49 protein-coding genes (1 of these 49 running past the window's edge) are annotated in these 57,671 nt (G+C 66.1%); 24 read left to right on the forward strand and 25 right to left on the reverse strand.

Features of this window, described 5'->3' with window-relative positions; all coding sequences use genetic code 11:
• Nucleotides 1-131: 131 nt before the first annotated feature.
• The 5 genes from hutG to AC3WJE_RS05255 all read left to right on the forward strand — a co-directional run bounded on the left by hutG (nucleotide 132) and on the right by AC3WJE_RS05255 (nucleotide 4,767).
• The gene (gene hutG, locus AC3WJE_RS05235) at nucleotides 132-953 is read left to right on the forward strand and encodes an N-formylglutamate deformylase (protein ID WP_493729722.1); all 822 of its coding nucleotides are present in this window, start codon (nucleotides 132-134) and stop codon (nucleotides 951-953) included.
• Nucleotides 954-1,018: 65 nt separating this feature from the next.
• Nucleotides 1,019-2,686: a urocanate hydratase gene (gene hutU, locus AC3WJE_RS05240; RefSeq protein ID WP_493729723.1), complete on the forward strand. Its 1,668-nt coding sequence runs from the start codon at nucleotides 1,019-1,021 to the stop codon at nucleotides 2,684-2,686.
• Nucleotides 2,687-2,776: 90 nt separating this feature from the next.
• Nucleotides 2,777-3,535 carry a hypothetical protein gene (locus AC3WJE_RS05245; protein ID WP_493729724.1) on the forward strand — a complete coding sequence of 253 codons (759 nt, stop codon included), beginning with the start codon at nucleotides 2,777-2,779 and terminating at the stop codon, nucleotides 3,533-3,535.
• Nucleotides 3,536-3,620: 85 nt separating this feature from the next.
• Nucleotides 3,621-4,397, forward strand: a complete 777-nt coding sequence (locus tag AC3WJE_RS05250; RefSeq protein ID WP_493729725.1) for a HipA family kinase — start codon at nucleotides 3,621-3,623, stop codon at nucleotides 4,395-4,397.
• Complete coding sequence (locus AC3WJE_RS05255; RefSeq protein ID WP_493729726.1) at nucleotides 4,375-4,767, forward strand: DUF3037 domain-containing protein; 393 nt, start codon at nucleotides 4,375-4,377, stop codon at nucleotides 4,765-4,767. Before AC3WJE_RS05250 ends, AC3WJE_RS05255 begins: the two co-directional genes overlap by 23 nt.
• 66 nt (nucleotides 4,768-4,833) lie before the next feature.
• Here the strand turns inward: AC3WJE_RS05255 and AC3WJE_RS05260 are convergent, their stop codons facing one another.
• Both AC3WJE_RS05260 and AC3WJE_RS05265 read right to left on the reverse strand, forming a co-directional pair.
• On the reverse strand, nucleotides 4,834-7,056 hold the full coding sequence (locus AC3WJE_RS05260; protein ID WP_493729727.1) for a glycoside hydrolase family 2 protein: 2,223 nt from the start codon (nucleotides 7,054-7,056) through the stop codon (nucleotides 4,834-4,836).
• A gap of 122 nt (nucleotides 7,057-7,178) precedes the next feature.
• A complete protein-coding gene (locus AC3WJE_RS05265) occupies nucleotides 7,179-7,979 on the reverse strand; it encodes a hypothetical protein (protein WP_493729728.1) in 801 nt (266 codons plus the stop codon).
• A 173-nt stretch (nucleotides 7,980-8,152) separates the two neighbouring features.
• Between AC3WJE_RS05265 and AC3WJE_RS05270 the strand changes: the two genes are divergently transcribed.
• The gene (locus tag AC3WJE_RS05270) at nucleotides 8,153-8,710 is read left to right on the forward strand and encodes a GNAT family N-acetyltransferase (protein WP_493729729.1); all 558 of its coding nucleotides are present in this window, start codon (nucleotides 8,153-8,155) and stop codon (nucleotides 8,708-8,710) included.
• Nucleotides 8,711-8,834: 124 nt separating this feature from the next.
• Here AC3WJE_RS05270 and AC3WJE_RS05275 read toward each other — a convergent pair whose 3' ends face one another.
• The 10 genes from AC3WJE_RS05275 to ligA all read right to left on the reverse strand — a co-directional run bounded on the left by AC3WJE_RS05275 (nucleotide 8,835) and on the right by ligA (nucleotide 23,352).
• Entirely contained in the window at nucleotides 8,835-9,500 is a 666-nt protein-coding gene (locus tag AC3WJE_RS05275) for a DUF3313 domain-containing protein (protein WP_493729730.1), read from the reverse strand.
• Nucleotides 9,501-9,569: 69 nt separating this feature from the next.
• Nucleotides 9,570-9,779 (reverse strand): hypothetical protein, encoded by a 210-nt coding sequence (locus AC3WJE_RS05280; RefSeq protein WP_493729731.1) that lies wholly within the window; start codon nucleotides 9,777-9,779, stop codon nucleotides 9,570-9,572.
• 141 nt (nucleotides 9,780-9,920) lie between these two features.
• The gene (locus tag AC3WJE_RS05285; protein WP_493729732.1) at nucleotides 9,921-11,057 is read right to left on the reverse strand and encodes a sensor histidine kinase; all 1,137 of its coding nucleotides are present in this window, start codon (nucleotides 11,055-11,057) and stop codon (nucleotides 9,921-9,923) included.
• A complete protein-coding gene (locus AC3WJE_RS05290; protein ID WP_493729733.1) occupies nucleotides 11,054-11,719 on the reverse strand; it encodes a response regulator transcription factor in 666 nt (221 codons plus the stop codon). The genes AC3WJE_RS05285 and AC3WJE_RS05290 overlap by 4 nt, the downstream gene beginning before the upstream one ends.
• 121 nt (nucleotides 11,720-11,840) lie before the next feature.
• Complete coding sequence (locus AC3WJE_RS05295; protein WP_493729734.1) at nucleotides 11,841-14,321, reverse strand: membrane-bound PQQ-dependent dehydrogenase, glucose/quinate/shikimate family; 2,481 nt, start codon at nucleotides 14,319-14,321, stop codon at nucleotides 11,841-11,843.
• A gap of 307 nt (nucleotides 14,322-14,628) precedes the next feature.
• Nucleotides 14,629-17,319: a DNA gyrase subunit A gene (gyrA, locus tag AC3WJE_RS05300; RefSeq protein ID WP_493729735.1), complete on the reverse strand. Its 2,691-nt coding sequence runs from the start codon at nucleotides 17,317-17,319 to the stop codon at nucleotides 14,629-14,631.
• A gap of 502 nt (nucleotides 17,320-17,821) precedes the next feature.
• Nucleotides 17,822-18,883, reverse strand: coding sequence for an S-methyl-5-thioribose-1-phosphate isomerase (mtnA, locus tag AC3WJE_RS05305; RefSeq protein ID WP_493729736.1), 1,062 nt, complete (start codon nucleotides 18,881-18,883; stop codon nucleotides 17,822-17,824).
• Nucleotides 18,884-19,022: 139 nt separating this feature from the next.
• Nucleotides 19,023-19,712 carry a DUF3011 domain-containing protein gene (locus AC3WJE_RS05310; RefSeq protein WP_493729737.1) on the reverse strand — a complete coding sequence of 230 codons (690 nt, stop codon included), beginning with the start codon at nucleotides 19,710-19,712 and terminating at the stop codon, nucleotides 19,023-19,025.
• 110 nt (nucleotides 19,713-19,822) lie between these two features.
• Nucleotides 19,823-20,785, reverse strand: a complete 963-nt coding sequence (gene epmA / locus AC3WJE_RS05315) for an EF-P lysine aminoacylase EpmA (protein ID WP_493729738.1) — start codon at nucleotides 20,783-20,785, stop codon at nucleotides 19,823-19,825.
• Nucleotides 20,782-23,352 carry an NAD-dependent DNA ligase LigA gene (ligA, locus tag AC3WJE_RS05320; RefSeq protein WP_493729739.1) on the reverse strand — a complete coding sequence of 857 codons (2,571 nt, stop codon included), beginning with the start codon at nucleotides 23,350-23,352 and terminating at the stop codon, nucleotides 20,782-20,784. The genes epmA and ligA overlap by 4 nt, the downstream gene beginning before the upstream one ends.
• Nucleotides 23,353-23,544: 192 nt before the next feature.
• Between ligA and AC3WJE_RS05325 the strand changes: the two genes are divergently transcribed.
• Nucleotides 23,545-24,663, forward strand: a complete 1,119-nt coding sequence (locus AC3WJE_RS05325; protein ID WP_493729740.1) for a pyridoxal phosphate-dependent aminotransferase — start codon at nucleotides 23,545-23,547, stop codon at nucleotides 24,661-24,663.
• Between the two features lie 98 nt (nucleotides 24,664-24,761).
• Here AC3WJE_RS05325 and zipA read toward each other — a convergent pair whose 3' ends face one another.
• The 3 genes from zipA to AC3WJE_RS05340 all read right to left on the reverse strand — a co-directional run bounded on the left by zipA (nucleotide 24,762) and on the right by AC3WJE_RS05340 (nucleotide 30,143).
• On the reverse strand, nucleotides 24,762-25,496 hold the full coding sequence (gene zipA / locus AC3WJE_RS05330) for a cell division protein ZipA (RefSeq protein WP_493729741.1): 735 nt from the start codon (nucleotides 25,494-25,496) through the stop codon (nucleotides 24,762-24,764).
• Between the two features lie 46 nt (nucleotides 25,497-25,542).
• A complete protein-coding gene (gene smc, locus AC3WJE_RS05335) occupies nucleotides 25,543-29,046 on the reverse strand; it encodes a chromosome segregation protein SMC (protein ID WP_493729742.1) in 3,504 nt (1,167 codons plus the stop codon).
• Nucleotides 29,047-29,258: 212 nt separating this feature from the next.
• The gene (locus AC3WJE_RS05340) at nucleotides 29,259-30,143 is read right to left on the reverse strand and encodes a LysR substrate-binding domain-containing protein (RefSeq protein ID WP_493729743.1); all 885 of its coding nucleotides are present in this window, start codon (nucleotides 30,141-30,143) and stop codon (nucleotides 29,259-29,261) included.
• Between the two features lie 129 nt (nucleotides 30,144-30,272).
• On the opposite strand from AC3WJE_RS05340, the gene AC3WJE_RS05345 reads away from it, so the two are divergent.
• Entirely contained in the window at nucleotides 30,273-30,929 is a 657-nt protein-coding gene (locus tag AC3WJE_RS05345; protein ID WP_493729744.1) for a flavodoxin family protein, read from the forward strand.
• A gap of 209 nt (nucleotides 30,930-31,138) precedes the next feature.
• Here the strand turns inward: AC3WJE_RS05345 and rplI are convergent, their stop codons facing one another.
• The 4 genes from rplI to AC3WJE_RS05365 form a co-directional block, all read right to left on the reverse strand.
• Nucleotides 31,139-31,588, reverse strand: a complete 450-nt coding sequence (rplI, locus tag AC3WJE_RS05350; protein WP_493729745.1) for a 50S ribosomal protein L9 — start codon at nucleotides 31,586-31,588, stop codon at nucleotides 31,139-31,141.
• 136 nt (nucleotides 31,589-31,724) lie between these two features.
• Complete coding sequence (gene rpsR / locus AC3WJE_RS05355) at nucleotides 31,725-31,955, reverse strand: 30S ribosomal protein S18 (protein WP_002804494.1); 231 nt, start codon at nucleotides 31,953-31,955, stop codon at nucleotides 31,725-31,727.
• An 11-nt stretch (nucleotides 31,956-31,966) separates the two neighbouring features.
• Entirely contained in the window at nucleotides 31,967-32,398 is a 432-nt protein-coding gene (gene rpsF / locus AC3WJE_RS05360) for a 30S ribosomal protein S6 (RefSeq protein ID WP_493729746.1), read from the reverse strand.
• Nucleotides 32,399-32,591: 193 nt separating this feature from the next.
• Nucleotides 32,592-33,740, reverse strand: coding sequence for an ROK family transcriptional regulator (locus AC3WJE_RS05365; RefSeq protein WP_493729747.1), 1,149 nt, complete (start codon nucleotides 33,738-33,740; stop codon nucleotides 32,592-32,594).
• Nucleotides 33,741-33,853: 113 nt separating this feature from the next.
• Here AC3WJE_RS05365 and AC3WJE_RS05370 point away from each other — a divergent pair, with 113 nt between their 5' ends.
• Together AC3WJE_RS05370 and AC3WJE_RS05375 are read left to right on the forward strand one after the other, a co-directional pair.
• Nucleotides 33,854-36,508 (forward strand): TonB-dependent receptor, encoded by a 2,655-nt coding sequence (locus AC3WJE_RS05370; protein WP_493729748.1) that lies wholly within the window; start codon nucleotides 33,854-33,856, stop codon nucleotides 36,506-36,508.
• Complete coding sequence (locus AC3WJE_RS05375; RefSeq protein ID WP_493729749.1) at nucleotides 36,498-37,736, forward strand: phosphodiester glycosidase family protein; 1,239 nt, start codon at nucleotides 36,498-36,500, stop codon at nucleotides 37,734-37,736. The genes AC3WJE_RS05370 and AC3WJE_RS05375 overlap by 11 nt, the downstream gene beginning before the upstream one ends.
• 47 nt (nucleotides 37,737-37,783) lie before the next feature.
• Here AC3WJE_RS05375 and AC3WJE_RS05380 read toward each other — a convergent pair whose 3' ends face one another.
• Both AC3WJE_RS05380 and AC3WJE_RS05385 read right to left on the reverse strand, forming a co-directional pair.
• The gene (locus tag AC3WJE_RS05380) at nucleotides 37,784-39,040 is read right to left on the reverse strand and encodes an MFS transporter (RefSeq protein WP_493729750.1); all 1,257 of its coding nucleotides are present in this window, start codon (nucleotides 39,038-39,040) and stop codon (nucleotides 37,784-37,786) included.
• Nucleotides 39,041-39,131: 91 nt separating this feature from the next.
• Nucleotides 39,132-39,470 carry a HesB/IscA family protein gene (locus tag AC3WJE_RS05385; RefSeq protein ID WP_493729751.1) on the reverse strand — a complete coding sequence of 113 codons (339 nt, stop codon included), beginning with the start codon at nucleotides 39,468-39,470 and terminating at the stop codon, nucleotides 39,132-39,134.
• Nucleotides 39,471-39,714: 244 nt separating this feature from the next.
• Between AC3WJE_RS05385 and asnS the strand changes: the two genes are divergently transcribed.
• The 14 genes from asnS (at nucleotide 39,715) to AC3WJE_RS05455 (ending at nucleotide 53,062) form a co-directional block, all read left to right on the forward strand.
• Nucleotides 39,715-41,115 carry an asparagine--tRNA ligase gene (asnS, locus tag AC3WJE_RS05390; RefSeq protein ID WP_493729752.1) on the forward strand — a complete coding sequence of 467 codons (1,401 nt, stop codon included), beginning with the start codon at nucleotides 39,715-39,717 and terminating at the stop codon, nucleotides 41,113-41,115.
• A gap of 1 nt (nucleotide 41,116) precedes the next feature.
• On the forward strand, nucleotides 41,117-41,368 hold the full coding sequence (locus tag AC3WJE_RS05395) for a hypothetical protein (protein WP_493729753.1): 252 nt from the start codon (nucleotides 41,117-41,119) through the stop codon (nucleotides 41,366-41,368).
• Complete coding sequence (locus tag AC3WJE_RS05400; protein ID WP_493729754.1) at nucleotides 41,365-41,670, forward strand: hypothetical protein; 306 nt, start codon at nucleotides 41,365-41,367, stop codon at nucleotides 41,668-41,670. Before AC3WJE_RS05395 ends, AC3WJE_RS05400 begins: the two co-directional genes overlap by 4 nt.
• On the forward strand, nucleotides 41,667-41,981 hold the full coding sequence (locus AC3WJE_RS05405) for a hypothetical protein (protein WP_493729755.1): 315 nt from the start codon (nucleotides 41,667-41,669) through the stop codon (nucleotides 41,979-41,981). Before AC3WJE_RS05400 ends, AC3WJE_RS05405 begins: the two co-directional genes overlap by 4 nt.
• Entirely contained in the window at nucleotides 41,982-42,665 is a 684-nt protein-coding gene (locus AC3WJE_RS05410; RefSeq protein ID WP_493729756.1) for an FMN-binding negative transcriptional regulator, read from the forward strand.
• The gene (gene can, locus AC3WJE_RS05415) at nucleotides 42,662-43,324 is read left to right on the forward strand and encodes a carbonate dehydratase (protein WP_493729757.1); all 663 of its coding nucleotides are present in this window, start codon (nucleotides 42,662-42,664) and stop codon (nucleotides 43,322-43,324) included. Before AC3WJE_RS05410 ends, can begins: the two co-directional genes overlap by 4 nt.
• Nucleotides 43,325-43,341: 17 nt before the next feature.
• Nucleotides 43,342-43,863, forward strand: coding sequence for a 3-hydroxyanthranilate 3,4-dioxygenase (locus tag AC3WJE_RS05420; RefSeq protein WP_493729758.1), 522 nt, complete (start codon nucleotides 43,342-43,344; stop codon nucleotides 43,861-43,863).
• A 195-nt stretch (nucleotides 43,864-44,058) separates the two neighbouring features.
• Nucleotides 44,059-45,333 (forward strand): kynureninase, encoded by a 1,275-nt coding sequence (gene kynU / locus AC3WJE_RS05425; protein WP_493729759.1) that lies wholly within the window; start codon nucleotides 44,059-44,061, stop codon nucleotides 45,331-45,333.
• A 148-nt stretch (nucleotides 45,334-45,481) separates the two neighbouring features.
• The gene (locus AC3WJE_RS05430; protein ID WP_493729760.1) at nucleotides 45,482-46,849 is read left to right on the forward strand and encodes an FAD-dependent oxidoreductase; all 1,368 of its coding nucleotides are present in this window, start codon (nucleotides 45,482-45,484) and stop codon (nucleotides 46,847-46,849) included.
• 156 nt (nucleotides 46,850-47,005) lie between these two features.
• Nucleotides 47,006-48,445 (forward strand): exodeoxyribonuclease I, encoded by a 1,440-nt coding sequence (gene sbcB, locus AC3WJE_RS05435; protein WP_493729761.1) that lies wholly within the window; start codon nucleotides 47,006-47,008, stop codon nucleotides 48,443-48,445.
• Complete coding sequence (locus tag AC3WJE_RS05440) at nucleotides 48,442-49,128, forward strand: DUF2461 domain-containing protein (RefSeq protein ID WP_493729762.1); 687 nt, start codon at nucleotides 48,442-48,444, stop codon at nucleotides 49,126-49,128. The genes sbcB and AC3WJE_RS05440 overlap by 4 nt, the downstream gene beginning before the upstream one ends.
• Nucleotides 49,129-49,395: 267 nt before the next feature.
• Complete coding sequence (locus tag AC3WJE_RS05445) at nucleotides 49,396-51,393, forward strand: tannase/feruloyl esterase family alpha/beta hydrolase (RefSeq protein ID WP_493729763.1); 1,998 nt, start codon at nucleotides 49,396-49,398, stop codon at nucleotides 51,391-51,393.
• A 149-nt stretch (nucleotides 51,394-51,542) separates the two neighbouring features.
• Entirely contained in the window at nucleotides 51,543-52,088 is a 546-nt protein-coding gene (locus AC3WJE_RS05450; RefSeq protein WP_493729764.1) for a DUF2939 domain-containing protein, read from the forward strand.
• Nucleotides 52,085-53,062 carry an MBL fold metallo-hydrolase gene (locus AC3WJE_RS05455; protein WP_493729765.1) on the forward strand — a complete coding sequence of 326 codons (978 nt, stop codon included), beginning with the start codon at nucleotides 52,085-52,087 and terminating at the stop codon, nucleotides 53,060-53,062. The genes AC3WJE_RS05450 and AC3WJE_RS05455 overlap by 4 nt, the downstream gene beginning before the upstream one ends.
• Before the next feature lie 142 nt (nucleotides 53,063-53,204).
• On the opposite strand, the gene AC3WJE_RS05460 is transcribed toward AC3WJE_RS05455, so the two are convergent.
• The 4 genes from AC3WJE_RS05460 to AC3WJE_RS05475 all read right to left on the reverse strand — a co-directional run.
• Nucleotides 53,205-53,942: a spermine/spermidine synthase domain-containing protein gene (locus AC3WJE_RS05460; protein ID WP_493729766.1), complete on the reverse strand. Its 738-nt coding sequence runs from the start codon at nucleotides 53,940-53,942 to the stop codon at nucleotides 53,205-53,207.
• The gene (locus AC3WJE_RS05465) at nucleotides 53,926-54,888 is read right to left on the reverse strand and encodes a 5'-nucleotidase (RefSeq protein ID WP_493729767.1); all 963 of its coding nucleotides are present in this window, start codon (nucleotides 54,886-54,888) and stop codon (nucleotides 53,926-53,928) included. Before AC3WJE_RS05465 ends, AC3WJE_RS05460 begins: the two co-directional genes overlap by 17 nt.
• Before the next feature lie 291 nt (nucleotides 54,889-55,179).
• A complete protein-coding gene (locus AC3WJE_RS05470; protein WP_493729768.1) occupies nucleotides 55,180-55,965 on the reverse strand; it encodes an NAD kinase in 786 nt (261 codons plus the stop codon).
• A 241-nt stretch (nucleotides 55,966-56,206) separates the two neighbouring features.
• Nucleotides 56,207-57,671 carry the end of an NAD-glutamate dehydrogenase gene (locus AC3WJE_RS05475; RefSeq protein WP_493729769.1) on the reverse strand. Its footprint extends 3,533 nt past the window's final position, so the window shows 1,465 of its 4,998 coding nt (coding positions 3,534-4,998); its start codon lies off the right edge, out of view — the gene reads right to left on this strand; it ends in the stop codon at nucleotides 56,207-56,209.

A 57,671-nucleotide genomic window follows, 5' to 3' on the forward strand; every position in this document is an offset into this window, starting at 1 on the left:
CCCTCAAAAAAAAAAACCCCCCCCCCAGATGTACTAGGTGGTCTCGTGGGCTCGGAGATGGGGATAAGAGACAGGCTGATGGCCCTAGGCCCCCCAGAGCCGCTCCTGCGCCGACGATACAAGGGCTTTCGATGAACACGCTACCCAACTGGCTCGAACTCCACCGTGGCAACGCGCCACTGATCGTCAGCTTCCCGCACACCGGCACCGAACTGCCGGCCAGCGAGGCCGAAGGCTTCGCCTCACCCTGGCTGGCGCGACGCGATGCCGACTGGTGGGTGCATCACCTGTACGAATTCGCCCGCGACCTCGGCGCCACCACGATCCGTACCGCGATCTCGCGCTCGGTAATCGACGTCAACCGCGATCCCAGCGGCGTCTCGCTCTATCCGGGCCAGAACACCACCGGCCTGTGCCCGCTGGTCACCTTCGACGACCAGCCGCTGTACAAGCCCGACGCGGAACCGGACGCAGCGGCCATCGCGCATCGACGCGACACCTGGTTCACGCCTTACCACGACACCCTCGCCGCCGAGATCGCACGGCTGCGCGAGCGACACTCCAGCATCGTGGTCTACGACGCGCATTCGATCCGCTCGCACATCCCGCACCTGTTCGATGGTGAACTGCCGCAGTTCAACATCGGCAGCAATGCCGACACCAGCTGCGCCAACGCACTGACTGACGAGGTCGAACGCATCTGTCGCGCCAGCGGCCTGGCCACCGTGCGCAATGGTCGCTTCAAGGGTGGCTGGATCACTCGCCACCACGCCAACCCGACCCATGGCGTGCACTCGATCCAGATGGAACTGGCCTGCCGTGGCTACATCGACGAGCCGGCCATGCCCACGCCCGACAACTGGCCCACGCCGTGGAATCCGCAGCGCGCCGCGCCACTACGCGACGTGCTGCAGCAAGTACTCAGCGCCTGCCTCGCCTTTGCGAACCGCTGAACTCGTTCGAACCCTCGCAAAACCCGCGGCTGCCTGCGCGGACTTTTGAATCCAAGGACTTTCCCATGACCCGCCGCGACCCGTCCCGCATCATCCATGCCCCCACCGGCACCACGCTCAACGCCAAGAGCTGGCTGACTGAAGCGCCCCTGCGCATGCTCCAGAACAATCTCGATCCGGACGTCGCCGAGCGCCCGGAGGAACTGGTGGTCTATGGCGGTATCGGCCGTGCCGCGCGCGATTGGGAATCCTTCGACAAGATCATCGAAACGCTCAAGCGCCTGGACGACGACCAGACCCTGCTGGTGCAGTCGGGCAAGCCGGTCGGCGTGTTCCGCACCCATGCCGATGCGCCGCGCGTGCTGATCGCCAACTCCAACCTGGTGCCGCGCTGGGCCACCTGGGACCACTTCAACGAGCTGGATAAGAAGGGTCTGGCGATGTACGGTCAGATGACCGCCGGTAGTTGGATCTACATCGGCGCGCAAGGCATCGTGCAAGGCACCTACGAAACCTTCGTCGAAATGGGACGGCAGCACTATGGCGGCGATCTGTCCGGGCGCTGGCTGTTCACCGGCGGCCTCGGCGGCATGGGCGGCGCGCAGCCGCTGGCGGCAGTGATGGCCGGCGCCTCGTGCCTGGCGGTGGAATGCCGCAAGTCCAGCATCGACATGCGCCTGCGCACCGGCTATCTCGACACCTGGACCGACTCGCTGGACGAAGCACTGCGCCTGATCGACGAATCGTGCAAGGCCAGGAAGCCGCTGTCGGTCGGGCTGCTCGGCAACGTCGCCGACGTGCTCACCGAACTGCTCGCACGCGGAGTCAAGCCGGATCTGTTGACCGACCAGACTTCCGCCCATGACCCGGTCAACGGCTACCTGCCGCAGGGCTGGACCGTCGAACAATGGGACGAGAAGCGCGTCAGTGCGCCGAAGGACGTGGAGAAGGCCGCACGCGTGTCGATGGCCCACCATATCCGCGCCATGCTCGGCTTCCACGCCCTCGGTGTCCCGACCGTGGACTACGGCAACAACCTGCGCCAGATGGCGCTGGAAGAAGGCGTCGCCAACGCCTTCGACTTCCCCGGCTTCGTGCCTGCCTACATCCGCCCGCTGTTCTGCCGTGGTGTCGGCCCATTCCGTTGGGCTGCGCTTTCGGGCGACCCGGACGACATCGCCAAGACCGACGCCAAGGTCAAGGAGCTGATCCCGGACAACCCGCACCTGCATCGCTGGCTGGACATGGCTGCCGAGAAGATCAAGTTCCAGGGTCTGCCGGCGCGCATCTGCTGGGTCGGCCTGGGCGATCGCGACCGCCTCGGGCTGGCCTTCAACGAAATGGTGCGCACCGGTGAACTGAAGGCACCGGTGGTGATCGGCCGCGACCACCTCGACAGTGGCAGCGTTGCCTCGCCGAACCGCGAGACCGAAGCCATGCGCGACGGCTCCGACGCCGTTTCCGATTGGCCGCTGCTCAACGCCCTGCTCAATACCGCCAGCGGCGCGACCTGGGTCTCGCTGCACCACGGCGGCGGCGTCGGCATGGGCTTCTCGCAACACGCCGGCATGGTCATCGTCTGCGATGGCACCGAAGCCGCCGACAAGCGCATCGCCCGCGTGCTGTGGAACGACCCGGCCACCGGCGTGATGCGTCACGCCGATGCCGGTTACGAGATCGCGATCGACTGCGCGAAGGAAAAGGGATTGGATCTGCCGGGCATCCTTGCCTGACATCACCTCGACCGGCGTCACAGATCTGCCGCACCGGCCCCAAGGCCGGTGCGATGCCCGATACTGGGCGCGGGTTTCCGATACGACGCCATGAGCCTTCTCGTCTACATCATCGCTATCGCCGTCGCCGTGATCTGGGCGATCACCGCTACGCTCTTCGCCCTGTCCCGGAGCCGCCGGCTGCGCCAGGCCGACCTGGTGCAGATCGAGGCCCAGGCCACGATCGACCGCTATCGCGCGGCCCTGTCGCAACTGAACGCCAAGGCCAAGGCGACATCCGAAGAACTTGGGGCGCTGCAGCGCGTCCATCTCGAACTGCAGCGCGCCGTCGAAGCACGGGAGCAGGCCCAGGAACAGGCCGAAGAACAAGCTCGACGCGCCGAGCAGGATCGACCGTCCCCCGCGATCGCACTCGAACGCCTGGACCTGGCCGTGGAAATCGGCGTCCTGCTCGAACACGTAGCGCGCGTGGCCCGGGCGCTCCGCCCGTACAGCGCCCACAGCCGCGGCCATCTCGGCCCGGAACCGGCCAGGGCCCGCTACGACGTGCACTGGCTGTCCGATTGCCTGCATGGCTTCGACCAGCTCGGCCAGGCCCTCGAAAGAGGCAGCCTCGGCGCACTGAACACCGCCTGCGCCGACCTGCTGTCGATGTACGAGACCTACCTGAAGGACAGCTCCGGCTACAACAGCCGCGACACCTTCCAGCGACTGGCCAAACAAGTGCCGATGACCCAGGCGATCGATGCGATCCGCTCGATCGCCACGAAGGCGCGCCACGCGACCCTCCAGCGACACAGCGATGACACGCTGAGCGAAATCGAGCGCGAGCTGCAGGGCACGCGCTGATGCCGGCTGCGTCGCCATCTGCATGCTTCCAGCGCACAATGGAAACATCGCTGACTCGGTGATTGCCCCAGGACCAGAGGTCATCTTGCGCACTGTCCACGCCACCCGCTACGTCACGCCATTGCGCGAAGGCGGCTCGTTGCCGGCCATCGTCGAAGCCGACGATGACGGCCTCTATGTCATGAAATTTCGTGGCGCCGGCCAAGGCCCCAAAGCGCTGGTCGCCGAACTGATCTCCGGCGAACTGGCGCGCACGCTCGGCCTGCCGATGCCCGAGATCGTATTCGTCGAACTCGACGCCGAATTCGCGCGCACCGAGCCGGATCCGGAAATCCAGGATCTGATCCGCGCCAGCGAAGGCCTCAACCTCGCGCTCGACTATCTGCCGGGTGCCATCAACTACGACCCGGCGGCAATGCGCCCGGATGCCGCGCTTGCCTCACGCATCGTCTGGTTCGATGCGCTCGTCAGCAACGTCGATCGCACCACGCGCAATACCAATCTGATGGTCTGGCACAACCGCCTGCACCTGATCGATCACGGCGCGTCGCTGTATTTCCACCACGACTGGGCCAATGCCGCCCAAGCAGCCGCCAAGCCGTTCGCGCTGATCCGCGATCACGTGCTGCTGCCATTCGCCAACGACATCGCCGCGGCCGACGAGGAACTGGCCTCGAAGCTGGATGAGTCGGTAATCGAGCGCATCGTTGCGCAGGTCCCCGACAGCTGGTTGTTGCCCGATCCGGAATTTGCCGACGTCCAGGCCCAGCGTCGCGCCTATGCCGACCACCTCAAGCAGCGCCTGGCACAGCGCCAGGTCTTCGTCCAGGAGGCCATCCGTGCCCACGCCGCACACCTATGACTACGCGATCATCCGCGTGGTACCGCGGGTGGAACGCGAGGAGTTCATCAACGTCGGGGTGATCATTTCCTGCCCCAGCGCACGCAGTCTGGAAGCACGCATCGAGCTGGACGAAGCGCGCCTGCATGCGCTCGCACCGAGCCTGGACATCGATGCATTGCAGCCGTACCTGAAAGCCATCGAGGCCATCTGCCGCGGCGATGCCGATGCCGGCCCCATCGCCGCGCTGCCGCCGCGTTCGCGCTTCCACTGGTTGACCGCCAAGCGCAGCTCCATCGTGCAGATCTCACCGGCGCACGTCGGCCGCACCCTGCACCCGGAGCGGATCGTCGAGCATCTGATGGAACGGATGGTGCGCGTGCCGCGTTAGACGGTTCCAACCTGCCGCTTCTGCCGTCCTTCCCGCTTCCACGGGAAGGACGAGATACGCAACGTCCTACTGCCCTGGCGGCTTGCCCGTGGGCGCCACCGTTACGGGGGCACGGATCACCGGAATCGGAGAAATGCCTGCCGCCGGCGCAGGAACGCGCGTGAGCTGGATCTGATCGCGCACGACCGTGCCTTGCGGGGTCTCCGCAGTGATGCTGATGTCATTGACTCCGGGGACCAGAGGAACGCCGCTCCACTGCGCAACATGATCGATGACCGGCGCCTCCCCGAACACGCGTCCATTGAGGCTCAGCGCAATCTTCGCAAGATTGCTGACCGCGGAAATATCCACCTTGTCCTCGTAACGCACCGCCATGCGCCGATCCAGCAGGTGCAGCATCGGCTCGGCGCTCCAGTTGGCCTGGTACCAGAAATAGGCATCCTTGCGCACGCTGCGGTCGTAGCTGATCAAGCCCTTGTCGTTGATGCCGGGCCGATCGCCTTCATGACGACCGTCTGAGGCCACATCGAAGGCCACCCACACAAACGCACCGGCCAGATTGCGGTGATCGCGAATATCGCGCCAGTTCTGCATGTGGTAGCGGGTCTGTGCCTGCTCAGGATGCCAGGCACTCTGCGGAATGTTCCGCTCCGGCGGCGGGATCTGCTGGTGCAACGGGCTGCCGCCGGCGCCATATTCGCCCACCATGAAGGAGCGCTCGGGAAAGGCCGATCGATAACGCTCGATCCATGCGCCCATGGTGTCGGTCTGTTCCGGGTACCAGCCGAAGTAGCGATTGAATCCGATCACGTCGGTGATGTTCGCCTTCGCATCGTCATCGCCCTGGCAGCAGTGCGCATAGGCAGTCGGGCGAGACGGATCGAGCTGGTGGGCCAGATCGTTCATATGGCGGAGAAACACTGGCACATCCGGCGTTGTCGCGTACACCTCGTTGCCGATGCCCCAAAGCACCACTGAAGGATGATTGAAGTTCTGCCACACCAGCTCCCTGAGCTGATCGGATGCATTGGCCAGGAAGTGGCTGCCCCCCTGGATCACACCGTTGATCGGTATCTCGGTCCAGAGCGCAATGCCCTTCTGGTCCGCAAGGTCGTAGACCTTCTGCGGATGCTGGAAATGCACCAGGCGCAGCGCGGTGAGCCCCAACTCGCCGACCGTCCGCATGTCGGCTGCCACGTCGTCATCGGTCACGGCGGTACCGTGACCAGGACGCTGCGGATGGAAAAGATTCACACCATGCAGCGGATATGGCTGCTCGTTGAGCATGAATCCAAGCTTCGGATCAAAGCGGATCGTGCGCAGCCCCAGCGGCACGCTTACCGAATCGCCGGAACTGATAGCGGCAGTCACCTGATACAGGTAGGGATCCTGCTTGCCGCGCCACCGATGCGGCCGTGCCAGCGTCAGCGGCAGAGCGAAGCTGCCTGTGGCGTGAGCACCGACACTGACCGGCTGGGTGGCGTTGGCCACGACGACACCATCGGCATCCTTGATCATGACCTTCAAATTCACGCGCCGATTGGAATCGTCATCGTTACGCAACCCGACACGAACGGAAAGCGACGCCTCCGTATCGGAAAGCGAGCGCGTGGAGGCATACACACCCGGGCCGCCGTAGTCGCCCAGGTCGATATGCACCAGCGGAACTTCCACGATCGAGACAGGGCGATAAAGCCCGCCAAACACCGTGAAATCACCGTCCAACGGCGCGATCGGCAATGCCCCGCTGTTGTCGGTCCGAACCGCAATGACGTTCATCCCGGCTTTCAATCGGGAGGTGATGTCGAAGCGGAACCGGGCGAAGCCACCTTCATGTCGCCCAACGTGGCTTCCATTGACCCACACGTCCGCTGCCAGCGCCGCGCCATCGAACTCCAGCCACAACCGCCGGTCCTTGGGCAGTGAAGGCACCAGCAGATCGCGCCGATGCCACCCCGCTCCGCGGTAATAGCTGCCACCGTCTTCGCCGTCCGCACCGTTGTAGGTGTGCGGCAAGGTGACACCCGCCCAGCTCCCATCGTCGAAATCTTCCCGGGCCGCATCCGCCGGATCGCCCTGCATGAAGCGCCATCCGGAATTCATGGCGACTATCGATCGAGAGGAAGCGACATCGGCAGCTCTCGACGATGCGCTCTCGACACCAGCGCTGGCGAAGGGAGCCTGCATCACTCCGAACAAGAAAGCCACGATCAGCGCTGCCCCATGGAGGCTCGCAAAATCCCGCAACCTGCCCAGGCAACACCGACTTCTCACCGCTTTCGCCTGCATGACGCCTCTCTCCTGGTCACTTCAGCCATCGCCGAACCATGGAACACATGAAGGGCCCCGATGAAGGCCAGCATGGATGATCCTGCCATGTGCCAGCAAATACGAGACGCTTCGCCACTCCGTCAGCCAGGCGGTGGCGCGAACGTGTTTTCTTGAACAAGCAGCCATGACGGTCGAGCCGGAACTCTCGAGATGGACGCGACCTGCGCAGCATCTGGCCGATCCAGCCTGGACAATATCGATCGCCCACCTACATGCAGCACGTACTCGAAATTCTGCTGCATGTTGCCGTAGCTGCCCGTCTTCCTGGCGCCGTAGTTGGCTCCCACGGTAAGGGTATGGCGGCCTCTCGGCAGTGGCTTGAGCATGATCCAGTAGCCGTCGGCAGCGGCCAGCCTTGAACTGTCGTCGTCAGGATCCATGTGGAAGCAGTCCTCGGTAGCGACGCGATGCGCACGGATATCGCTCAGTGGCATGCCGTCGAGCAGCACCACAGCGCTGACCAGATTGTCGTTGTTGACCGCGACTTTCTTGCGCAGCTCCTTGCATGGCGCCTTTCGGCTACCCGCAGCAGAGAACATGTTGATGATGGGTACCAGTAGATACTTGCCCTCCGGTACCGTGCACTCGCGCTGGGGCCTGAAGCGCCCATTGGTGCCGGCCAGGAACCATACCGGACCATGCTGATCCACGTCGCAAACACGGCCGTCCGGATCCAGGTAAGGCGGAATAGGTTGAGACAACGCCCAACGCCACCAATCGGCCGTCCATTCGCCCATCGCGACGCCATTCACCGGATCGCTGGCGAGCAACGCCGCGGCGTCACTGGTTTGCGGCGGTACGTCCGCTGCCCGCCCGACGGGCAGCGCCAAGCACAGTGCCAGGCACAGACCGGTACCCCATGCTTTGATCGTGTTGCGCATCCGTTCTCCCCTGCATCGCTTCACCCGACCGGCTCACCTCGCGATGGGGCGAACGCACTCAGGTAGTCCCTAGGTCGCGGGACATTACCATGCCGGAAAACGAGGACAAGCCGATCCCTCGAATCGGCTCACAGATTGTCACCACACCTCCGGATGCCCACCGGAAAGCGCCCATGCTAGATTCGTTCCCCCCTCGCTCGCCCACGCCCGTGCACCAGATCGACTGCACCGAACAACGCCACGCCGATGCGATCCTGGCGATCTTCAACGACGCCATCGTCAATTCCACCGCGCTGTACGACTACGTGCCGCGACCGCGCAGCGCGATGACAGCGTGGTTCGCCGACAAGCAGGCCCATGGGCATCCGGTGATCGGACTGGAGGACGATGCCGGCGAGTTGCTCGGCTTCGCCAGCTACGGGCCGTTCCGCCCGCGTCCGGCCAACAAGTACACGATGGAGCACTCGGTCTACGTCGCCCCTGCGCATCGTGGCAAGGGTCTGGGCCGGACGCTGTTGGAGCTGATCGTCGCCGAGGCCGAACGCCGCGAGATCCACACGCTGATCGGTGGCATCGATCTCGGCAATGCCGCGAGCATCGCCTTGCACGAGTCGCTGGGCTTCGAGCGCGCCGGGGTGATCCGCCATGCCGGCTTCAAGTTCGGCCGCTGGCTGGACCTGGTGTTCTATCAGCGCCTGCTGAGTGGGCCGGCCCATCCGGTCGACGGTTGAGATTGCCGAGCCGCTTGCGGTAGCCCGGGAATGCCGAGCCAACCCGCTTGATCCTCACACTGTTACATCTCCGAAGAACGTCTCCCGCCTTCACGGCGGGATCCGCGCCCGGCTTCCCGCGGAATTACCAGAGCTTCTTCGTCAGCTCTTCCGCGCCCTTGCGGATGCCGGCCTTGGCCGCATCCAGCGAACCCAGGCTGGCCTTGAAGTTCATCGCATTGGGGTACTGCTTTTCCACGTACGCGGCGAGCAGTTCGTTGGTGTTCGTATCGAAGATCTCGACCGAGTAGCTGACCGAACCGATGAACGCGCCTTCACGACCACGTGCGGCCTGCACGGCGTTGTACGGGCCACCGGCCAGATCCACCTTCATCACCGTGCCGATCACCTTCTTGCTCGGCTTGGCGCCGGTCAAGGTCAGGCGCACCCGCAGCGTCTCCGGACCCGGGGCCGGCGAGAACCAGTAGCGGCGCGACAGCTCGCCACGGAACTGCTCGGACATGTAGTCGGCCAGCATCCGCTTGTCGTCGTCGGAAACCTTCTCGAACTGGCTGTCAGGGCCCCTGTAGATCCCCACCGGATCGAGCATGACCCGCGAATAGCGCTTCCAGTCGACGTTCGGCGCCTGGTACGCGTACGGCACGCGATCTCCGCGACTGTCGTCGTTGGGGCGCATGTAGCGCGAGGAATCGATACCGGAATAAGGCACCGGCCGGGTGCTGGCACAACCGCCGGCAAACAAGACCACACTTGCGACCATCAAGGTGGCCGCGCTTTTGCGCAGATACATGGGACTCTCCAAGGAAGGATTGATTCGAAAAAGAAAACGCAGACCACGCCCGCGCCGAAACGCGCGCGCCTAGGCCATGGCCCACAACACGAAAACGGGGGCAACGATCAACAGCAGCGTGCCGACTCCCAGCGCGATCACCACGCCGCTGGTGAGGCGTCTGAACGCGCTGCGCGCTCGCTGCCCGCTACGGATGTCCGGAAGCTCGGACCAGATATCCCGGTTGCTGACGACCGGCGGCCGCCAGGTCTGCTGGGGCCGTACTCGCTGATAATCCATGACAACCTCCTGCAGGGGACCGATTCCCGGGCGTTCCGGCGGCGTGTGATGCCACGGGAAACCCAAGCTATGCGGCGCATCCTAGGAGGCGGTTCTTAGCAATTGATTAGGGGCTCCTTCACCCAGCCCCGACCGCGCCGATCAATTGTCGATCAGTTCAGAATCGGCGGGAAACAGCACGCGCACGCGGAACCCCACGCCGCCCATGTCGGTACCGGTTTCGATCCTGGCGTCGTGAAGACGGGCAATACCCGCCACCAACGCAAGGCCGATACCGCTGCCGCGCGCTTCGCTGCCGGCCAGTCGATAAAAGCGCTTGAAGATCGCGTCACGCTCTTCGGGCGGCACGCCCGGGCCATCGTCACCCACCTCGATGAACGGATGGATGTCGCGACCACGGCAGTCGTAACCGCAGCGCACCTCGACCAGGCCGTTCTCGCGACCATGGCGGATCGCGTTATCGACCAGATTGCGGATCAAGGTACCGATGGCATCCAGATCGCACTCCACTCGACATGGCGCACCTCTCAAGCGCAGCTGCACGCCCTTGGCCTCCGCGACGACGCTGAACTCGCCGATCACGTGGCGCGCCAGTTCATTGATCTCCACCCGTCCGTAGCCTTCGGGATTCAGGCCCGCGTCCAGCCGCGCGTGATCCAGCAACTGCTCGGCCAAGCGGTTGCTGCGACGCGAGACTTCAAGCAATCGGGTCAGTGCCAGATCCTTCTCTTCCATCGTCTTCGCGCCGCGCGCGACTTCCGCGTAGGCATGCAACGCCGACAGCGGCGTGCGCAGTTCATGCGCCGCATCGGCGATGAACTGTCGTTCGCCCTGCACCGCTTTATCGACCCTGACCAACAACGCATTGAACGAGACGATCAACGGCCTCACCTCGTCGGGCACCCGTTCCACCGGGAGCGGCGTGGCGTCGAACGCCTTGCGCCTGGCGATGTCGGAAGACAGGCCACGCAACGATTGCAACGAAACCCGCACCGCGCCCCACATCAACATGCCGACCAGCAGCAGTTGCGCCGTGTTGAGTACCAGCGCGATCAAGCCACTCTGGAAACTGACCAGGCCGCGCTCGGATTCTGCGCCTGCGGATATCTTGGCCGGGAGCAGGCGCAGCAGCACATCGCTCACGCCCTGCATCTGCTGATCCAGGAAGTTCTCGTGGTTGTGGGTCAGGCTGCTCACGATCAGCCAGATGGTCACGGCCCAGACCACGACCAGGATCCCGCCAAACGGGATCATCATCCGCCACTGCAACGATTTCACGACGGCACGCCTCCAACCATGTAGCCATGCCCATGCACGGTGGTGATCACGCCCTCGCCCAGCTTGCGGCGCAACTGGTGCACGAACACGGCGATCGAATTGCTGCCCACGTCCGAGCGGCCGCCATAGAGAAGTTCCTCGAGGTAATCGCGCGTCACGATCCTCCCGCTTCGCTCCATCAGCGCCAGCAGCAGTCGATATTCGTGCGCACTCAGTGGCACCCATTCGCCATCGCGGGTCACTCTTCGGCTGGCTGGATCCAGCGCGACGTCGCCATGCTTGAGTACCGACACCACCCGGCCCTCGCTGCGTCGCGTCACCGCCCGTACCCGTGCCATCAGTTCGTCGAACTGGAACGGCTTGACCAGATAATCGTCGGCTCCGGCATCCAGCCCGCGAATGCGCTCGCTGAGCTGGCCACGCGCGGTCAGCACGATCACCGGGGTGACGTCGTAACGCTCGCGCATGAAGCGGATCACCGCCAGTCCCGACTCGCCCGGCAGGCCGATATCCAGCAACACGGCCGAATACGCATGATCGACCAGCGCGGCCTTGGCTGCCCCGGCACTGCCGACGTGGTCTATCTCCCAATCATGCTGCCGCATCCCATCGCAGATGGCCTGCGCGAGCATTGCGTCGTCTTCCACCAGAAGCAGGTGCACGTCTTCTCCAATCTCCAGGACCTGGGCCCGCGTGGCGCGGCTGCGCGAGCCTGAGGCCACGATATTAGGAACTGATGAGGCGGCGTGAAAATCACCCGCCCGCGGCTCCGATTACACCCGCTCAGCGTTCAGGCAATGCATAGGCGATGACATAGTCGCCCGGCCGGGTCTCCATGAAGTGGTGGCCTGCGGCGACGATCACCAGATACTCGCGACCGCCGATCTCATAGATCATCGGCGTGGCCTGCCCGCCCGCCGGCAACTCGTCGGTCCACACCACCTTGCCGGTCTTCAGGTCGATGGCATGGATCAGGTCATCGGTGGCCGCGGCAATGAACACAAGCCCGCTTGCGGTGATCACCGGGCCGCCATTGTTGGGCGTACCGATATCGATCGGCAGGCCCGAGCGGATCCCGAACGGACCGTTGTTGCGGGCCTGGCCGAACGGACGGTCCCACAGCGTCCTGCCGGTCTGCAGATCGATCGCGCGGATACCGCCATACGGCGGCTGCTTGCACAGCAGCTTGGTGAACGGCAATCGCCAGCCAGCGTTGACGTTGATCGCGTACGGCGTGCCCTCCTGCGGATCGCCCGCACCCTCGGGAGACCCCTTGTCATTACGCGTCTCATCACGCGGCAACCACCCCAGCCTGTCGGCCTTCGCACGTGGGACCAGGATGTTGTAGTTCGGCATGTCGTTGTAGTTGGCGACGATCACGCCCCGGGTCGGATCCACCGCGACACTGCCCCAATCCGAGCCGCCGTTGTAGCCGGGATACTGGATCGAATGGCGATCGACCTCGGGAGGCGTATAGAAGCCCTCGTAGCTCGCCTTGCGGAACTGGATCCGGCAGACCAGTTGGTCGATCGGGGTGATGCCCCACATGTCGCGCTCGCTCAGATCGGGCTTGCGCAGGGTGTGGTACAGCGAGAACCGCTGGGTGGGCGAGCGTCGATCCGGTTCCACCCCGCCACCCGGTACCTTGCGGTCTTCCGCCGCGGTCAGCAGCGCGCCGGTACGCCGGTCCAGGATATAGAGGTCGCCCTGCTTGCTCGGCAGCAGCACCGCCGGGACGATGCCACTGGCGGTCGGGTAATCGATCAGGCTCGCCTGCGAGCCCAGGTCGTAGTCCCACACATCGTTGCGCACCGTCTGGAAGTGCCAGGCCGGCTTGCCTGTACTCACATCCAGCGCCACCAGCGAGGTCGCGTAGCGGTCCTCGATCGGTGTGCGCAGTCCGCTCCAGTAGTCCGCCGTCGAGTTGCCCATCGGCAGGTACACCAGGCCCAGCGCGTTGTCGCCGGTCGGCGTGGTCCACATGTTCGGGGTGCCACGCGCATAGGTATCGCCCTCCGGTGGCAATCCGCTGCGATCGGGATTGAGCATGTCCCAGGCCCAGCGCAGCTTGCCGGTGATCACGTCGTAGCCCTGGATCACGCCGGATGGCTCATAACGACGCTGACCGTCCAGCACCTGATGCCCGGTGACGATCACGCCACGCACGATCGCCGGCGGCGAGGTGATCGATACATACCCCGGCGGGGTGTCGCCCATGCCGACGGTGATGTCGACCTGGCCGTTGTTGCCGAAATCCCGGCACGGTTTACCCGTCTGCGCATCGACCGCGATCAGGCGTCCGTCCAGGGTTCCCTCGATGATGCGTTCGTCGCAGGACGGGCCAGCGGGGCTATCGAGCGTCGCCGCGTCAGCAGCAGCGGCCGCCCCAGCGGCATCTATGATTTCAGGGCCGCGTGGCATTTCGTAGTACGCCACGCCACGGCAGGCGGCGGTGTATGGGATCGAGCTGTCCGCGACCTTCGGATCGAAGCGCCAGCGCAGTTCGCCGGTACGTGCGTCGAGCGCGATCAGCTGATTGCGCGCGGTGCACAGGTAGAGGCTGTCGCCAATCTTCAGCGGCGTGGTCTCGGCCCCCCAGCGCTTGTCCGGCAGATCGCCGGTGCGGAACTCCCACGCGCGTCGCAGCCGCGAAACGTTGTCCAGCGTGATCTCCGTCAACGGCGAGAAGCGCTGCGCCGCATTGCTGCGCCCATAGGCTGCCCAGTCACCGTTGGCCGGATTGTCCGATGGCTGCGCGAAGCCGGTGTCCGCAATCGAGGACTGCAGGCTTGTCCGTGGCGCCGGAAACTCGCCCGTCAGCGGCGTCACCCCATGCGGCACGAACGCCAACGCAAAGGCCACCACGAAGATCAGCGCCAGCACACCCGCGAACAGGCCCGAGACGCTACGCGATACCGGCCGCTCCAGCTTGGGCAACAGCAAGGCCAACAGCAGCGCCAGTACGGTGACCAGACCCAGGCGCGGCACCCAACGCCAGTAATTACCCCCCGACTCCCACCACGTCCATGCCAAGGTGCCGACGAACACCAGCGCGAACCACCAGGCGCCCGCATTGCGCCCCCGCGCCAGCTGCACGCCGGCCAGCAACATGCCGATCCCCGCCAACAGGTAGTACCAGGAGCCGTCCAGCGTGACCAGCCAGGCCCCTCCGAACAGCAGCACCAGCCCCAGCAGGCCGATCACCAGTCCCAGCAGAACCAGCGCCCAGTGCCCGGTACGACGGCGATGAAAACGAAGGGTCATCTCTCTCCTCCTGAAGGCAATGCACCGGAGAGCTGCCACCGGCACCGCGGCGGAGCGTCGCAGGCATGCCGTGAACGTTCTGCGTTCTTTGCCGACATCCCCTTGGCGCTGCGCCGTCGCGACCATGCCCATGGTAGGAGCGGCTTCAGCCGCGAGAGGCTTTCCCGCGAAGGCCCATCGCGGCTGAAGCCGCTCCTGCAAGGGCCATGCAGTCAACAGCGACCTGGATGCATTCGATGCATAACACACAAAGAAAAACGCCGGCTTGCGCCGGCGTCTTCCGTTCACTGCCTCAGGCACCCCACACTCACTCCTGCGAGGGTGCGGCTTCCTCGGCGATGACAGCGCCTTCCTCGACAACCTCATCGACTTCGCCCAGCGAGGCATCCAGGCGCTCCACTGCCTGCAGCTTCTCGCCCTTGCCGAGCCGGATCAGGGTGACGCCCTGGGTATTGCGGCCCACACGCGAGATTTCCGCGCCACGGGTCCGCACCAGGGTGCCGCCATCGGAGATCAGCAGCACTTCGTCGCTGGTCCCCAGCAGCACCGCGGCGACCAGCTTGCCGTTGCGCTCGGTGGTCTGGATGCCGATCACACCCTGGGTGCCACGCCCCTTGCGCGGGTAGTCGGCCAGCGCGGTGCGCTTGCCGTAGCCGTTCTCGGTGGCGGTCAGGATGTAGGCCACGTTGCCGTTCTCGCCTTCGGCCTCAACCACGACCTCGGCACTGCCCGTATCGACAGTGTCATCGACCTCGTCACCTTCGTCCTCGGCACCGCCGGCGGACTCGGCCACGATCAGGCTCACCACTTCCTCGCCCTTGGCCAGGCGAATACCGCGCACGCCGGTAGCGGTACGGCCCATCGAGCGCACCGTCTCCTCGCCGAAGCGCACGGTCTTGCCGTTGGAAGCGAACAGCAGCACGTCACGCCCGCCATCGGTCAGGCCTACGCCAACCAGCGCATCGCCGTCATCGAGGTTGATCGCGATCTTGCCGCGCGCCAGACGGAACGCGAACTCGCTGAGCGGGGTCTTCTTGACCGTGCCGTTGCGGGTGGCGAAGAACACGAACTGGCCTTCGGCGTACTCGCGTACCGGCAGCACCGCCTGCACCTTCTCGTTCGGCTCCAGCGGGATCCAGTTGATGATCGGACGGCCGCGCGCGTTCGATCCGGCCTCCGGCAACTGGTGCACCGGCAGCCAGAACACCTTGCCGCTGCTGGTGAAGGTCAGCAGCGTGTCGTGGGTGTTGACCAGCCACAGCTGCTCGATGAAATCCTCTTCCTTGGTCGCGGCCGCACTGCGGCCACGGCCGCCGCGCTTCTGCGCGCGGTACGCCGACACCGGCTGGCGCTTGGCGTAGCCGGCGTGCGAGAGCGTGACCACCACGTCTTCCGGCGCGATCAGGTCGAGGATGTCCAGATCCTCCTCGCTGTGGCGGATCTCGGTACGACGTGCATCGCCGTACTCCTCGCGCACGTTGATCAGCTCGTCGCGGATCACCTGCAGCAGCACATCCGGGTTTTCCAGGATGCGGATCAGCCCGGCGATCGCTTCCAGCAGTTGCTTGTATTCCTCGGTAAGCCTGTCCTGCTCCAGACCGGTCAGGCGGTGCAGGCGCATGTCCAGGATCTGCTGCGCCTGGACCTCGGTCAGCTGGTAGAAGCCGTTGAGCAGGCCCACACCCTTCGGCAGGTCTTCCGGCTTGGACGCCTCGGCGCCGGCGGCGCCGAGCAGCGCACCGACCAGACCCGGCTGCCAGGTCTTGGCCAGCATGCGTTCCTTGGCCTCCTGCGGGTTGGCCGAGGTCTTGATCAGCTCGATCATCTCGTCGATGTTGGCGAGCGCGACCGTCAGGCCTTCCAGCACGTGGGCGCGGGCACGCGCCTTGCGCAGCTCGAAGATGGTGCGACGGGTCACCACCTCGCGACGGTGGCGCACGAACGCCTCCAGCATCTGCTTCAGGTTCAGCAGCTGCGGACGGCCATCGACCAGCGCGACCATGTTGATGCCGAACACCGACTCCATCTGGGTCTGCTGGTACAGGTTGTTCAGCACGACCTCGGCCGATTCGCCGCGCTTGATCTCGATGTAGATGCGCATGCCGTCCTTGTCGGACTCATCGCGCAGCTCACTGATGCCCTCGATCTTCTTTTCCTTGACCAGCTCGGCGATCTTCTCGATCAGACGCGCCTTGTTGACCTGGTACGGAATCTCGCTGACCGCGATCGCCTCGCGGCCGTTGTCGGCCACCTCGATCTCGGCCTTGGCGCGGATGCGCACGCGACCACGGCCGGTGCGATAGCCGGCGACGATGCCGGCGGTGCCGTTGATGATGCCGGCGGTCGGGAAATCCGGGCCCGGGATGTATTCCATCAGCCCGTCGACATCCAGCTCCGGGTTGTCGATCAGCGCGATGCAGGCGTTGATCGACTCGGTCAGGTTGTGCGGCGGGATGTTGGTGGCCATGCCCACGGCAATACCGGCCGAACCGTTGACCAGCAGGCTCGGGAACCGGGTCGGCATGACCGTCGGTTCCAGCTCCTTTTCATCGTAATTAGGCTGGAAATCGACGGTTTCCTTGTCGATGTCGGCCATCATCTCGTGGGCCAGACGCGACATGCGCGACTCGGTGTAACGCATCGCCGCGGCGGAGTCGCCGTCGACCGAACCGAAGTTACCCTGGCCGTCGACCATCATGTAGCGCAGCGAGAACGGCTGCGCCATGCGCACCAGCGTGTCGTACACCGACTGGTCGCCGTGCGGGTGGTACTTACCGATGACGTCGCCGACGATACGCGCCGACTTGAAGTAGGCCTTGTTGCTGTGCGCGCCCAGCTCGTGCATCGCGAACAGCACGCGGCGATGCACCGGTTTGAGGCCATCGCGGGCATCAGGGAGTGCGCGTCCCACGATCACGCTCATCGCGTAATCGAGGTAGCTCTTGCGCATCTCGTCTTCCAGGTTGACCTGGATGATTTCCTTGGCGGTTTCTGCCATTCGGGTTCCGTAGTCTGGTTTTGCGGCGGCTCGGGAAAACCCTGCGCCACAAGGCGCCAAGGCGTTCTATCCGCCGGTCGATTCAAGCGGTCGATTCTACCATGACGCCCCCGTCGATGCGGGCTTTTGCCAGCCAGAAACAAGCACTTGCGGCGCTTTCACCCTCCCCCGCGGGGACAAGTGCCTGTCTCGCTCGGCATCCCTGCCCACGGCCGCGACACGGACGCTTCCCGGCATGCGTCCAGGTGGCGTACATGTCGTGCTTTGGAACCTCACGGGGAAAGCACTTCCAGGTTGCCGAAGCTCATTCAGCGATGCCTGTCGCGCTTGCCGGGAAGGCAGCCTATGCGCCGCCACTGATACCAGCAAAAGCGCCCTCATCCGGCGCTTTGTGCCACCTTCTCCCGCACTTGCGGGAGAAGCGAGCGGCCCGATTCTCAGTACGCCTGGATACGGCGCCACATGGCAACAAGGGCCGGGGTCGATTGACGCTCGATTCGGCTCAGCTGAACGCAGCGCGCATCGCCGCCGTATCCGGCCGCTCGATCACCCCGCGCTCGGTCACGATCGCGTCGATCAGCTCGCCGGGGGTCACGTCGAACACCGGATTCCAGGCGTTGATGCCCTCGGCCACCGTGCGCACACCGCCTACCCCGAACAGCTCGCCCGGATCACGCTGCTCGATCTCGATCAGATCGCCATGGGCGGTCTGCATGTCCACCGTCGAGGACGGCGCAACCACCATGAACTTGACGCCGTGGTGGCGCGCGGCGATCGCGAGCTGGTAGGTACCGATCTTGTTGGCGGTATCGCCGTTGGCGCAGATCCGGTCGGCGCCGACGATCACCCACTGCACCGCCCCGGTCTTCATCAGGTGTGCGGCGGCCGAGTCGGCGATCAGGGTGGCGTCGATGCCGTCCTGCTGCAGCTCCCACACGGTCAGCCGCGCGCCCTGCAACCATGGCCGGGTCTCGTCGGCGAACACGCGGGCGATGCGCTCCTGCGCCATGCCGGCACGGATCACGCCGAGTGCGGTGCCGAATCCGGCGGTCGCCAGCGAACCGGTATTGCAGTGGGTCAGCACGCCGCTGCCGGGCGCGATCAGGCCGGCACCGAGGATGCCCATGCGGCGATTGGCGGCCAGATCCTCTTCGGCGATCGCCTGCGCCTCGCTGGCGGCCAGCTCCCGCCAGTCCGCGCCCGCCCCCTGCAGCACGCGACGCATCCGCGCCAGTGCCCAGGCCAGGTTGACCGCGGTCGGGCGCGCGGCGTTGAGCCGCTGCAACGCCGGTTCGAGCTTCTGCAGCGCCTCGGCACCATCGTCGGCCTCGATCGTACCGGTGGCCAGCACCACGCCCCAGGCCGCGGCGATACCGATCGCCGGCGCGCCGCGCACGGTGAGCGCATGGATCGCCTGCGCGACCTCGTCGCTGGTGCGGCACTGCACCTGCTCGACCACGAACGGCAGCTTGCGCTGGTCGAGCAGTTCGAGGGCGTCGCCGGTCCAGAGGATCGGGCGGATATGGTCGTAGCGGGCGTAATCGATGGCGTGTTCGGTCGTCATCCGCCCATTGTACGGCGCGGGCTGCATGTGGAGAGGCGGCCATGTGGGAAGGACTTCAGTCCCGACGGAGCTTTCCCGGGAAAGCTCCGTCGGGACTGAAGTCCCTCCCACAAGAGCCCACCATCAGTAGGGACCGAAGCTAGTTGACGATGAACTCCGCGCGGCAGCCGCCGTCGACCCAGATCCCGTCGCGGCTCCAGCCCCAGTTCCTGTCCTGCTCGCAGGGCGTGCCCGAAATCTGCCGGCTCAGCCGGGCACCGTGCTCGATCGTGACCCCGCACAGGCGGCGCATGCGGTTCTTGGACTCGCAGGTCACCATGCGCGGCACATCGACGAAACCGGAGCCGTCCTCGGCGCCGATCTCGAACTCGGCATCGCAACCGCGCGACACCCAGATCTCGTTGCGACGCGTGCCCCAGGTACGACCTTCCTTGCACGGCCAGGACGACAGTTGCCGCAGCAGCCGCACCGGCGCGCCACGCAATATGACCGGGCAACTTTCCTGGCGACCGTTGGACTCGCAGCGCACCACGCGCCGGGTCAGCACACTGCTCTGCGGGCGTATGGAACGGAAGTCCGCGCGGCATCCCTGGGCAACCCAGATCCCGCTACCGTCCTCCTCCACATCCCATTCGCTGCTGCGGATGCAGGTTTTCTCGGAAAGCTGGCGCACCAGCTGGACGCCGCTGGAGGTGTCGATGGCGCAATGCTCGCGGCCCATGCCATGCGACTCGCAACGGACCTGCAATGGAAGGGCTCCCTCGCCGGTCTGTGCCTGCACCAGTTCCGGCATGCAAAGCACGCCGCAGAGAACCATGAACCACTTCATCCCACGAGCCCCCTGACAACATGAATGATCGGAAGTGCCCTTCCGTGTGGCTGCCGGATCAAAGCATCATCGCCGTGAAGAATGCAATACGGGCAACGATGCGCCATCGTTCAGGCTCGGGCGAAATCGAAGGTCAGCACGTCGGCAATGCGTGGAGTGCCACGCATCGCCATCAGCAACCGGTCCACGCCGACCGCGACGCCAGCACAATCCGGCAACTGCGGCAACGCACGTAACAATCGCTCGTCGATCGGCAGTTGCGGCAGGCCGCGCCGCGCACGCACCTGGTTGTCACGCTCGAAGCGCCGGCGCTGCTCGGCCGCATCGTTCAGCTCGTGATAGCCGTTGGCGACCTCGTACACGCCCAGGTACAGCTCGAAGCGTTCGGCCACCGGTGGATCGCCGGCGCGGATCTTCGCCAGCGCGCACTGGCTGGCTGGCCAGTCGTGCACGACGGTGAGGCGATCGACCGGGAAACCGGGTTGCAGGCGATGCGTCATCAGCAGGTCGAGCCAGTCGTCACGCACCAGTCCCCAGGGGTCGATCGCGACATCGCCGAGCGCGGCGCGCAATGCATCCTCGGATGCCGACAGCGGGTCGAGGCCGAGCGCGTCGAGGAACAGTTGGCGGTATGTGGTGACGTGGACGGAGGCGTCGCGCCCGACCAATGCCAACGCCTGCCGCACCAGCGCGACCGTCTCGTCAGCGAGCTGGCGGTGGTCCCAGCCGACCCGGTACCACTCCAGCATCGTGAACTCGGGATTGTGGCGGCCACCGGCCTCGCCGTTGCGGAACACCCGCCCGAGTTCGTAGCAATCACCGACGCCGGCCGCGAGCAGGCGCTTGAGCGGGTACTCCGGCGAGGTGCGCAGCCAGCGCAGTGGCGAGCCGGCATCGACATGACCGGTGAAACGGGCCGAGAAGCTCTCGATGTTCGGCTCGGTGTTGCCGGCCTCGGACATCACCGGGGTTTCCACCTCCAGCACGTCACGCCCGGCGAAGAACTCGCGGATCGTCACGTTCAGGCGCGCGCGCAGGCGCAGCGCTTCGATGTCCACGCGCTCGCCGCTCACGCGCCGGCCTCGTGCTCGGCCAGGAACGCGAGCAGGCGTGCCTCGTCCCAGATGTCCACGCCGAGCGCCTGCGCCTTGTCGAGCTTGGAGCCGGCCTCTTCGCCGGCGACCACGAACGCGGTCTTCTTCGACACGCTGCCGGCGACCTTGGCGCCGAGCGCTTCCAGACGTTCGCGGGCGGCATCACGGGTCAACGCGGTCAGCGTGCCGGTCAGCACCACGGTCTGGCCATCGAGTGGACCGGCCTGGACCTCGGCCGCTTCCGGCAGCAGCCCGAGCAGGCGCGTGCGCATCGCATCGGCGGCGGCGAACAGGCTCGCATTGGCCGGCTGCTCCAACCAGCTTGCAAGCGACTGCGCCGCTTCGGCCGGCAGTCCGGCGGTCACGTAGTTGTGCGCGTCCTCGTCGAGGATGCGCAGCGCCGAGTCGAACGCGCTCGCCAGTTGATCGGCACGCAGTCTGGTGATCCTGGGGATTTCCAGATCGACCAGCAGCGTCGCCAGTGCCAGTTCGCCGCGCAGCTTGGGCGATGGCGAATGCGCGTCACCGATGCGCACGCCGCGCGCCAGCAGGTCGTCGATCGCCTGCTGGTTGCCGGGTTGATCGAGGAAATGGCCGAGCGCACGCGCGACTTCACCGCCGATATCCGGCACGCGCTTGAACAGCGGCCACGGCATGTGCCGGATCAGTTCCAGCTCGCCGAACCACAGCGCCAGCGCCTTGGCGGTGCTCTCGCCGACGTGCTCGATGCCGAGCGCGAACAGGAAGCGCTCCAGCGTGGTGTCGCGCGAGTGGTCGATCGCCTCGATCAGGTTCTCGGCCCACTTGGTGGCGATCTTCTTGCGGTTCCAGTCGAACGTCGGCAGACCGGCGCGCAGCAAATCGCTCTGCCAAGTGGCCGGGGCTTCGGCATCGCCATCAGGCACCACGCCAACAGCAACCAGCGTCTTTTCCAATTGCGCGTAGGCACCCGTGGCCAGATGCTCGCGCGCCTCGCGCAGGAATGCCTGCGGCGTCTCGGACCCCGTCACCAGCTTCAATTGCAGCAGTTGGTCGAGCGTGAGCTGGTACAGGTCGGCCACGCCCTGCACCACGCCGGCATCGACCAGCACTTCGATGAACTTCTCGCCCAGGCCATCCACATCCATCGCGCGGCGCGAGACGAAGTGGCGGATCGCCTCCTTGCGCTGCGCCGGACAGGTCAGCTCGCCGGAGCAGCGCCATACCGCCGCGCCCTCCTCGCGCACGATCTCGGAGCCGCATACCGGGCAGGCGGTCGGCATCTGCCACAGCTCGGTGCCATCCGGGCGATGCTCGACCACCACGCTGACCACCTCGGGGATCACATCGCCGGCACGACGCACGATCACCGTGTCGCCCACGCGCACATCCAGCCGCTCGATCTGATCGGCGTTGTGCAGCGTGGCATTGGTGACGATCACACCCGCGACCTGCACCGGCGCCAGCCGCGCCACCGGCGTCGCCGCGCCGGTACGACCGATCTGGATCTCGATCGCCTCGACCGTGGTGGTCTGCTCCTGTGCCGGGAACTTGTGCGCGATCGCCCAGCGCGGCGCGCGCGAGACAAAGCCCATCTCGCGCTGCCCGGCCAGGTCATCGAGCTTGTAGACCACGCCGTCGATGTCGAACGCCAGCCCGTCGCGGGCCGCCCCGATGCGGCGGTAGTAATCCAGCAGGCCCTCGCTGCCGGTCACCACCTCGGCCAGCGCGCTGACCGGGAAACCCCACTCGCGCAGTTGCGCCAGGATCGCCGAGTGCGTGGCCGGCAACTCGCCGCCCTGCACCTCGCCCACACCGTAGGCATAGAAACTCAGCGGCCGCTGCGCGGTGATCCTCGAATCCAGCTGACGCAGCGAGCCAGCCGCGCCGTTGCGCGGGTTCGCCAGCACCTTGCCACCTTGCAGACGCGCCTGCTCGTTGTACTTCTCAAAGTCCGCGCGCGGCATGTAGACCTCGCCTCGCACTTCCAGAATGCGGGGGAATGAGTGATCGGGACCCGGGGCAAGCGGCGACGCTTTCGCTTTTGCCTCCCCCCGGTCCCCGGTCCCCGGTCCCCGGTCCCGCAGCCGCAGCGGAATCGCCCGCACCGTGCGCAGGTTGGCGGTGACGTCCTCGCCGGTGGCGCCGTCGCCACGGGTCGCGCCCTGTACGAATTCGCCGTTCTCATAGCGCAAGCTGATCGCCAGCCCATCCAGCTTGGGTTCGGCCGAGAACGCCGGCCGCTCCACGTCGAGCCGCTCGACGATGCGCCGCACGAACTCCTCGACCTCCTCGTCGCTGAAGGCATTGCCCAGCGACAGCATCGGGATCGCATGGGCGATCTCGGCAAACTTCGAGCCCGCGGCATGGCCGACGCGCTGGGTCGGCGAATCGGGGCTCGCCAGGGCCGGGTGCGCGGCTTCCAGCTCGTCGAGTTCGCGCAGCATCCGGTCGTACTCGACGTCCGGAATCGGCGACTCGTCGAGCACGTGGTAACGGTAGTTGGCGTCCTCGATGCGGCGGCGCAATTCGGCGACGCGCTGGGCGGGATCCGGGGTGGCGGTCATGTACTCGGACCTTGCTCTGGGCCGCAGATTCTATCGGGCCAGGCGCGAGGGTGACATGTAGCCAGCCGTCCCGAGATCCGTAGGAGCGGCTTTAGCCGCGAGGAGCTTCACCGGTAAAGCCTCTCGCGGCTAAAGCCGCTCCTACCGACACGAGGGCAGATTAAGATCGCGTAAACCTTCAAGGAGCTTTCCGTGTCCCAGCCCGTCTCGCGTCGCTCGTTCCTGCACCTGGCTTCCTCGGCCCTGGCCGTATCCACCCTCGGCATCGGCGAGGCTGCCGCCCGCAAGACCAAGGCGCCGCCAGCGTCGCCCGGCGTCGCCCCCGCGACCGGCACGGTCTATCTGAACTTCAACGAGTGTCCGCTCGGCCCCTCGCCCGAGGCGCAGGAAGCGGCGGCGCGGATCATCCCGCGTTCCGGGCGCTATCTGTTCGAAATGACGCAGGAGCTGACCGACCAGATATCCGGGATCGAGCAGTTGCCGGGCAACCACATCGCGCTGTACCCGGGTTCCAGCGAGCCGCTCAACCGCTGCGCCACGCTGTTCACCTCGACCAAGGGCGGACTGGTGGTGGCCGATCCGACCTTCGAGACGATCGGCGACGTCGCGGCGGCCAACGGCGCGCGCGTGCACCGCGTGCCGTTGCGTGCCGATGGCGCCCACGACGTGCGCGCGATGGCCAAGGCCGCACCTGATGCCGGCCTGATCTACCTGTGCAACCCCAACAACCCGACCGGTTCGATCACCCCGCGCGCCGACATCGAGTGGCTGCTGGCGAACAAGCCCGCCTCGGCGATCCTGCTGGTGGACGAGGCCTACATCCACTACAGCAACGAGCATTCGGTGGCGCCGCTGATCAGCGAACGCCAGGACCTGATCGTGCTGCGCACGTTCTCCAAGCTGTATGGCATGGCGGGACTGCGGCTCGGTGCGGCGCTGGCGGCGCCCGGCCTGCTCGACCGGCTGGCCAGGCCCGGCGAGAACCCGCTGTCGGTCACCGCCATGGCCGCCGGCATCGCCAGCCTGCGCGACCCGCAGCTGATCCCGCAACGCCGCGCCGAGAACGCCCGCATCCGCGAAGCCACCATCGCCTGGCTCAAGGACAAGGGCTACGCCTGCCTGCCCTCTCAGTCGAACTGCTTCATGGTCGACGTCAAACGCGACGGCAAAGCCTTCACCCAATCGATGCAGCAGCAAGGCGTGCTGGTCGGCCGCAGCTGGCCGGTATGGCCCAAGCGCGTACGCGTCACCGTCGGCACCGAGGCGGAGATGCTGCGCTTCCGCGAGGCGTTTCTGAAAGCGCGTCGATGAAGAGCAGGGATTCGGAATTAGGGATTAGGGATTGGTAGAAGCAAGAGCCAGTGCTCCGTGCTTTTTACGAATCCCCAATCCCCAATCCCATCGCCCCGCTACCAGCGGGGCGATTTCGTAAGCGGCGGCGCCTGATGCTGACGGTCATAGGCCCGCAAATCGTCACGGATATGCGCGACGCGCTGGCGACCGAGCGCGTTGCGGCTGTCGTCCAGCACCACGCCGTCGAGCAGTTCGGCCATGCGCTGCACGGTCGGCAGCATCTTCTCCCAGGCGTCCAGCGCGGTCATCGGCGCCGGCAACGTCAGGAAGAACGCGATCGCAGGCGTCTGCATCTCGCGGATGTTGGTCATGTCGAAGCTGCCCGGCTTGAGGATGCTCGCCATGCTGAAGATCGGGCCGCGCTCGGGATGTCCCTCGACCAGGCGGTGGAACACGTTCATGTGGCCGAACACCAGACCGGTCTTCTCGGCGGCCACCACGATGTCTTCGCCGCGTAGTACCTGCCCGGCCTTGGCCGCGACGAACAGCGAGACGATCTTGTCGAAATCCTGGCTCGGGCGCTTGCCCAGCTCGGAACCCTCCGGCTCGGTGACATCGCCGCCCAATCCAAGCTCGGGTTGCGAGACCGCCTCGCCGCTGTAGTCGCCGTCCACCGGCGGCTCTTCACCACCGAGCCCCGGCTCGCGCCGCTCGCGCGGGGCGGTGCCGTCGCCGGACTCCACACGACGCCCCTGCGGCGGCTTCTTCGGGCGGCCGAACAGGAAGATGGCAACGATCAGCAGCAGGCCGGCGGCCAGGATGCCGATCCGGATCATGGCCACGTCAGACATACGGTGTCTCCGGGTCGCGAATGGTCATTTTTGCAAGAATGGCACGTCAGGCCGCGCCGGCCAAACGCGCGGCCTCTTCGAGGTCGACGCTGACCAGGCGGCTCACGCCGGGCTCACGCATGGTCACGCCGGACAGCTGATAGGCCGCCTCCATCGTCGCCTTGTTGTGACTGACGAACAGGAACTGCACCTTCTCGCTCATCTCCTTGACCATGTTGGCCAGGCGGCCGACGTTGGCTTCGTCCAGCGGCGCGTCGACCTCGTCCAGCAGGCAGAACGGCGCCGGGTTGAGCTGGAAGATCGCGAACACCAACGCCACCGCGGTCATCGCCTTTTCACCGCCGGACAGCAGCGAGATGTTCGATACGCGCTTGCCCGGCGGCCGCGCCATGATCGCCACGCCGGTGTCGAGAAGGTCTTCACCGGTCAGCTCCAGATAGGCATGACCGCCGCCGAACAGGCGCGGATACAGCGCCTGCACGCCGGCGTTGACCCGGTCGAAGGTGTCCTTGAAGCGGCCGCGGGTCTCGCGATCGATCTTGCGGATCGCGTCTTCCAGCGTTTCCAGCGCGGTGATCAGATCGGTGTTCTGCGCATCCAGATACTCCGAGCGCTGCGCGGCCTCGCCGTACTCGTGGATCGCTGCCAGATTGACCGGCTCCAGGCGACGCATGCGCCCGTCGATCTGGTTGACGCTCTGCTCCCACTCGCCGATCTCGGCGCCCTCGGGCAGCGTGTTGACCACATCCTGCAGCACGAAACCCGCCTTCTCCACCGCCGCCTGCAACTGCTCGGCGCTGAGCACCAACGCCTGCTGGTCAAGCTTGCGCTGCGAGATCCGCTCGCGCTGGGCCAGCGACTGTTCGTCGCGCTGGTGACGGGTCTGCTCGAAGCTGCGCAGCTCGCCGTCGACGCTGTCCAGCAGCGTGCGCGCCTCGGTCAGCACGCGCTCGGTGCGCACGCGCTCGCTGAGTGCGGCCTGGTGCTGGTGCTCCAGTTCTTCGACCGGCGAATCGCCCTCGCTGAGCTGGGCGACCAGATCCTCCAGGCGGGTGTCGAGCTGGCCGCGCTGGCTGTCCATGCGTTCCAGGGTCTGGCTCAGCGAGGCGATCTGGGTGCGCTGCGATTCCAGCGTCAGCGCCAGCGCGTGCGAGGCGTCGCGCACGCTGCGCGCGGTGTCGCGGGCCTGATCGCGCGCCTCGGTGAGCTGGCGGCGTTCGGCTTCCAGCGCCTGACGCACGCTTTCCAGGTCGCCCATGCGCTCGACCGCGTCCTCGAGCTTGGCGCGCGCTTCGCTCGCCTGTTCGCGGCTGACATCGAGTGATTCGATCAGCTGCGCCAGTTCATTCTCGATCCGCTCGATGCGGCCGCGCGCGGCTTCGACCTTGCCCTGATGGCTCTGCACCTGCCCGGCCAGCTCCGAGACGCTGCGATGCGCCACATACAGCTGGCGCTGCGCGTCCTCGCGCTGCTGCTCGGCGGCAAGCAACTGGTCGCGGAAACTCGAAAGCCGCTGCTCCAGCTCGGCCTCGCGCTCCTGTAATGTCTCGATCTGCGCGCGCAGCGCCTGGATCTCGCGCTCGCGCAGCAACGCGCCCTGCTTGGCCGCACCGGAACGCGACACCCGCACCCAGCCTTCGCCCAGGCGCTCGCCGTTGCGGGTGATGATCGAATCGCCATCGCCCAACTGGCGCTGCAGCGCGCGTGCTGCAGCCAGATCCTCGGCACCGTGCAGACGCGCGAGCAGGCGCCGGATCGCCAGCGGACCACGCACCTTGGCCGCCAATGACGTCGGCGCGAACTCGCCCTCGCCGGCTTCGTCGGCGACCAGCGCGATGCGGCCTTCGCCAAGCTCGCCCAGGGCATCGACCAGCGCGCCGGGATCATCCACCAGCACGCCTTCGATCAGCTGACCGAGCGCGCTCTCGACCGCGTTTTCCCAGCCGGATTCGACGTTGATGCGTTCGCCCACGCGCGTGGCCGAATCCAGCCCGCGCGCCTTCAGCCACGCCACCGCCGCGCCCTGCTCCTGGCCCAGTGCGGCCTGCTGCAGGGTTTCCAGCGACGACAGCCGGCCACGCGTGGCCTGCGCCTGCTTGCGGACTTCGGCCAGTTCAGTCTGGCTGGTGCGCTGCTGCTCCTGCAGCGCCGTCACCGTCTGCTTGCGCGACTCGACCTGTTCGGTGAGCCCATCCAGCGCGCCGCGCTGGGTTTCATGCTGAAGCTGGACCTGCTCGAAGGCCTCGTCCAGCGCCGCCAGATCCAACCCGGCGCGCTCGCCGACCAGCGCCTCGCGACGACGATCGGCCTCCAATGCCTGCCTGTCGAGGTAATCGACACGGGTGCGTTCGACCTCGCCCGCACGCGATGCCTCGCCGGTGTCGCGATTGTGGCTTTCCCAGCGCTGCTGCCAGTCGGACAGGCGCGTCTCGGCCTCGCGCAGCGCTTCCTGCTTGAATTCGTTTTCTTCGCGCAACTGCTCCAGCTGCGGCTCGGCCTGTGCCACCGCCTCCTGCAACACCGCCAATTTGCCGGAGTCGCTGCCGATATGCTGGGTCAGCTCCTGCAACTGGCTCTGCGCCTCGTCGCGCGCCTTGTACAGGCGCTGCGACAGCTCGCGCTGGTGCTGGATCTGCTGCTCGATGCGCGCCAGCGTGCTCCCCACCTGATAGACGGTGGCCTGGGCCTTGGCCAGGCCCTCCGCGCCTTCCTCGCGGCGCACGCGGCCGGTCTCGATGCGGGCCTCGGCCTCGCGCTGCTCGGCGATCAACTGCTGCAGGCGGGTCTCTTCCTGCGCCAGCTTTTCGCGCAGCCCCTGCAGGCGGCCATCGAGGCTGCGGTACTGCAACGCCTTCCACTCTGCATCCTTGACCCGGCGTTCTTCCTGCAGTCCCTGGTACTGCTCGGCCTGCTTGGCCTGCCGCTGCAGGTGCGCCAGCTGCTTGGTGATCTCCTCGCGCAGGTCGTTGAGGCGGTCCAGGTTCTCGCGGGTGTGGCGGATGCGGGTCTCGGTCTCCTTGCGGCGCTCCTTGTACTTGGAGATGCCGGCGGCTTCCTCCAGGTACATGCGCAGGTCTTCCGGGCGCGCCTCGATGATCTGGCTGATCATGCCCTGCTCGATGATCGAGTAGCTGCGCGGGCCCAGGCCGGTGCCGAGGAACAGGTCGGTGATGTCGCGTCGGCGGCACTTGGTGCCATTGAGGTAGTAGGCGCTGGAGCCGTCGCGGCTGACCGTGCGCTTGACCGAGATCTCGTTGAACGAGGCGTACTCGCCGCTGATCGCGTGGTCGGAGTTGTCGAAGATCAGCTCCACCGTCGCCTGCGCAACCGGTTTACGCGCCGCCGAGCCGGAGAAGATCACGTCGGTCAGCGAATCGCCGCGCAGGCGGCTGGCCGAGCTTTCGCCCATCACCCAGCGCACCGCGTCGATGATGTTCGACTTGCCGCAACCATTCGGACCCACAACACCGGTCATGTTGGTCGGCAGGTGCAACGTGGTTGGATCGACGAACGATTTGAAACCGGACAGCTTGATCGTGGAGAGGCGCATGAGGCGGGAGGTTCCAGTGCCAATCCGGTCACGGCGGCACCTCAGTATTCCGGGAGGAATCCGTTCGTAAACCCTTGATCCTCAAGGACACCCGGTTTCCGGAACGGCAGTCAGCGATGAGTATAGCCGGCTGTGCGCGAAAGCCGCCGGGAAGCGGTTCATCTGCGGGTGGTCCATGGGGTGTTGCCCTGCCCGGCGCCTGCCCTTTCGCATCACGCCGCCTCGACGAACTGGGTCTTCATCCAGCCCAGGAACGCCGCCACCGGCGCGCGTCGCTCGCGCCCCGGCACACACAGCACCGCGTAGGTTCCGCCAGGCACGGTGATGTCCGGCCGATACGGGCACAACACGCCTTGCGCCACCGCATCGGCGACCATCAGCGAACTTGCCAGGACCAGCCCTTGCCCTGCGGTGGCGGCCTGCAACGCGTAGTTTTCCTCACCATAGATCCGGGGCTCGGACGACAGCCACATCTCGCCGGCGGCCTCGCACCAGCGATGCCATGCCGATTCGTACAAGGTCGAATCGCGCCAACGCACCGTGATGCGCGCGGGTGCCCGCGTTGCAGCCATCGCCACCTGTGATGGCGCACCGTATACGCCAAACCGTTCCGTGAGCATGGCAAGTTCACTCAGCCCTGGATACGAGCCGCCGCCATAGCGAATGGCCAGATCCACGCCGGCATTCCGATGCAGATCGACCAGCTCCGGGCTGGTATCCAGCCGTACCTGACAGTGCGGATAGCTGTCGTAGAAGCGACCAAGCCGGGGAACCAGCCACAGCGCGGCGAACGAATACGTCGTGGTCAGAGTCAATGCCCCAGCATCCGGTTCCGGCGTGAGCCGCTCCAGCGTCCGCGCCATGTCCTGCAATGCGCCGTGCACCCCTTCGAACAACTGCGCGCCCTTGGCGGTGAGCAACAGCCCCCTGGAGCGGCGTTCGAACAAGGCAAAACCGAGAAAACGCTCCAGATTGCGGATCTGGTGCGACACCGCCGTCGGCGTCACCGACAGCTCCGCCGCGGCCCGCTTGAAGCTGAGCCAGCGCGCGGCCGCCTCGAACACCCGCAGCCCGGAAAGAGGCAATGAAGAGAACATGGTCGGCGCGCGCACATGGATGAATTCAACTCATCATCGGTGAAAAATCATCGTTTGTCGCGCGACGGCCATGATTCGAAAATCCCGTTGGATTCTCACCCATCAACACAGCTCCATCGGAATACTTGAATGAACTCAATTCATCCAGAAAAGCGACTTCTCATCCTCGTCGGAAGCCCACGCCGCGACGGCAACAGCGCCTTGATGGCGCAGGCAGTCGCCGAGGGCGCAACGCAGGCCGGCATCGACGCCAACGTATGTTTTGCCGACGACTACATCACCGGCATGCTGCCTGATACCCGGCATGCACCGCCCGTCGATGATCGCTACGGCGAGCTGTTCCTCGATCACTTCCTGCCCGCCGACGGCGTGGTGTTCTGCACGCCGATCTACTGGTACGGCATGTCGGCACAGACCAAGGCGTTCTTCGATCGATCCTTCAGCTACTACTCCGCGTCCTGTCCACAGTCCGAGGACGTCAGACGCCGTATGACCGGCAAACGCCTGGGGCTGGTCGTGGCTTCGGAAGAGAGCTACCCCGGCGTGGCGCAGGGCATCGTGCATCAACTGCAGGAATACGCACGCTACAGTCACTCGGAATTCGTCGGCCTGGTGCATGGCGTGGGCAATGCGCGGGGTGAGGTCGCGCGCGATCCAGCCAACCCACTTGCCGCTGCACGCTCACTGGGGCGAGACATCTTCGAGCGGCACTATTCGGACTATCGACTGGATACGGCACGGCCCAACGCGGTCTGGGCGGGAAAAAGCCCTGCTCACGTCGAGTAGTGATCTGCAGGAGGGGCTCTGGAGTGATCTGTAGGAGGGACTTCAGTCCCGACGGGCGGTGCCAGCAAGGCGTCGGGACTGAAGTCCCTCCCACAAAAGCCGGCCGCATCGACAGCAGAACGATGCCAGAGACCATCGCCCACCCCGAACGCGAATAAAAAAACGGGCGCCCTGAGGCGCCCGTTTTCATACAACCATAAGCCGAAAGATCAGGCGTCGGATTCGACGATGACCTTGACCGTGGTCTCGACGTCGGCGTGCAGGTGCACGACAACCTCGTACTCGCCGATCTGGCGGAACGCGCCTTCGCCCAGGATGACTTCGCTCTTGGACAGCGGCAGGCCGGCGGCGGTGAAGGCCTCGGCGATGTCGCGCGGACCGACCGAGCCGTACAGCTTGCCTTCGGTCGAAGCGTGCGCACCGATGGTCACGCTGGCACCCTCGAACTTGGCAGCGCGGGTGCTGGCCTCGTCGTGGTTGGCCTTGGCCTTGGCCTCGTACTCGGCGCGCTGCGCCTCGAACGTGGCGACATTGGCGGCGGTGGCCGGCACGGCCTTGCCCTGCGGCACCAGGAAGTTACGGCCGTAGCCCGGCTTGACGCTGACCTTGTCACCCAGGTTGCCCAGGTTGGTCACTTTCTGCAGAAGAATCAGATCCATCGTATTGCTCCGTTATTCGTTAGCGAAGGCCCGAGGCCGCCGCAACGCTTGCTGTCCGAATAGGACGGTAATGTTCGGCAGTGCTTCCCTGTAAAAGCCCGCACATGGATGTGCGGGCTTTTGTGAGGGACTCACATCAAACGTCGTGGTTGTCGGTGTACGGGATCAGCGCCAGGAAACGGGCGCGCTTGACGGCCGTGGCCAGCTGGCGCTGGTACTTCGACTTGGTGCCGGTCACGCGGCTCGGCACGATCTTGCCGTTCTCGGTGAGGTACTGGCGCAGGGTGTTGAGATCCTTGTAGTCGATCTCCTTGACACCTTCGGCAGTGAATTTGCAGAACTTGCGACGACGGAAGAACTTGGACATGGCTGTGCTCCTTAGGCGGCTTCGGCGGTGTCGCCGTCGGTGTCGGCGGCGACCGGGCTGTCACCTTCTTCGTCGTCACGACGACGACGCTCGCCACGCTCGGGCTTGTCGCCCTTCTCGTCCTTGCTCTTCATGATCAGCGACTGCTCGGTATCCGGGCCGTCACGCTTGATGACCAGGTTGCGCAGGACCGCGTCGTTGAAGCGGAAGCTCTCGACCAGCTCGTTCAGCACGGCCTGGTCGGCCTCGATGTTCAGCAGCACGTAGTGTGCCTTCACCAGGTTCTGGATCGGGTAGGCCAGCTGACGACGGCCCCAGTCTTCCAGACGGTGGATCTTGCCGTTGCCACTCTCGACCAGCGACTTGTAGCGCTCGATCATGGCCGGGACCTGTTCGCTCTGATCCGGATGGACCAGGAACACGACTTCGTAATGACGACTCATGTTTTATTACCTTTCGGATGTGGCCACGAGGGCCGGACAGCCCCCCGAGGATTCCGCGGATCGCGGACGGTGGGGCAAGGGTTCCCGCCCGGAGGCCGGACAGGAAGCGGGCAAGTATGGCAGATCAATCACTTAGCTACAAGCAACCACCCCATTCCGGGATGAGAAGCCTAGACGCGCGCCGAACCCGGCCTCAGCGGAAGTAGCGTGCCTTCAGCGGCAGCGCAGCCGCGCCGATCGCACAGGCGTCGGCGGGGGCCTCGGCCGGCAGCAGCACCGGCAGCGGGCGCGCCTGGCCGCGACGTGGCTGGTTGTCGATGCGCACCGCGTCGATCAGCCGCCGCGCCAGATCGACCGGCAACCGGCCACCGAAGATGATCGCCTGCGGGTCGAGTACCGCGGTGATCGCCGAGGCGATCAGCGACACGCCCGGCGCGCCACGCGCAAGCCAGCGCTCGATCGCCGGCCAGGCCGGGTCGTAGGCGTCCAGCAGCGCGCGTACATCCGGCAACCGCACGCCGTCCTCCTCCAGCAGTTGCCGCAGCAGCTCCAGGGTGGCCCGCTCCATGCCCAGCGCCGGCAGCATGCCGGCGACCTCGCCGGCATTGCCGTGCGCACCGCGCATCACGTCGCCGTTCACCACCATGCCACCACCCAGCCCGTAGCTGAAATAGAGATAGGCGAAGTCGCGGTGGCGACATCCGGCACCGAGCATGGCCTCCCCGGCGGCGGCAACACTGCCGTCGTTGTCCACCCAGACCGGCTGGCCGCAAGCCTCGGCCAGCCACGGGCCGATCGCCATGTCGCCAAGCGCGCGCAGCGGATCGGGGGGATTGATGCGGGAGTCCCCGCCGGTGAAGAAGCCGGTCATCGCCACGCCGATGCCCAGGCGCGGCCCCAGCGGGGCATCCAGTCCGGCCTGCAGCGCCGCGTCGGCCTCGCGCAACTGCGCCAGCACCGCCTCAGGGGTTCCGGCGGCCAACGGCACTTCATGCCGGCCGCGGACCTGGCCGGCAAAATCCAGTGCCACCAGGGTCAGGGCATCGGTGGCGATCGACACCCCGAGCGTATGCCCATGATCTGCCACCAGCGACACTGCCACGCCGGGCTTGCCACGGCCGCCGCGGGCCAGCGTCGCGCCCATCGTGACCAGGCCGCGCGTCTCCAATCCCTCGATCAGACGCACCGCGGTCTGTACCGTCAGGCCGGTGCCGCGGCTCAGATCGGCCCGGGTGAGCACGCCGGCCAGGCGCAGCCGGTCGAGCATGTCGCGCTCGTTGGTACTCAACGGTGGGAACGGCAAGGCTTGCAGGGGCAGCGCGGGCGCGATCGGGGCGGTCATCGGGAGGCGGGGGAAACGGGGGCGGCGCAAGCATAACCATGCGCATGGAAATAATTAAGTCACACTTAGTTATTAATTTACACGGCATGTCATCCACCCCTCACAGGCTCCTCATGCCCACCGCCCCTCCCCGCCCGCGTATCACGGCGCGCCTTTCGCTACTGGCTCTCGGCCTCGGCACGGCGCTTGCCGCGCAGGCCCAGCAAGCCCCCGCGCCGACCGAACTGGACGCGGTCCAGGTCAGTGGCCAGAACCTGTCGATCCGCCAGGCGATCGCCGCCAAGCGCGAAGCCGGCGTGGTCTCCGACGGTGTGGCTGCCGACGATATCGGCTCGATCCCCGACTTCGGCCTGGGCGAGGCGCTGCAACGCGTGCCCGGCGTGTCGATGATCATCAACAACGGACGCGGCGAAGCGCAGTTCATGAGCCTGCGTGGCTTCAACCCCGACTACAACAGCGTGCTGATCGACGGCGTCGCCCTGCCCTCCACCGAAACCAGCCGGCGGATCCAGTCGCTGGACGTGATCCCGGCTTCGCTGGTGCAGCAGGCGGATGTCTACAAGACCTTCAACGCCGACATGGACAGCAATGCGATCGGCGGCATTGCCTCGCTGCATACCCGCAGTGCCTTCGATCATCCCGGACCGTTCGCCAGCGTGCGTGCCAACGTCGCCGACTGGGAGAACCGCCGCCAATTGCAGAGTTCCGGTCCCTCCGGGCAGGTGCAGGGCATCTTCAGCAATACCTTCGGTGCGGACAACCATTTCGGCGTGGTGCTCTCGGCCGACTACTTCCGTCGCGATTCCTCGTCGCTGGATACCGCGATCGACAGCTACAGCTATTACCAGAACGGTGTTCGCCAGACCCTGACGCCGGGCACGGACACCACCGGCATGGCGGTGGCGCCGGATCGCTTCCGCGCACTGACCTACGACAACGTGCGCCAGCGCCGCAGCCTGTTCGGCAAGCTCGAATACGACGATGGCGACAGCCTCAAACTCGCCCTCAGCGCCGGCACGTTCGAGCACACCAATGACGAGCAGCGCCGCTCGCAGTTCATCAACCGCAGCGGCAACGCAACGGTTACCGACCAGGACGACGGCCGCTACGCGCAAGGCACCGCCCAGGTCGATGCGGACGCGTTCTACCAGACCCGGCAGCTGCGCTACGCCCAGCTCGGCGGCAGCTACCGGCCCAACGACGAAGGCCGCCTGGACATGGTGATCAACCGCGCCCGTGGCAGCTATCGCCAGGACACCCGCGAGGACGTGTTCACCAGCGCCGCCTCGTCGCAACTCGGCTTTGCCTACAGCGGCGTCGGCGATAGTCGTCCGGGCATCGCGCTCACCAATCCGGCCTACTACACCGATCCCGGCAACTACCAGCAGTCCTACTTCTTCAACCGGGTCGAGCGCAGCAGCACCGACACCACCACGATCAAGCTCGACTACAGCCAGAACGCCGATGCGGATGCCACCGGCTGGGGCCTGCGCACCGGCCTGCAGTACCGCGACCTCGGCCAGCGCTACGACCTCGACGAGGTGCGCTACAACCCCACCGGCAGGGTCACCCTCGACCAGATCGGCAGCGACGACGCCCGGGTCTGCCCGTATGCCGACTTCAGTTGCCTGCTGCTGATCGATCCGGCCAAGGTCGCCGCCTACTTCGCCGCACATCCTTCGGCCTACGCATTGGCCTCGACCAACACCCGCAACAGCACGATCAGCGATTTCCACATCGACGAACGCGACGGCGCCGCCTATCTGATGGGCACCTGGCATGGCGAACGCACCCAGGCCACGTTCGGCCTGCGCAACGAATTCCTGCAGCGGAGCGTGACCAGTCCCGTGCCGCAACCGCTGACCAGCACCACCAACTACGTGCAGCAGCAGAGCGACAGCGACAACCGCTACCTGCTGCCGTCAGCGAATTTCGCCTGGGACGTAACGCCGGCACTGAAGCTGCGCCTGGCCGGCAGCCGTACCCTCGGCCTGCCCACCTATGGCGACATCGGCCAGAACAGCACGCCGACCGTCAACACCGCGGGCATGACGATCACCCGCAGCATCGCCAATCCGGAACTGAGCCCGCGCCGCTCCGACAACTTCGACCTGTCGCTGGAGTGGTATCCGGATCGCGATGCGCAGCTGTCGGTGGCGCTGTTCCACAAGCGCATCGCCAACGAGATCGTGCGCCTGACCAGCACCGACTTCCAGACCAACCCCGAGGGCCTGACCGGCACCTACCAGGTCACCACCACCCAGGCGGTCAATGCCGGCGACGCACGCGTGAACGGCGTGGAGTTCACCGCGATCGATACCCGTTTCGACTTCCTGCCGGGCGCCTGGTCGCACCTGGGTGCGTCCGCCAACCTGACCCTGCTCGACGCACAGACCAGCAACATCCAGATGGCCGACGGCAGCCTGCGCACCCTGCCCGCGCTGCTGGAATCGCCCAAGCGCAGCGCCAATGCCTCGGTGCTCTATGACCTGGGTCCGTTCAGCGCGCGCGTCAGCGCCAACTACACCGGCAAGCAGTTGATCTCGGCGGCCACCGACAACCGCGTCAATGACCGCTACTACGACGCGATCACCACCTACGACGCGCAGCTGGCCTGGCGCTTCAACCCGCACCTGCGCCTGACCGTGCAGGGCAAGAACCTGAGCAACGCTCGCCTGACCCGCGTCGCCGGTCTGGATCAGGAACTGCTGCGCGAGCAGCTCGACAACGGCCGTGCTTACTACCTGGGAGTGGACTATGCGTTCTGAATTCACCTGGCCCGCGGCCCTTGCCGGCCTGTTGCTGGCGGTGTCACCCGCCATCGCGGAGACATCGCCGCCGGCGCCGGGTTTCATCCCGATCGAGACCGTGGTGAGCGGTGACTGCTGGGGCCGCTGGCCCGACGACGTGCTTGCCGCGGTACGGACCTGTGCCCCGGCCGACGGCAACCGCCTGGCGTTGCGGGTGATCGACGACGAAACCGGCCCCGCGCGGGTTGGCATCGATGAGGACTGTGGCGCGGCGCGCTGCGCGTCCCTGAGCGAGGTGCTGCTGGCTGCGCCGCAGCGACACCTGTTGCTGCGCACACCTGCTGCCCGCATCGATGCGGTGCTGGCGGCACTGGACGCGGCGCAGGCACGTGCCCGCGTCGTCGTCGAACCGCTGCTGCAACGACCGCAGGGCGCCAGTGAGCCGATCACGCTAGCACCGGGCGTGCGCTACTGGCACCAGCGCGCGGACGGACCGACGCCGGTGCTGCTCCACATCGCCGAGATCGATCTGGACACGCCAGGCCTGCATCTGGTCGGCACGCCCGGCGACCGCAGCGGCGGCGCTGAGTTCATCGCCACGCCGACCACCGCGTTCGTGCGCGAACACGGCCTGGTGCTGGCGATCAACACGGACTACTTCCTGCCGTTCGACGGCGGCCACCTGCTCGACAAGCCGTTCGTGCCCGCTCTGGGACAAGGCGTCACCGCCGAGGGTCTGGCGATCACCGACGGGCGCATCGATTCCGACGCCCGCACCGAGGATCGCCGTGTCGATGCCGCGTTCTGCGTCGATGCGCGCGGCCGCGCCGCGATCGTGCATGGCACCTGCCCGCGCGGCACGCGCCTGGGCGTAGGTGCCGGGCCGCTGTTGCTGCTCGGCGGGCAACGCCAACCACGCGAGGCCAGCCGCAAGGAGTATTACGACAAGCCCGAGCCGCGCAGTGCGATCGGTCTGGATCGTGCACGGCACCGGTTGTGGATGGTGGTCGCCGACGGCCGCCAGCCCGGCTACAGCGAGGGGATGAGCCTGGATGCGCTGACTGCGGTGTTCGAGCAGCTCGGCGCCGATGCGGCGATGAATCTCGACGGCGGCGGTTCCGGCACGCTGGCGGCGCGGGTGGATGGTCGGGTACGCACACTCAACACCCCGATCCACACCGGCATTCCAGGCCGCGAACGCGCGGTGGCCAACCAGTTGGGCGTGCGCATCGACGGTACGCCCTGAAAGCGCCTGCCGATGGCGGCTTGATCCGGTCCGGCCCGCGGGCCGGATCAGCCAGTGCGGCTCCCCATCGCCGGCCAGATTGCGACCGCACTGATCGCAGCCCCCGCCACGCCCAGCCACGCGGCCTGGTCCAGCGCCCCGGCGTAATCAGCGCCGGGCAGCAGTACCTCCGGCCCCAGGACATGGCCCAGCGCAACCAGCGACAGCGCGATCCCCAGCTTGGTCATCAGGGTGAAGACGCTGTAGTTCAACGTGTCCGAGCGCCGCCCCATGGCGTCGTTGTGCCCATGGATCAGGTTCGCGGCCGCGCCCCAGAGCAGCATGCCGCTGCCGAATGCACCACCGCCGTAGAGGAAGGCAAAAACATCCAGCCACATATCGCCTGCGTCACCGGGAGCCCTGAAGGCTCCGGCCAAGCCCAGACAGGCGCCCGCCGACAGCCCTACCGCCAGCAGGAACGCCACGTACTCCCCCGATCGCGATACCACCCGCCAGAACACCGGCAGGAACAGCAGCGTTCCCAGCGAGAACGCGATCAGCGCGTGCGAACGCGCCCCCAGATACGGGAGCATCCGGCCCACGACCGACACCGTGCCGGCGTTGACCAATGCCGCCAACAACAACCAGAAAAAGCGTGGCGGGAAACGCATCCGCAATCCCGGCCAGGGCTCATCTTCCGATCGCCCCGGTCGCACATCGGCAGACTCCTCCGACCGCCGCCTCACCCGCCGCACGAGCAGCCAGGACGACAGCAGTGCCGGCAGGCATACCAGTGCCACGAACGCTGCCAGACCCATGTCCGTCGTCATGCGTTCATCCAGCCAGACGTAGGCGATGCCGGTCACGGCGACCCGCGCCGCCGCGCTGAGCAGGTAACGTCCGGAGGAAAGCTGCAACACCTCAGCCTCATTGTGCGAAAGCACCGAGGTGAGCGCGTTCTGCGGCAGGTCGTAGAGCTTGTAGCAGAGCTGGAACAGCAGCCCCAGGCATAACGCGTGGAGCAAGGGCGGCAACACATCGAAGACCGAAAACAGTGCCATGAAGGCAACCACCGAGAGCAACGCCCCCCACCACTGCAAGCGGGCCAGCCGCGCAACCGTATCCGGCCCACGGCCGATCCACAGCCCCGCCGCCAGATCCGACAGCGCACCGAACACCATCAGCGCCATCGCCACCGCGCCCATGGTCGGTGGCGGCAACCGCAGCCAATGGGTCAGGAAATAGGCAAAGAACAGGTCATAGGCATGCCAGACCAGACTTTTCCCGCCATGCGCGGCCAGGTAGTAGCGGAACTGTGCCTGCATGAGCCCCCTCGTATGGCCTGAGCCTCAAGCCTGGGGCAGAAATGATTCAAGCTTGTTGCATGGCCGGCGCACCGGACTTGCCGGAGGACGTCTAGGCGTGCTCGGCGTCCGTCGTGAAGCTCTCGCCACAGCCACACTCGGCGGCGGCGTTGGGGTTCTTGAAGGTGAAGGTCTCGCTCAGGCCGTGCTTGCCGAAGTCGATGCAGGTGCCATCCACCAGCGGCAGGCTCTGTGCGTCCACGTAGATGCGCACGCCTTCCTGCTCGAACACCGCGTCATCCTCGCGCTTTTCGCGCGCCAGGTCGGTGATGTGGCCCCAGCCCGAGCAGCCGGTGCGGGTCACGCCGAAACGCAGGCCCAGCGCGCCGGGCGTCTGCTGGACGAAGCGCTGCACACGTTCGAGGGCGACGGGGGTAAGGGTGATGGCCATGCGATCCAACTCCGGACTGACTTGACGATTATACGAGGCGGGACCTGTAGGAGGGGCTTCAGCCCCGACGGGCTTTGCCGCGAAAGCCTGTCGGGGCTGAAGCCCCTCCCACAGGGGCCTCCGTAAAGATGGGGATTGACGCCAGCCGAACAACCCTGCGCCATTCAGGTACCTCGCACCCGCTTCGCTACCCCTTTAAACTGCCCGGCCCATACAGACGGTTTGCCGTGGCAAAGGAACAATCATGACGGTGGTCAGCGTTGAACATGCGCTTGCTGGGAAGATCCCGGCCGGCGGCCAAGTGACGGTCCGTGGCTGGGTGCGTACCCGGCGCGATTCCAAGGCGGGCCTGAGCTTCGTCAATGTCAGCGACGGTTCCTGCTTCGCCGCGATCCAGGTGGTCGCCCCGGCCGACCTGCCCAATTACGAGTCGGAAGTGAAGAAGCTCACCGCCGGCTGCTCGGTGATCGCCACCGGCACACTCGTGGCCTCGCAGGGCCAGGGCCAGAGCTTCGAGATCCAGGCCAGCTCGCTGGACGTGGTCGGCTGGGTCGAAGACCCGGAGACCTATCCGATCCAGCCCAAGCCGCACTCGCTGGAATTCCTGCGCGAAGTGGCGCACCTGCGCCCGCGCACCAACCTGTTCGGCGCGGTCACCCGCATCCGCAACTGCCTGTCGCAGGCGGTGCACCGTTTCTTCCACGAGAACGGCTACCTGTGGATCTCCACGCCGATCATCACCACCTCCGATGCCGAAGGCGCCGGGCAGATGTTCCGCGTCTCCACGCTGGACCTGGCCAACCTGCCGCGCACCGACAAGGGCGAGGTGGATTTCAGCCGCGACTTCTTCGGCAAGGAAACCTTCCTGACCGTGTCCGGCCAGCTCAACGTCGAGGCCTACGCGCTGGCGCTGAGCAAGGTCTACACCTTCGGCCCGACCTTCCGCGCCGAGAACAGCCACACCACCCGCCATCTGGCCGAGTTCTGGATGATCGAGCCGGAGATCGCCTTCGCCGACCTGGCCGAAGACGCACGCGTGGCCGAGCAGTTCCTCAAGTACCTGTTCAAGGCGGTGCTGGAGGAACGTGCCGACGATCTGGCCTTCATCGCCGAGCGCGTGGACAAGACCGCGATCAGCAAGCTGGAGAACTTCATCAACTCGCCGTTCGAGCGGATCGAGTACGGCGATGCGATCACGCTGCTGCAGAAGTCCGGCAAGAAGTTCGACTTCCCGGTCGAATGGGGCCTGGACCTGCAGACCGAGCACGAGCGCTGGCTGACCGAGGAACACGTCGGCCGCCCGGTGGTGGTGACCAACTATCCCGAGCATTTCAAGGCGTTCTACATGCGCCTGAACGACGACGGCAAGACCGTCGCGGCGATGGACGTGCTGGCGCCGGGCATCGGCGAAATCATCGGCGGCTCGCAGCGCGAGGAACGCCTGGACGTGCTGGATAAGCGCATGGCGCAGTTCGGCCTGGATCCGGAGCACTACCAGTGGTACCGCGACTTCCGGCGCTACGGTGCGGTGCCGTCGGCCGGCTTCGGCCTGGGCTTCGAGCGCCTGGTGGTATACGTCTGCGGCCTGTCCAACATCCGCGACGCGATTCCCTACCCACGCGCGCCGGGCAGCGCGGAGTTCTGAGGTGAGCACGCTGCAGCTGGCAGTGACAGTACAGCTGGCGCTATATGCGGTGGCGATCGTGGCGGCGCTGGTCGCCATGGCCCGCTTCGTGAAGCTGCAGCGGCTGGCCTCGCGCCATGGCGGCGGGTCGTGGTGGGACACCAGCGAGGCCCGCGTCGCCGTGACCCACGCGGTCAAACCGCTGTGGATCACCGCCGCCGCGTTGTTGCTGGGCGCGTTCGCACCACGCCTGATGGGGGCGATGCATCCATGACGCTGTTCTTCGCACTGTGCTTCGTCGGCGTCGCGGTGGCCGGGTTCTGCGCGTTCGTGATCTTCTGGCCATTGACGCTGGTGCATATCCGCGACCGCCATCCGGCGCTGGCCGAGGCGTTCGGCCCGGGGGCCTTCCTCAAGCCGGCGGCGCTGCACTGGCTGCTGGCACGGCGCTACCGGAGCGAGCGCGACGGCGGCCTGTCCGGGCTGGCCACGCCAGCGTGGCTGGCGCTGCTGACCATTTTCACCGGGCTGGGTATGGCCGCCCTGCTCGGCCTGTTGTCCAAGGTGATGCAATGAACGATTTCAATGACACACACGACCAGTGGTGGCTGGCCAGCCTCGGCCGGCTGCTGATCTGGGCGCGGCTGCGAGTGAAGGAAGCCGGCACGGCCGAAGTGCTCGACAGCGACGGCAAACTGCTGACCTACGACAGCGAGGACAGCGCGCGCGCCGCATTGTTCGACGCCGAGTTCGTCACCTTCGAGGGCCTGGACGAGGAAGACGCGCTCGCACGCGGCTTCTCGCTGGACGAGATCGCGCCGCCGCAGGCTACCAACGACGAAGAACTGCAGGGCCGGATGACGGTCACGCTGGGACATCGCGCCTAGATGTACACGCCCCGTGCCTTCGCCGGCAGCGACCTGGCCGCACTCGACCACCTGGTCGCCCGCGATCCGTTCGTCACGCTGATCACGCCCGGCGCGGAACTGCTGCCACGGATCAGTCATCTGCCGGTGCTGTATGCGCGCGATGGCGACAAGGTGGTGCTGGAAGGCCATTGGGCACGTCCCAATCCGCAGGCCACCCACGAAGGCGAAGCGCTGGTCATCGTGCATGGTCCACACACTTACGTTTCTCCCAGCTGGTATCCGGACAAGGACGCCGCCGCGCGCGTACCGACCTGGAACTACGTCACCGCCCACCTGCATGGCCGGCTGCAGCCGATCCGCGAGGAAGCCGCGCTGGCGGACCTGGTGACCCGGCTCAGTGACACGTTCGAGGCGAGTGTCGGCAGCGACTGGCAATTCGAGACCGATCGTCCCGAACACATGCGCCAGCTGCGCGGCATCGTCGGCTTTCGTTTCGAGACAACCTCGATCGAACTCAAGCTCAAGCTGAGCCAGAACCACCCGGAAGCCAACGTCGATGCGGTGATCGCAGCGCTGGGCAGCCAGCCACCGCAGAATGCGCACGAGATTGCCGCCTGGATGCAGCGCTGGCGCCTACACCGCGATATCGCGGCTGACTCATCCCCCATCCAGCCACCTCGCGGCCCTGGAGTCACACGATGAATTCCCTGACCCAACTGCTCGACAACAACCGCGAATGGTCCGAACGGATCAACAAGGAAGACCCCGAGTTCTTCGCGCGGCTGTCCAAGCAGCAGAAACCCGAATACCTGTGGATCGGCTGTTCCGATTCGCGCGTGCCCGCCAACCAGATCATCGACATGGCACCGGGCGAGGTGTTCGTCCACCGCAATGTCGCCAACGTGGTCGTGCACACCGATCTGAACTGCCTGTCCACGATCCAGTTCGCGGTCGACGTGCTGAAGGTCAAGCACATCCTGGTGGTCGGCCACTACGGCTGTGGCGGTGTCTACGCCAGCCTGACCCAGCAACGTCTGGGTCTGGTCGACAACTGGATCCGCCACGTCACCGACGTCGCCGACAAGCATGCCGACTGCCTGCACCACGCCGGTGGATTGCCGTTGCAGCATGCACGCCTGTGCGAGCTCAACGTGCTGGAGCAGGTCGTGCACGTGGCCGGCACCACCGTCGTGCAGGATGCGTGGAGTCGCGGCCAGGCGCTGACGGTGCACGGCTGGGTCTACAGCCTGCGCGATGGCCTGGTACACGATCTCGGCATGGATGTCGGCCGCCCTGAAGACCTCGCCGAATGCTACCCGGCCGCGCTGGCGCGCATCCAGGCCGATCACGAAGAACGCTGACCCCGGAGCGCCCCGCCATGCTGCCCTCGCCGCTCAACCTGCAAGCCTGGATCGAGGAACACCGGCATCTGCTCAAGCCGCCGGTCGGCAACAAGTGCATCCAGCAGGGCGACTTCATCATCATGATCGTCGGCGGCCCCAACGCGCGCAGCGACTATCACTACGACGAAGGCCCCGAGTGGTTCTACCAGCTGGAAGGCGAGATGGTGCTGAAGGTGCAGGAGGATGGCGTCGCGCGCGACATCCCGATCCGCGCCGGCGAGATCTTCCTGCTGCCGCCCAAGGTTCCGCATTCGCCGCAGCGCATGCCCGATTCGATCGGGCTGGTGATCGAGCGCAAGCGCCTGCCGCATGAGCAGGATGGTTTGTTGTGGTTCTGCGAGAACTGCAACCACAAGCTGTACGAGGAATACTTCCCGCTGAAGAACATCGAGACGGACTTCCCGCCGGTGTTCGAGCGGTTCTATCGCTCGATCGAGCACCGTACCTGCAGTGTCTGCGGGGAAGTGCATCCGGTGCCGGCGCGCTACCAATCGTAGGGCCGAGCCTGCTCGGCTGGAGCGCCACCGGGAAAGCCTCAGCCGAGCAAGCTCGGCTCTACCAGGTGGCCGCCGGCTGAATGCTGTTGTGGGAGGGACTTCAGTCCCGACGAAGCCTTCCCGGGAAAGCCCCGTCGGGACTGAAGTCCCTCCCACAGGGATACACTGCGGACCCGTTTCCGCACCGCCCAGCCCATGACCGAAACGCTGTCGCGCTCCCATGCCCTCGCCCTCGACGACGCCGACCCGCTGCGCCGGTTCCGCGAGGAATTCCTGTTCCCGCGTCATGGCGACGGCGAACAGACCTACTTCGTCGGCAATTCGCTGGGGCTGCAGCCACGTGGCGCCAAGGCGCTGTTGCAGGAAGTGCTCGATCATTGGGGCACGCTCGCGGTCGAGGGCCACTTCACCGGACAGGCGCAGTGGCTGACCTACCAGGAACTGGTCACCGAGCCGCTGGCGCGCCTGGTCGGCGCCAAGCCGGTCGAAGTGGTGGCGATGAACACGCTGAGCGTCAATCTGCATCTGATGATGGTCAGCTTCTATCGCCCGACCACGCAGCGCCCGGCGATCCTGATCGAGGCCGGCGCGTTCCCGTCGGACCGGCATGCGGTGGAATCGCAGATCCGCTTCCATGGCTTCAATCCAGCTACCGATCTGATCGAAGTCGAGGCCGATGAGGGCGATGGCACGATCTCGATGGCGGCGATCGAGCGCGCCATCGCCGAGCACGGCCCGCGTCTGGCGCTGGTGCTGTGGCCCGGCATCCAGTACCGCACCGGCCAAGCCTTCGATCTGGCGCAGATCGTGCGTCTCGCACGCGCTCAGGGCGCCGCAGTTGGCTTCGATCTGGCACATGCGGTCGGCAACCTGCCGCTGTCGCTGCACGAGGACGACGCCGATTTCGCAGTGTGGTGCCACTACAAATACCTCAATGCCGGTCCCGGCGCGGTCGCCGGCTGCTTCGTGCACGAGCGCCATGCACGCGCCGATCTGCCGCGTTTCGCCGGCTGGTGGGGCCACGAGAAGCAGACCCGTTTCAGGATGGCACCGGAGTTCGTGCCGACCCCGGGCGCGGAAGGCTGGCAGCTGAGCAATCCGCCGATCCTGGCATTGGCGCCGCTGCGTGCCTCGTTGACGCTGTTCGATCAGGCCGGCATGCCGGCGCTGCGAGGCAAGTCCGAGCAGCTCACCGGATTGCTGGAAGCACTGATTCATGCACGTCTGCCGCAGGTGCTGCAGATCATCACGCCTTCCGATCCCGCGCAACGTGGCTGTCAGCTGTCGCTGCGGGTGATCGGCGGGCGCGAGCGCGGACGCTCGCTGTTCGAACATCTGCAAGCAGCCGGCGTACTCGGCGACTGGCGCGAGCCGGACGTGATCCGCATCTCGCCGGTGCCGATGTACAACCGCTTTGTCGACCTGCATCGCTTCGTCGAGGAAGTGGAAAGCTGGAGCCGCCTTTCGTAGGAGCGGCTTTAGCCGCGATGAGGCGTTCCCGTTTGAATCCCCACGCACGGATGTGCGGGCAGTTGCAGAAGGATCTGCATGAAAGCCTCATCGCGGCTGAAGCCGCTCCTACGAGAACGGCGGTCCTCCTGGTTTTCCGGATATTTCATTGAACACCACCACGCATCGCTCCCTCACCCTCGTCGGCGCCGGTCTGGCCGGCTCGCTGCTCGCCATCCTGCTGTCGCGACGCGGTTGGGACATCACCGTCTATGAGCGCCGCGGCGATCCGCGCATCAAAGGCTACGAATCCGGTCGTTCGATCAACCTCGCGCTGGCCGAACGCGGCCGGCATGCGCTGCGACAGGCCGGCGCCGAGGACGCAGTGATGGCCCGCGCGGTGATGATGCGCGGGCGCATGGTGCATCCGGCCGGCGGCGAACCGCAGTTGCAGCGCTACGGCCGCGATGACAGCGAGGTGATCTGGTCGATCCACCGCGCCGATCTCAATCTGGCGCTGCTGGAACTGGCCGAACAGGCCGGCGCCAGGATCCACTTCTACCGGCGCCTGCACACGGTCGATTTCGATGCCGGGCATGCACGCTTCATCGACGATCGCGACGACCAGCCGCACGACATCCACTTCCAGACACTGATCGGTGCCGACGGTGCCGGTTCGGCGCTGCGTGCAGCGATGAACCGCAAGTGCCCGCTCGGTGAGCGCACCGAGTTTCTCGATCATTCCTACAAGGAACTGGAAATCCCGCCCGCACAGGGCGACGGTTTCCAGATCGAGCGCAATGCGCTGCACATCTGGCCGCGCGGTCACTACATGTGCATCGCACTGCCCAACGATGGCGGCACTTTCACCGTCACCCTGTTCCTGCCCAACGAGGGCGAACCCAGCTTCGCCACCACCCGCAGCGGTGAGGAGGCGCAGGCGCTGTTCGCGCGCGAGTTCCCGGATGCGCTGCCGCTGATCCCGCGCCTGAAGCAGGACTGGGAGGAACATCCGCCCGGCCTGCTCGGCACGCTGTACCTGGACCGCTGGCACCTCGGCAGCCGCGCCGCGCTGATCGGCGATGCCGCGCACGCGATGGTGCCGTTCCACGGCCAGGGCATGAACTGCGCGTTCGAGGATTGCGTGGCGCTGGCCGACGCGTTGTCAGCGCATGCCGACATCGAGCAGGCCTTCGCCGCGTTCGAGCGCGAACGCAAGCCGAATGCACGCGCGATCCAGCACATGGCGCTGGAGAACTACATCGAGATGCGCGACAAGGTCGATGATGCCGACTTCCTGCTGCGGCGCGCGTTGGAGCGCGAGTTGCAGGCGCGCTGGCCGACCCGTTTCGTGCCGCACTACACGATGGTGACGTTCCTGCGCACGCCGTATGCGGTGGCGCTGGAACGCGATGAGATCCAGCACCAGATCCTGGCCGAGGCCACACGTGGGCACACCGACCTGTCGCGGATCGACTGGGACGTGCTGGCGCGGGTGGTGCACGAACGGCTGGAACCGCTGGAAGGCGCGCACTGAGCTGTCGTAGGAGTGGCTTCAGCCGCGATGGGGCGTTCATGCAGCGCCTTCCCACATCCCTGTCCTGGGATTCAAACGGGAACGCCCCATCGCGGCTGAAGCCGCTCCTACGTGCGCTCGCCGTAGAATGGGTGGGCCCTCCCGATCCGATCCGCCATGCCCGCCAGCTTCCTGTTCTACGACCTCGAAACCTTCGGCCAGGATCCGCGCAGGACCCGCATCGCGCAGTTCGCGGCGGTGCGCACCGATGCCGATCTCAACGTGGTCGAGGAACCGGTCAGCTTCTTCGTACGCCCGGCTGACGACCTGCTGCCCTCGCCCTACGCGACGCTGGTCACCGGCATCACCCCGCAACACGCGCTGCGCGAGGGCATCAACGAAGCCGAGGCGTTCGCACGCATCGTCGAGCTGATGGCGCGGCCGGAGACCTGCTCGCTCGGCTACAACACGCTGCGCTTCGACGACGAGTTCGTCCGCCATGGCCTGTTCCGCAATTTCCATGATCCTTACGAGCGCGAGTGGCGCGGCGGCAACTCACGCTGGGATCTGCTCGACATGCTGCGTCTGCTGCATGCACTGCGCCCGGACGGCATCGTCTGGCCGCAGCGCGAGGACGGTGCCACCTCGTTCAAGCTCGAACACCTGGCCGATGCCAACGGCGTGCGCGAAGGCGATGCGCATGAGGCGCTGTCCGACGTCTATGCGACGATCGGCATGGCGCGGCTGTTCAAGCGCCATCAGCCGAAGATGTGGGAGTACGCGCTGCGACTGCGCGACAAGCGCTACGCGTCCAGCCTGCTCGACGTGATCGCCCCCGACCCGGTGCTGCACATTTCGCAGCGCTATCCGGCCGCGCGCCTGTGCGCCGCGCCGGTGCTGCCATTGGCACGGCACCCGCGCATCGACAGCCGGGTCATCGTGTTCGACCTGGACGGCGAGATCGAACCATTGCTGCGGATGTCGCCGGAACAGATCGCCGACCGTCTGTACACGCCGGCCGCCGATCTGCCCGAGGGCGAGCAACGCATCGCGCTGAAGGAAGTGCACACCAACAAGGTGCCGGCGCTGGTCGCCTGGAACCACTTGCGCGCGCCGGATTTCGCACGACTGCAGATCGATCCTGCCGTCGTCGAGGCCAAGGCCGCACAACTGCGCGAAGTCGGCCCGGAGCTGGCCGAGAAGGTGCGTCGGGTCTATGGCGGCGAGCGCGCCGCCACGCCCTCCGACGCGGATGCTTCGCTGTACGACGGCTTCCTCGCCGAAGGCGACCGCCGGCTGATGCCGCTGGTGCGCGCCAGCGCGCCGACCGATCTTCCCGCGCTGACATCACGCTTCCGCGACGCACGCATGCCCGAGCTGCTGTTCCGCTACCGCGCGCGCAACTGGCCGCAGACCCTGTCCTTCGAGGAGCAGGCGCGCTGGGACGATTACCGTCGCCAGCGCCTGTCGACCGAGAGCGGCCTGTCCGAGCTGAGCTTCGAGCAGTTGCACGCCCAGATCGCCGATCTACGCCTTGCTAACCCCAACGATGCTACCAAGCAGGCCTTGCTCGACCAGCTGGCCGCCTGGGGCCATGACCTGCAGCGCACGCTATGACGACCTACTTCACCGACGCCAGCTTCAAATTCCTGCGTGGCCTGGCCCGCCACAACGACAAGACCTGGTTTGCCGCGCACAAGACGCAGTACGAGGACCACGTGCGACAGCCATTCCTGCGCCTGCTGACCGACCTGCAGCCGGCGCTGGCCGAGGTCAGCGAGCACTTCCGTGCCGATACCCGCGGCCAGGGCGGATCGCTGTTCCGCATCTACCGCGATGCGCGCTTCTCCAACGACAAATCGCCGTACAAGAACTGGCAGGGCGCGCGCCTGTTCCACGCACGCCGCCGTGAAGTGCCGGCGCCCTCGTTCTACCTGCACCTGCAGCCGGGCGAGAGTTTCGTCGGCGCCGGCATCTGGCACCCCGAGCCGGAGGTGCAGCGCCGCATCCGGCAGTTCATCTTCGACAACCCAGGCAGCTGGAAGGCCGCCGCGCACGATCCGAAGCTGCTGCGCAAGTTCGAACTGGCCCAAGAAGAAAAGATGGTGCGGCCACCGCGCGGCTTCCCGACCGAGTTCGAGTTCCTCGACGACCTCAAGCAACGCAACTGGGTGATGTGGCGCACCCTCGACGATGCCGCGATGACCGGCCCGCGCCTGCGCCAGACCATCGCCGCCGACCTGGCTACGCTCGGCCCGTTCGTCGACTACCTGTGCGCGGCGTTGGATCTGGAGTTCTGAGGGTTCGCAGAGCGGTGCTCACTCGGCTGAGGCTTCCCCGATAAAGCCTCCACCAAGCGAGCTCCGCTCAATGCTGGACCTGCATCGGAGGAGCACGTTCTTCTCGACGATGCATAAGGAAACAAACGGACATGCGGGATGGCACATACAGGCCATCCACGCCATCGGTGGCGAATCCGTGCATGCGATAACTGCGGCCGGTATCGCGGGCGGGCCGACGTTTCTTCGGGCAGCTCGCTGTCGCTCCCGAATCGAGACAAGGCGAACATGAAAAGAACAGATGAGCGCACGAGCCGCCGCAAGCGACGGCTCTGTTTGCTGGGCGCGATTTGGCTGCTGGCCGGCACGGCAGGATGCTCCCGCGATGCCGGCCAACCTGCGGCGCAACAGGCACCGGCCGCGGCCAGCAAGTCCCTTGTTCACACCGAACTAGCGGTAGTCAAACCGACGATCTCCTGCGAAGCACTGGCCAAGGCCGACCTGAGTGGCGCGGCCGACGCTGCGGTCACGATCACCGCGACCTCGCAGGTGGACACGCCGAAGGGCAAGTTCTGCAAGGTCGAGGGCAACATCGCGCCGACCATCGGCTTCGAGGTCGATCTGCCGATCGAGCATTGGACCCAGCGTTTCCTGCAAGGCGGCTGCGGCGGCCTGTGCGGCATGACCGCCGTCGGCATCACCAACGCCGGCACCTGCGCGCCGGCGCTGAACGGCGAGTTCGTGGTGGCCGGCAACGACATGGGCCACAAGGGCTCGATGGGCGGCGACGACGAGGCGGTGTTCGCCGCCAATCCGCAGAAGCGCATCGATTTCGCCTACCGCGGCAACCACCAGACCGCGCAGGTCGCCAAGGCATTGATCAAGGCCTTCTACGGCCAGGCGCCACGCTACTCGTACTTCATGGGCTGCTCGGACGGCGGCCGCGAGGCGCTGATGGAGGCGCAACGTTTCCCGGACGACTTCGACGGCATCTCCGCCGGTGCGCCGGCCGCGCTGTTCCAGGTGCAGAACTCGTTCTATCACGCATGGACCGCACTCGCGAACAAGCGCGCCGATGGCAGCAACATCCTGCTGCGCGGCCGCCTGGGCATCCTGCACGATGCGGTGCTGGCGCATTGCCCGACGCTGTCGGGCATGTCGGACGGGCTGTTGCAGGATCCGCGTGCCTGCAGGTTCGACCCGGCCTGGGTGCAGTGCGCCGCGGGCACGGGCGACAGCTCCAAGTGCCTGACTGCCGAGGAAGTGGCGGTCGTGCAGAAACTCTATGACGGCCCCAGTGACGACCATGGCCATCGCTTCGCGATCGGTGGTGTCGAGCCCGGCTCCGAGGCGAGCTGGATGCTGCCCGCCAGCGCCAATGCCGGTGCCGATTCGATGAGTGGCGGCATGGCCAGCCGCTCGCTGAAGTACGTGATCATGCCGACCGTGGATGCCGAGGCTGGCGATCTGTCGAAGTTCACCTTCGACCTGACGATGTTCCAGCGCGTGGCGGAACTGGCGCCGCTGTACAACGCCGCCAACACCAATCTGCGTCCGTTCCAGCAGCGCGGCGGCAAGCTGATCCTGTGGCATGGCTGGTCGGATACCTCGATCACGCCGGCGGTGTCGATCGCCTACTACCAGGGCGTGCAGAAACAGTTGGGCGAGCAAGTCACCGACGGCTTCCTGCGTCTGTTCCTGCTGCCGGGTGTGGGCCACTGCGGCGGTGGCGACGGCTATGGGCCGATCGACCTGCTGAGTCCGCTGATGGCCTGGACCGAGCAACAGCATGCGCCGGATCGTTTGATCACCGGCAAGTTCGCCCAGTCGTCGGGACCGGGTGGTCCGGGTGGTGGTCCCGGTGGTCCAGGCGGACCCGGAGCGGGTGGTCCGAATGGTCCGGGCGGTCCCGGAGCCGCTGGCGGCATGGGGGTTCCCGGCGGAATGCCGCCCGGGCCACCGCCCGGCTCGGCCCAGGCGGGCGCCCCAAGCGGCAACAAACCGCCGATGGGCGATCGCAAAGGCCCCGGCCTGCACATGCCCATGCCGATGAGCAGCCCGGTAGCGATGTCCTCCGGCACGCCGGAAGCCACGCGCCCGGTGTTCGCCTATCCCGACATCGCCCGCCATGATGGCAAGGGCGACAGCAAGGACGCCGCCAGCTACGTCGCGGTGAAAAGCCCGGTCGCGCTGCCGCAGGTCTTCGATACCGAAGCGGCAAAGCTGATCGGCCCGGACAACCAGAAGAACTATCGCGTCGTGGACGGCAAGCTGGTCGGCGAATGAGTCAACGCCGGGCGCCGCACCCACGCGACTGAGCGGTGGGCGCACTTGGCGCACGGCACACCTGGGTCTGAACGGCCCGGCGTGCCGTGCCGTGTCCACACCGACCGCCCCGTGCGTATCCTGTCGTTACTGCCGACAGGAGAACGTCGATGCGAAAGTGGTGGTGGACATTGCCGGTCCTCGCCGTGCTGGCCGTGGCTGGCTACGTCGTGGCCGGCCCCTATCTCACGATCCGCGCCATCGGCCAGGCGATCGAACGCCAGGACACCGCGGCGCTGGAGCGCCAGGTGGATTTCCCCACGCTGCGCGCCAATCTCAAGGCGCAACTCGCAGACTCACTGGTGCGCCGGGCCGGGCCAGACATGCAATCCAACCTGCTCGGCATGTTCGCGCTGCAGGCCGCAAGCAGTCTCGCCGGCGCGGGCGTGGACACGATGGTGACCCCGCTCGGCATTGGCGCACTGCTGCAGGGACGCGCCGTCTGGAAGCGCGCCACCGGCGATACCGTCGGCGACGACACCTACGCCGCACCCAGTCCGGATCGGCCGCTGAAACGTTATGAAGGCCGCTTTGACTCCACCTCGCGCTTCTCCGCCACCGTCCATACCGAATCCGGCACGACGGTGGTATTCGTGCTCAGCCGCGACGGCCTGCGCTGGAAACTGACCAACATCGTGCTGCCCCTGGACCCATGACGCGCAATCCCTACTACACCGGCCCGGTCAGCGATCACTTCGACGGGCTGCGCTTCTTCAATCCCGACCATCCGCCGACCGACCGCAGCCTGCTCGACGTAGTGCGCTGGCAACTGACCGGCAAGCGCGCGCGCTGGGACACGCCGACATCCACCGCACGCGCGGTACCGCAGGCAAGGGTCGAAGTCCCGACCGTGACGATGATTGGCCATGCCAGCGTGCTGATCCAACTGGCCGGACTCAACCTGCTGATCGATCCGGTCTGGTCCGAACGCGCCAGTCCGATGCAATGGGCCGGCCCGCGCCGGTTCACGCCGCCCGGCATCGCCTTCGACGACCTGCCGCCGATCGACGCGGTGCTGCTGACCCACAACCACTACGACCATCTCGATCTGGCGACCCTGCAGCGCTTGCATCAAGCCCACCGCCCGCGACTGATCACCCCGCTCGGCAACGACACGTTGATCGCCCGCACGCTGCCGGACATGCCTGCGACTGCGCTGGACTGGTGGCAGTCCTGCAGCGTCGGTGCGATCGAAGTGACGGTGACACCGGCACTGCACTGGTCCTCGCGCAGCCTGTCGGATCGACGCATGGCGCTGTGGGGTGGCTTCCACCTGCGCCAGGATGACTACAGCTGCTACATCGCCGGCGACACCGGCTACGGCAACGGCTGGCCGTTCCGCCAGTTGCGCGAACGCCTGGGAGCGCCCGATCTGGCGCTGCTGCCGATCGGAGCGTACGAGCCGCGCTGGTTCATGCAGGGCCAGCACATGGATGCGGCCGAAGCGGTGCAAGCCATGCTCGACTGTGGCGCCCGGCAGGCACTCGGCGTGCACTGGGGCACGTTCCAGCTGACTGATGAAGGACGGTTGGAGCCGAAGGAATTGCTGCACGCGGAACTCGTACGGCGTGGCATTCCCGAGGCGAGTTTCCAGGCGTTTGAAGTCGGTCAGATATGGAAGGATGGATAGCGGCAGCGAGTGAGCCGCTTCGAGTCATCATGCTGATCGCCGTTGCAGGAGCGGCTTCAGCCGCGATGAAGCTTTACCGGGAAAGCCTCATCGCGGCTGAAGCCGCTCCTGCAACGATGTTCACTCGCTTGATCGGGAACACCTAGCAACGCCGCTCCAACTTCCCCGCCAACCGTCGCATCGGCGCCGCCAACTGCCGCCGTGCCAACCATGGCAACACGCGCAGCGCCGCCTTCAGATCAATGGGCGGCAACGGGTCACGCCATGCAAACGCAACCTTGTTCTCCATGCCCGGCTCATCGAGCACGCACACATTGCCGTTGAAAGCGCGCCGCATCCGGTTGAGGTGCGCTCGCACGTCGGTGGCATACAGGTTCGATGCCATCACGCCGCCCGGCACCAGCGACGCCGCGCATTGCTCGTGGAATGCCTGCGTCGACAACGCCGCCGGGATGCCGTCCACGTCATAGGCATCGACCAGCAACAGGCCATAGCGATCGGTACGCGAACGCAGCCATGCCGCGCCATCACCCAGCTCAACCGAGAAACGCGCGTCGTCAGCCGGTACGTGAAACGCCTCGCGCAGCGCCAACACATCCGCGTCGCTCTCGACCGCCTCGATCCGGCTATGCGGAAGGTAGCGATGGCAGAACTTGGCCTGCGCGCCACCGCCCAACCCGACGATGCCGATCCTGGCCGGACGCGGATTCACCAGCAGCGCGGCCAGCATCGTGCGGGTGTAGCCGACCTGCAGCCAATGTGGAAACCAGCGCAGCATCCGCGTCTGGGTCACCTCACCGCGAAATTGCAACTCCACATAGCGCCAACCGCGACGCACATAAGGCGCCCCCGAGGAACGCCGCTCATTTCGGCGGGTCATTGGCGACACCGTGGGGCACGTGCCCGGCCGCCACACTCTGGTGCTGACGGGCACTGTCGATGTTGTGCTGGGAGTCGTCGAAGAAGATGTCCGCGCCGAACGCCTCCAGGAACGGCCCCTTGTGGCGGCCGCCAAGGAACAGCGCCTCGTCCAGACGCACGCCCCACTCGCGCAGTGTGCGGATCACCCGCTCATGCGCAGGCGCCGAACGCGCGGTCACCAGTGCGGTGCGGATCGGCGCGGCCTCACCGGCCGGGAACGCCGCCTGCAACGCGTGCAAGGCCGAAAGAAAGCTGCGGAACGGCCCGCCACTGAGCGGCTCGCGCGCCCGCGCCTGCTCGTGCCGACCAAACGCCTCCACGCCCTGCTCGCGCGAGATCCGCTCGCTCTCATCGCCGAAGATCACTGCATCGCCATCGAAGGCAATGCGCAGTTGGGTCGACAGGCGGGTGTGGTCCTTGTCGACGATGGCCTCGGCGGCAGCCGCCTGCTCACCCGGAGTGCGCGGCAGGATGTGCGCCGCGGCGATCCCATGCGAGAGCGCGCGCCGCACCGAGTCCGGATTGGCCGACAGGAACAGATCAGTGCCGAACGGCTTGACGTACGGCCAGGTCGCCTCGCCCGAAGTGAAGGTCGCACGCACGATGCCCAACCCGTAGTGCTGGATCGAGTTGAAGATGCGCAGGCCGGTGTCGGCCGAATTGCGCGACAGCAGGATCACCTCGACCCGCGGCGTATCCGGCGGCGCACCGTGGTTGAGCGCCAGCAACTTGCGCACCACCGGAAACGCCACGCCTGGTGCCAGCACATCATCCTCGTGCGCACGCTGATAGGCCGCGTAGGCATCCACTCCCTCACGCTCGAACAGCCCGTGCCCCTCTTCGAGGTCGAACAACGCGCGGGAGGTCACCGCGACGGTCAGCAAACGGGGGGTATTATCGGTCATAGGGTGTGATTCGGGATTCGGGATGATCAGCCTGCGGCTGCTGTGAGGCGTTTCGGGATTCGGGAAAAGCATCTATGGCACTGGTGCCCTGTCAAACGACGTGGGCGGTTACTGGACTCTTTCGTTTCAGTTTTCTGCGGGAGGGGCTTGAGCCCCGACAGTTGGCCGGTAAAGCCTGTCGGGGCTGAAGCCCCTCACACAACAGCCAGCTCTCCGAAGCGGGCTCTTGCGAATCACCAATCACCAAACGCCTCACAGCAGCCGCAGGCTGATCATCACCAATCCCAGCCCTCAAACCACAAACTGCTCACTGAAGATCCGCTCTTCCAGATTGTGTTCCGGGTCGAACAACAAGGTGACACGGCGGTCGCGCGATTCGCGGATCGTCACTTCCACCACATCGCGGATCTCGTGCGAATCGGCGGTGACGCTGACCGGGCGCTTGTACGGATCGAGCACACGGAAGCACACCTCGGTATCGGCCTTGAGGATCGCGCCGCGCCAGCGTCGTGGCCGGTAGGGCGCGATCGGGGTCAGCGCCAGGGTATGTGAGCCCAGCGGCAGGATCGGGCCGTGCGCGGAATAGTTGTAGGCGGTGCTCCCGGCCGGGGTGGACACCAGCACGCCGTCGCCGATCAACTCGTCGATGCGGGTCTGGCCGTTGAGATCCACGCTCAGGTGCGCCGCCTGCCGGGTCTGCCGCAGCAGCGAGACCTCGTTATAGGCCAGCGAACCAGCAGTGGTGCCCGATTCGGTCTGCGCCAGCATTTCCAACGGCCGCAGATGCGCCGGCTCGGCCAGTTCCAGCCGCGCCTGCAGATCTTCCTCGCGGAACTGGTTCATCAGGAAACCGATCGAACCCAGCTTCATGCCGAACACCGGCTTGCCGGCGCCACCATGCCGATGCAGCGTCTGCAGCATGAAACCGTCACCGCCGAGCGCGCACAGCACGTCGGCATCATCGACCGGATGGTCACCGTAACGCGCGATCAGGCTTTCACGCGCCTGCTGCGCCTGCGGCGTGGCACTGGCGAGGAAACAGATGCGACGAGGAGTAGGAGAAGGCACGGAAGTCATGCCCCGATCATAACCGGCGAACCCGACGCCCCGTAGAGCCGAGCAAGCTCGGCTGGGCATTAACGGGAAAGCTCCAGCCGAGCAAGCCCGGCTCCACGACGATCCATCTGGAGAAAAGCCCCCCTTCTGTTAAGGGGGGCGCGGCGACAGCCGCAGGGGATAGGCAAGCCCGCAGGGCGGTGCCAAAAGTTTGCCAAGCAAACTTTTGGGTCTGGCCCGCAAAGCGGGCCAGACCACGGGGCTATACCCCGTGCGCCGCCAGTTGCCCCAACCGCTGCACCGCCACCGACACGGTCGGGTAGTCCAGCGTCTTCTGCTCGGCCAGCTCCTGCAGCATCGACAGGGTGAAGCGCAGGCTGGTGTCATCGCGCGAAATCCACTGCTCGACCTTCTCCTCGGCCGAGCCACCCGACATCGACAGCACCTGCCCGGCCAGCGTGCGGTGATGCGCCGCCAACTCGTCGCGCAGCACGCCGCGGGCCACCGCATGCCAGCGGCCGTTGACCTCCAGCGCGTCGATCTGCTCGAACAGCCACGGCAACCGCAGCGCGTCGCCGAGACGGAAGTGCACCTTCGACACCTCCACCGGCTTGAGCTTGCGGGTGCGCGCCAGTTCGATGATGTCGAACGCCGGCTCCAGGAACTGCAGCTCGGACAGCTGCTGCGCCAGCGCCGCCGGCAAACCCTTGTCCTGCCACTGCTGCACCAGGCCCTCGTATACCGGACGCTGCGAATCAGGCAGCACGCCGGACGCCACGCGGATGTCGTTGAACGGGCCGTGGTAACGCTCGACCGCCGCGGTGATCGCCGGCATCTGGCCCGGACGCGACAGCAGCCAGCGCACGAACGAGCGCTGCAGCTTCCAGATCACTTCCAGCGCATCGATCTGCACCGACTCCGGCACCTTGCCGTCGAGCGCGTCGATCTGGGTCCACAACGCACGCGCGTCCAGCGTTTCGCGGCTGACCGTATAGGCCTTGGCGACCTCGGCGATGCTGCGGCCGGTATCTTCCTGCATGCGCATCAGGAAGGTCGCGCCCATGCGGTTGATCGTGGCGTTGGTCACCGCGGTGGCGATGATCTCGCGCTTCAGGCGATGCCGCTCCATCGCATCGGCGTACTTCTTCTGCAACGGCTGCGGGAAGTAGCGCTGCAGCTCCTTGGACAGGTACGGATCCTCGGGGATGTCCGATTCCAGCAGTTGCTGGAACGCCACCAGCTTGGAGTACGACAGCAGCACCGCCAGCTCCGGTCGGGTCAGGCCGAGGCCACGTGCCTTGCGCGCCGACAGTTCGGCATCGCTCGGCAGGAACTCGATCTGGCGATCGAGCAGGCCCTGCTTCTCCAGCGTGCGGATGAAGTGCTGCTTGGAGCCCAGGCGCTTGCTGCTCATCCGCTCCATCAGGCTCAGCGCCTGGTTCTGGCGGATGTTGTCCCACAGCACCAGCTCGGCGACCTCGTCGGTCATCGAGGCCAGCAGCTTGTTGCGCGCGTCATAGCTCAGCTTCTTGGCCTGCACCACGCTGTCGAGCAGGATCTTGATGTTCACCTCGTGATCGGAGGTGTCCACGCCGGCCGAGTTGTCGATGAAGTCGGTGTTGAGCAGCACGCCGTTCTGCGCGGCCTCGATGCGGCCGAGCTGGGTCAGGCCAAGATTGCCGCCCTCGCCCACCACCTTGCAGCGCAGCTCGTCGCCATTGACGCGC

The sequence above is a fragment of the Pseudomonas sp. GW821-FHT07E12 genome (assembly GCF_058986605.1).

Coding starts and splice junctions, on each gene's coding strand:
- hutG (WP_493729722.1), top strand. CDS start 132: ATGAACACGCTACCCAACTGGCTCGAACTCCACCGTGGCAACGCGCCA.
- hutU (WP_493729723.1), top strand. CDS start 1,019: ATGACCCGCCGCGACCCGTCCCGCATCATCCATGCCCCCACCGGCACC.
- AC3WJE_RS05245 (WP_493729724.1), top strand. CDS start 2,777: ATGAGCCTTCTCGTCTACATCATCGCTATCGCCGTCGCCGTGATCTGG.
- AC3WJE_RS05260 (WP_493729727.1), bottom strand. CDS start 7,056: ATGCAGGCGAAAGCGGTGAGAAGTCGGTGTTGCCTGGGCAGGTTGCGG.
- AC3WJE_RS05265 (WP_493729728.1), bottom strand. CDS start 7,979: ATGCGCAACACGATCAAAGCATGGGGTACCGGTCTGTGCCTGGCACTG.
- AC3WJE_RS05270 (WP_493729729.1), top strand. CDS start 8,153: ATGCTAGATTCGTTCCCCCCTCGCTCGCCCACGCCCGTGCACCAGATC.
- AC3WJE_RS05275 (WP_493729730.1), bottom strand. CDS start 9,500: ATGTATCTGCGCAAAAGCGCGGCCACCTTGATGGTCGCAAGTGTGGTC.
- AC3WJE_RS05280 (WP_493729731.1), bottom strand. CDS start 9,779: ATGGATTATCAGCGAGTACGGCCCCAGCAGACCTGGCGGCCGCCGGTC.
- AC3WJE_RS05295 (WP_493729734.1), bottom strand. CDS start 14,321: ATGACCCTTCGTTTTCATCGCCGTCGTACCGGGCACTGGGCGCTGGTT.
- gyrA (WP_493729735.1), bottom strand. CDS start 17,319: ATGGCAGAAACCGCCAAGGAAATCATCCAGGTCAACCTGGAAGACGAG.
- mtnA (WP_493729736.1), bottom strand. CDS start 18,883: ATGACGACCGAACACGCCATCGATTACGCCCGCTACGACCATATCCGC.
- AC3WJE_RS05310 (WP_493729737.1), bottom strand. CDS start 19,712: ATGAAGTGGTTCATGGTTCTCTGCGGCGTGCTTTGCATGCCGGAACTG.
- ligA (WP_493729739.1), bottom strand. CDS start 23,352: ATGACCGCCACCCCGGATCCCGCCCAGCGCGTCGCCGAATTGCGCCGC.
- zipA (WP_493729741.1), bottom strand. CDS start 25,496: ATGTCTGACGTGGCCATGATCCGGATCGGCATCCTGGCCGCCGGCCTG.
- smc (WP_493729742.1), bottom strand. CDS start 29,046: ATGCGCCTCTCCACGATCAAGCTGTCCGGTTTCAAATCGTTCGTCGAT.
- AC3WJE_RS05340 (WP_493729743.1), bottom strand. CDS start 30,143: ATGTTCTCTTCATTGCCTCTTTCCGGGCTGCGGGTGTTCGAGGCGGCC.
- AC3WJE_RS05345 (WP_493729744.1), top strand. CDS start 30,273: ATGAACTCAATTCATCCAGAAAAGCGACTTCTCATCCTCGTCGGAAGC.
- rplI (WP_493729745.1), bottom strand. CDS start 31,588: ATGGATCTGATTCTTCTGCAGAAAGTGACCAACCTGGGCAACCTGGGT.
- rpsR (WP_002804494.1), bottom strand. CDS start 31,955: ATGTCCAAGTTCTTCCGTCGTCGCAAGTTCTGCAAATTCACTGCCGAA.
- rpsF (WP_493729746.1), bottom strand. CDS start 32,398: ATGAGTCGTCATTACGAAGTCGTGTTCCTGGTCCATCCGGATCAGAGC.
- AC3WJE_RS05365 (WP_493729747.1), bottom strand. CDS start 33,740: ATGACCGCCCCGATCGCGCCCGCGCTGCCCCTGCAAGCCTTGCCGTTC.
- AC3WJE_RS05370 (WP_493729748.1), top strand. CDS start 33,854: ATGCCCACCGCCCCTCCCCGCCCGCGTATCACGGCGCGCCTTTCGCTA.
- AC3WJE_RS05375 (WP_493729749.1), top strand. CDS start 36,498: ATGCGTTCTGAATTCACCTGGCCCGCGGCCCTTGCCGGCCTGTTGCTG.
- AC3WJE_RS05380 (WP_493729750.1), bottom strand. CDS start 39,040: ATGCAGGCACAGTTCCGCTACTACCTGGCCGCGCATGGCGGGAAAAGT.
- AC3WJE_RS05385 (WP_493729751.1), bottom strand. CDS start 39,470: ATGGCCATCACCCTTACCCCCGTCGCCCTCGAACGTGTGCAGCGCTTC.
- asnS (WP_493729752.1), top strand. CDS start 39,715: ATGACGGTGGTCAGCGTTGAACATGCGCTTGCTGGGAAGATCCCGGCC.
- AC3WJE_RS05400 (WP_493729754.1), top strand. CDS start 41,365: ATGACGCTGTTCTTCGCACTGTGCTTCGTCGGCGTCGCGGTGGCCGGG.
- AC3WJE_RS05405 (WP_493729755.1), top strand. CDS start 41,667: ATGAACGATTTCAATGACACACACGACCAGTGGTGGCTGGCCAGCCTC.
- AC3WJE_RS05410 (WP_493729756.1), top strand. CDS start 41,982: ATGTACACGCCCCGTGCCTTCGCCGGCAGCGACCTGGCCGCACTCGAC.
- can (WP_493729757.1), top strand. CDS start 42,662: ATGAATTCCCTGACCCAACTGCTCGACAACAACCGCGAATGGTCCGAA.
- AC3WJE_RS05420 (WP_493729758.1), top strand. CDS start 43,342: ATGCTGCCCTCGCCGCTCAACCTGCAAGCCTGGATCGAGGAACACCGG.
- kynU (WP_493729759.1), top strand. CDS start 44,059: ATGACCGAAACGCTGTCGCGCTCCCATGCCCTCGCCCTCGACGACGCC.
- sbcB (WP_493729761.1), top strand. CDS start 47,006: ATGCCCGCCAGCTTCCTGTTCTACGACCTCGAAACCTTCGGCCAGGAT.
- AC3WJE_RS05440 (WP_493729762.1), top strand. CDS start 48,442: ATGACGACCTACTTCACCGACGCCAGCTTCAAATTCCTGCGTGGCCTG.
- AC3WJE_RS05445 (WP_493729763.1), top strand. CDS start 49,396: ATGAAAAGAACAGATGAGCGCACGAGCCGCCGCAAGCGACGGCTCTGT.
- AC3WJE_RS05450 (WP_493729764.1), top strand. CDS start 51,543: ATGCGAAAGTGGTGGTGGACATTGCCGGTCCTCGCCGTGCTGGCCGTG.
- AC3WJE_RS05455 (WP_493729765.1), top strand. CDS start 52,085: ATGACGCGCAATCCCTACTACACCGGCCCGGTCAGCGATCACTTCGAC.
- AC3WJE_RS05460 (WP_493729766.1), bottom strand. CDS start 53,942: ATGACCCGCCGAAATGAGCGGCGTTCCTCGGGGGCGCCTTATGTGCGT.
- AC3WJE_RS05465 (WP_493729767.1), bottom strand. CDS start 54,888: ATGACCGATAATACCCCCCGTTTGCTGACCGTCGCGGTGACCTCCCGC.
- AC3WJE_RS05470 (WP_493729768.1), bottom strand. CDS start 55,965: ATGACTTCCGTGCCTTCTCCTACTCCTCGTCGCATCTGTTTCCTCGCC.